Below are 57,671 nucleotides of genomic sequence, written 5' to 3'. Positions count from 1 at the left end.
CTTAGCATCTTCATTGTGTTCATGATAACTCGTAAGTGGCTTTGATATATTAAAGTGGTTCAATAGTCTTATACTATGTCTAGTATCTTCAGCTGCTATTAAATCAACTTCTTTTAATACATTTAACGTTCTATAAGTTATATCTTCTAAGTTCCCTATTGGTGTTGGGCATATATATAATTTTCCAATCATTTAAATCTCTCCTATATCTTCATTTGCATATATAGCTCTTATTTCTTTACTATAATTCCCATCATTATCGTAAACATAAAGTGGATCTAATATCTTAAGTTCAGGTCTTCCAGATTTAACAAACTCTACAAGCATAATATTAGGCGCTTTTCCTGGTTTAGGATGTATGAACTGAATTTTTTTTGGTTCTAATTTGTATTGTCTTCCAAATGTTATTATATCAACAAGTCTAATTGGCCTATGTACCATAAAAAACTTTCCTTGAGGCATAAGAAGTCTTGAAGCAGCTTTTATTACATCTTCTAATGTACACTTTATTTCATGTCTTGATATTGCCTTTTTATCATTAGGGTTTTTTATTCCCCCTTCGTGCATATATGGAGGATTTGATGTTACAACATGAAATCCATTAGTAGGTAAAACCTTATCTATATTTTTTATATCTTCATTTATTATTTTTAACCTATCTTCTAATTTATTTAACTTAACTGAGCGATTTGCCATTTCATAAACTTCTTCTTGTATTTCTACTCCTATTATTTCCTTTGCACTACTTTTACCAGCTATAAGTATAGGTATTATACCTGTCCCTGTTCCTAAATCAACAACTTTTGCATCTTTTTTTATACTTGCAAAATTTGCAAGTAATACAGCATCTACACCAAAACAAAATCCAGTTGTGTTTTGTATTATTTTAAGCCCTTTTAATTGTAAATCATCTATTCTCTCATTTTCTTTTAATGTTATCTCCATAATTTATTCTCCTTGCAAGTCATTATTATTTATTATGCTCAAAATTCAGGCCTGTTGCTCAAAAATTATAAGAAAAAGGTAGGAAAAATCCTACCTTTTATTAGTCTTCTAATTTTTTTAGTAGTTTTAGTGTATCTGGATCTAAATCGTCATGATTATGATTACATCCACCACCGCTACCGCAGCATCCACCGCCACATTTCTTAGCTGATTCTACAACTGTCACTTCGTGAAGTTCATACAATTTAACAGTTTTATTTTCTAATTCTACCTTTATTTGTTCTAATAAAGTATTAGTATCTATTATTTTTCCTTTTCCATCTTGAGTTTTTACTATTGATGATACTGGTGGCATTTTTTCTAGAGACTCACTATATGTGTTGTGTTCATATTTTAAGCAACAGAATAATCTTCCACATACACCAGATATTTTTGTTGGATTAAGAGAAAGATTTTGATCCTTTGCCATTTTTATAGATACTGGTTGGAAATCACCTAGCCAATAAGAACAGCATAAAGGTCTTCCACAAGGTCCTAGACCTCCAATTGTCTTAGCTTCATCTCTTACGCCTATTTGTCTTAATTCTATTCTAGTTTTGAATATTGATGCTAGATCCTTTACAAGTTCTCTGAAGTCTATTCTTCCCTCTGCTGTAAAGTAGAATATAAGCTTATTTCTATCAAATGTATATTCACAGTCTGTAAGGAACATATCTAAATTGTGTTCTTTTATTTTTTTTGTACATACTTCATACGTTTCTTTGGCTTTTTCTTTATTTTCATTATATATTCTTGTATCTTCTTCGTTAGCTATTCTAACTATAGGCTTAAGAGGAGATACGATTTCATTTTTAGTTACTTCCTTAGGTCCTACTACTACAAGTCCATATTCGAGCCCTCTAGCAGTTTCTACCACTACATTTATTCCTTCTTCTATTTCAAGATCCACTGGATCAAAGTAATATATCTTACCTGCATTTTTAAATCTAACTCCTACTATCTTTATCATTTAATCACCTCATGTATATTAAAAGCCATAACTTGTAGGCTTATATTAAAGTTGCAGTTGCTACTTAGCTTTTTTTTAGTTCCCTCTATTATATCAATAATAGTAGCTACTTGAGAATAGGAAATTTTTTTATTTAGATTTTGCAGGTATACTAGTTGATCTATATTTATTATCATTTCCTTATTTACTTTTTCCTTCATAATCATAATATCTCTAAAATAAGTTATCATTATGTCTAATGTATCTACTATATTTTCTTTATTTTGTTCGAAGCTAGATAGTGTATCTAGCATATCAACTATATTTCCCTCTATAATTAATTCTATAAGATTTTGTATATTGGATCTTGTAGTTTTAAATTCTTCAGAATCTACTAGTTCTAATGCCTTTGATATACTTCCTCTGCAAAAAGAAGATATATATTTGGCTTTTTTCTCATCAATATTGTGTTTATCTATAAGATAATTTTGTATATCTATTATTGATAATGGAATGAATTTTATCATTTCACATCTAGATTTTATAGTATTTAGTAATGTTTCTTTGTTTTCAGTTATAAGTATTATAATAATATATCCAGGTGGCTCTTCTAGTGTTTTTAAAAGAGCATTTTGGGCTTCTACAGTCAATTTTTCTGCTTCATTTATTACATATATTTTGTAATTTTTATGAGGCTTTATTATTATATCTGACTGTAATTCTCTTACTTGGGATATTTTTATACTACTTCCACTAGGATTAATCTCTATATAATCTGGACTATTTTCTAAATTACCCATATCTAATAATATTTTTGCAAGTTCCACGGAAAACTTGTGCTTTCCTATTCCACTAGTACCTTCGAAAATATATGCATGACTTATTCTGTTTTTATTTAAACTGTTTATCATATATTTCTTGGCAAAATCTTGTCCAATAATATTTCCAAAATACATAACTATATCTCCGAATCTTTTACTATTTTATTTTTCATCTATTATAGATATTATACTATTATATATCTCTTCATGTATATCGTCTATGCTTCTTAAATTCTGATTCTTAACACAGCTTATTTTTTTCCAATTGTATTTATCTGCTATATAAAGTGAGTTATTATATGATCTAGTTAAATAACCTATATCACTTTCATGTATATCCTTTTTTGATTCTCCTGTTATTTTGTTTTTTCTGTCTACCATTAATCTTTGGCTGTATTCTATTGGAACATCTAAGAACACTACACAATCCGGTTGTGGAAGTTTGTATAAATTAAATTCAAAGTCAAATAGCCAATCTAAGTACTTGTCTCTTTCACTTGTATCCATTTTTGATGCTTGATGTACCATATTTGACGTAGTGTATCTGTCACATATTACTATTCCACCATCTTTATAAAACTCTTCCCATTCAGTTTTATATGATGCATATCTGTCACCTGCATAAAAAGTAGATGCTATATAAGGGTCTACATCTGATGGGTTTTTCCCAAAATCACCCCTTAAGTACATCTTTACAAGAGATGATGAGTCGCTATTGTAATTTGGAAACTCAATTTTTTTTATTTTATATCCTTCATTTAATAATCTTTCATATACCTTGGCAGTTTGAGTTGCTTTTCCACTTGCATCTGAACCGCTTTCTATTATGATTAGCTTTCCTCTCATGTCTTCCTCCGCTTATTATCTATCTATTATTTGTATATATTCTAAGTTATTGTCCTTAACTCCATTTACTTCCATCCCTAAATCCTTGCAGTTTAAAACATAATCTATTGCTTCTTTAGTTATTTCTTCTCCAGGTGATATAAGACTAACTCCAGGGGGGTAAGGTATTATATACTCTCCACATATTTTTCCTATAGATTCATTTATATTTATATTTATCTTCTTACCATAAAAGGCATCTCTAGGACTCATTAATTTTCTTGGAAGTGTAGTAGGATACTTTATTGTTTTTGATAGTTCATTTTCTTTTTTCACCTTATCTATTTCCTTTAGTGAATGCTTTAGCTTATCAAAATCTTCTTTTGTATTTCCTATAGTACTTATTAGTAGTACCCCATAGTAATTTGACAATTCAACTTGTATATTATACTTATTTCTTAAAATATCACTTAATTCATAGCCTGTAATTCCTAAATTCTTAGTTAATATATAGATTTTAGTAATATCTATATTGTTTTGCTCATATACTTTTAGGTTATCTAGCCTTTTTATAAATTTCTTTAAATCTATTATATTATATATCAGCTCTTCCATTAAGTCTTTTCCATTGTTTTTATATATTTCAACTGCCAATTCTAATGAAGATAACAACATATAAGATGGACTAGATGATTGTAGTATCCTCAAATATGATCTTAACTTTTTTATATCTACTTTATTTCCTTTTATATGCATAATAGAAGATTGAGTAAATGAAGGTAATGTCTTATGAATGCTATGTATAACAATATCTGCTCCTAGATTTAATGCTGAACTTGGCAACTTAGTACTCAGTTCTAAATGTGACCCATGAGCTTCATCTACTATTAATATCATTCCCTTGCTGTGTATGTAATCTGCTATAGATTTTAAATCATATGTAGTTCCAAAATAAGATGGATATGTAAGAATTACTCCCTTAGCATCTAGATTATCTTCTACTACATTTCTTATATCATTAAGTGTATACCCTGTAGATATTCCATATTCTAAATCTATACTTGGATTTATATATACAGGTTCTATATCTCCTAATATACAAGTATTTATAACTGATTGATGACAGTCTCTATTTGATATTATTTTGTCTTTTGGATTACATATACTCATTATGGCTGCTTGTATTCCACATGTTGATCCATTTACAAGATAAAATGTATAGTCGCTATTAAATATATTTGATGTGTTTTCTTGAGATACTTTTATAGCATCTTCTGGATTGTGTAAATTATCAGTTCCTGGTATTTCTGTTGTATCCATAGCATATAAATTTGATACTATATCTTTATATCCAAGTCTTTCATATATACTTCCTTTTTTATGACCTGGCATATGAAATGACGTTATATTATCTTTAACTATTTTATTTAATGAATTAATGATTTCCATTTTTATAATTCCCCTTGTACATTTATTATATATAATACATTACAACATAAAAAAGATTGTGTCCATTTGGATACAATCTCTTTTTTATACTTCTTCTTTCATGCTATTTGTTATGACAACACCCTTTTTATTTTTAATAATCCCAGGTTTACATTTAAATGATTTTGAAAATCCTACATTAAGATCTATATCTCCATTTATTTTAGTATCTAAAGTTATAATATCACCTATTTTTAGTTCTAAAAGTTCTTCTACACTTATTTTTGTTCTTCCTAAGTTTGCAACTATATCTGTATTTGCACCACAAATACTGTTGTATAGTGCACTTGTAAATTCAAAATCATATTCTTTGTTTTCCCTTATAAAAAGTCTTTTTGATTCTAATTGATCTAATACTGGCTCCATACAGCTATATGGATTACAAAAACTCATTTTTCCTACTTCTTTATTACCATTCATCATTTTCATATGAGAAATAAGAACAGGTTCACTTACTGGATACTTTTTACTTGACCCTACATTAGTATAAACATTAGATACTTCTCTATATTCACAACCTTCAAATATATGCATTTTTGTTAAAAAGTTACTTGCTATGTATGATATTAATTCTCTATCTATTTTGGCAAGTTGTCTATTATAATCATCAAGTATGCCATCTCCACTAAGCATTAAATCTATAAGTGAAAGTGCAACACTTTTGTCTAATTGATATATAAGCCCTTGAACTAAAGGTTGTATTGCATGTTCAATGATTACAGAATCATTAGATATCATATTCATAAATTCTTCATAGTTTGTTTGTTCTGTCTTTTCTAGTTTACATACTATATTTGGTCTCTTTAATTCATAGGCTATAAATAGATTTATACTTTTACAAAATTCTTCTGATATTACAGATAAAAATCTCATATTATCTGTAGAATATTTTTGTGGTTTTTTAAAGTCATATACAATTACTTCTTGTTTCATAATATTTTATTATATCTCCTTTCTAAATTTTATCTTCTATAACATTATACTAGCACTAATATTATAAAAGTAAGATGTCTAAACATCTTACTTTTATAATATTAATTCTTTATGTTGTACTATAAATTTAATTATTTATCATCAAAACAAATTACAGTTTAGATAAAGCAGCTACAATAATCTCTTCTTTAAAAGGTTTTACAATAAATCCTTTTGCTCCATAAATAATTGCCTCTTTCATTCTCGCCTCTTGTCCTAATGCTGATACCATAACAATTGATGCTGCTGGATCAAGTTTTTTAATTACTCTTAATGCTTGTAATCCATCCATCTCTGGCATAGTGATATCTAGCGTTACAATATCTGGTTGTAATTCTTTATATTTTTCAATTGCCATCAAGCCATTTTCTGCCTCACCAACTATCTCAAAATCATGATTTTGAAGCATGTTGCGAATAGACATACGCATAAATGCTGCATCATCGACTATTAATACTCTTTTCATAACATTGTCTCCTTTTTTATAAATTTTATCTTTTCCTATATACAGAGGGTTTTACACGTTCAAAATCTGTTTCTAAATTAGATAAACTCTCAGACATTCCAATTATCAAATATCCTCCTGGTTTAAGCGATTCGTATAATCTTTTAGATAACTTTTTATTTGTAGGATTATCAAAGTAGATCATAACATTTCTACAAAAAATAACATCGTATTTAGATTTATCCCAGCCTATGCTATTATTTAAATTAAAATATTTAAATTCAATTAAATTTTTCACACTTTCAATAACTACATAATTTTTATCGTTTATCTTTTGAAAAAAATTCTTCACCCATAATTGTGGTAATTTAGATACTTTATCGTCTAAATAAATCCCTGACCTTGCTTGCTTTAATACACTATTAGAAATATCCGATGCTGTTATAGATACCTTTGACCTTGAATTCTTCCCGAAAACAGATGATGCTAACATAGCAATACAGTATGGTTCTTCTCCCGTTGATGAAGCCGCAGACCAAATTTTTATTCCTCCAATTTTCGGTTTTTTTAGATAAGGCAATAGTACTTCATCTTTTAAAAATTCAAAATGTTGCTCCTCACGCATAAAATAAGTGAAATTCGTTGTTAGCTTATCTACTAAGATATTTACTTGCTCTCCACTCTTATCTTGCATCAAATTATCTATGTAGCTTTTAAAATCAGGAAATCCTAAGCGTTTTACTATGGATACTAGTCGCGTTTCAATCAGTGTTTTTTTCTTTTCAAGATTTATCCCATAATTATTATACATAAAATTTTTCAATCGTACAAAGTCTTTATTAGTTAATTCCATTATTAATATCCCCTACAATTTCTATTAATGAATCACAGTCTAGTATCAACTGAATTTCATTATTTATTTCGCTAACACCTTTTATGAAATTCTGCTTATTTTCTTCTTTATTTGAGACCATTTTCATACTTTGATTAGGTGAAATATGAATAACTTCATTTACGGCATCAACTATTAATCCCATCTTATCCATATTGTTTTCAATTATAATAATACAAGTTCTCTCATTATAATCAATTGGCTCTATATCGAACCTTATTCTAGCATCCATAACAGGAATAATAGTACTTCTTAAATTAATAATTCCTTTCATGTACTCAGGAAGAAATGGAACTTTTGTTATAGGTAACATTTCAATAATTTCTATAATATATTTTGATGACAATGCATATTTTTGATTATTTATAACAAATACCATATACAAATCATCTATTTTATTATCTATTACTTCATCATTTGTATTCACAGTTAATACACCGCCCTTTTAAATTACTTTTTCAATTTTTCCAACACTCTTTATACGTAATTTATTTGTAATCGTATCGAAGATAATAGTCCTTCCACAAGAACCTAGTACATCTTCAGAAACAATGGAGATATTTAATTTAGCTAATGTTTCTTTGCATGCTTTTACATTTTTTTCTCCAACAGTAAATATACTACTGCCTGTATTTTTAAAATTAAACATATGTGCTCCACCAGCTAACTTTCCTTTTATAAATCTTACATTAGCACCTGCTTTTTTCATTTCGCTATATAATAAAGTAATTCCAGTATCCGCATACTTTGCCTTATTTACTATATTTTTTTCATTATTTGAATTTGGAAGTAAAATATGAACTAACCCAGCAATTTTATTTATCTCGTCGTAAAGTACTACACCACAACAAGATCCTAAACCTATGGTCATAATTTTGTTAGGTGCTTTTATAATCTTAAGTTCTGCTATACCTACTGTTACATTTTCCATTAATCAACAAATCCTAATGATTCTAATAGTTTTTTACATGACTCTAATTTAGGAATAAAATAATATTTTCCATCAATTTTTTGATCTGTAGTAAAAAAGTCTGTTTCAATACATAAAATTGAATCAGCAACCTGTCCATATAATGAAGCTGGTAAATTCATAATTGCCATAACCATATCTACACTAAAATAAGGAATTGATGGATCTATAGTTAGATTTGTCATATCAGATATTGCAGTTAAGTATGTTCCGCAAAGTATGTTGCAAACTTCTCCTATTGAATTTAATTCTTCACAAACAGAATTATAATCGTTTCTATCACATATAATTTCTTTCCCAGAAAGCTTTGATAATAAATTAAGTGCCGAATCAACTTTCATAATAACCATAATAAATCCTTCCATGTCTCCTGAAAGCTGTAAAACAGTTCCTACAACTAATTCTTCTGGACAACTATAACTATTGGTTATATCTGAAAATTTAATCATGTCACTTTTAGGAATGCCAATATCAACTAGCTCATTCAACATCATAGCTAATGAATTTGATGCATTGCCTGAACCTATATTGCTAATTTCACTTAGTACATTCAATTTATCACACTCAAATTTCATATATACCTACTTTCTATCTAATCTATAGATTTTACTGTTAATTGTCTTCTCTTTAACTGGTTTAATATTACATTTGGAATCATCTCTAAAGAAGTTTCCTTTGAAACTGCTCCAAGATTCATTGCAGCCATTGGCATTCCATAAACAACACAAGAGTGTTTATTTTGACCAATAGTATATCCTCCAGCTTTCTTTATATCAAGTAGTCCTTTAGCTCCATCAGAACCCATTCCAGTTAAAATAACACCTATAGCATTTTCTTTAGCTACTTTTGCTACAGATTCAAATAAATGATCTACCGAAGGGCAATGACCACTAATTTTCTCTCCTTCTTTAACTTCCAATACATATTTATTATTTTTATTTACGATTGACATTTGTAAAGCTCCCGGTGCTATATATGCATGTCCACTTAATATTTCTTCTCCGTCCTTACCTTCCGAAACCGTTATAGAACATTCTTTATTTAATCGTTCTGCATATTTCTTGGTGAATACAGGTGGCATATGCTGTGTAATTACAATTCCAGGTAACCCTAGGGGTAATTGTCTTAATAATTTACTAACAGCTTCTACACCGCCCATAGATGCTCCAATAGCTATTATCTCTTTATTATTTTTTCTTCTTATATTACTATTGTCCAATATACTTCTTTTCTGTACAGGACTATTAACCCTCTTATCTAATTTAGCAACTGAAGCTTCTTTAATTTTAGATGCTAAGTCATTGGCAAAATAATTCATTGTATTTGCATTTGGTTTTTCAACAAACCCAACTGCTCCAGCACTTATAGCTTCAAAGCATCTATCATCGGCACCACTAATAACAATCGTAGGAATTGGGTATTGATTCATTAAAATTTTTAAAAATTCAATCCCGTCTATCCCTGGCATTTCGATGTCCAGTGTTAATACATCTGGTCGAAGTTGTAGTATCTTATCTCTAGCATCATATGAGTCTTTAGCAGTTCCAACGACCTCCAAATCTGTATATTCTTGAAGATACTTTGCTATAACACGTCGAAACATCATAGAGTCATCAATTACCAATACTTTTACCTTTTTATTATCTTCCATAGACTATCTCTCCCTTTGACTAACACCGTTTACTTATTTATAATGGCGTTTACATCAAATATCAAACTAATAGAACCATCTTCTAAAATTGAGCAACCTGACATGTAAGATTGAACTTTTTCAAACTGCGTTAACAATGTAGGTATTGGTTTAATTACAACTTGTTGTTGACCAATAATACTGTCTACAATGATACAAACATTTCCCATTTCAGACTCAACTAAAATCATAATACCTTCATTAGATTTTGCTGGTATATCTAGTATCTTTGATAATCTACGAATTTCATAACAATTACCTCTAATAATACTATGTTCTTCTCCATTTGGATTCTTAACAATCTCATAAGCACCATGCCTAAAAACTTCTTTTATATTAAGTGATGGGATAATATATATTTCATCACCTATTTGTACTTTCATACCATCTATAATTGCCAATGTTAGTGGAATGCGAAGTACAATCATAGTGCCATTTCCTTTTTCACTATCTATACTAATAGAACCTCTTAGCTTACGGATATTTGTATAAACAACGTCCATACCTACGCCTCGTCCTGAATACTCAGTTACAGCTTCCTTTGTAGAAAATCCAGGTGCCAATATGAAGTTGTATGCCTCTTTATCACTAATTTCATCAATACCTTTACTTGTAATCCCTTTTTCAATTGCTTTTTGAACAATAGCTTCCTTATTTAATCCTCGGCCATCATCTTTGATGACAATAACAACGTCTCCGCCAGTATTTTTCGCCTCTAATGTAATAGTTGCTTTCTCTGGTTTTAGATTTGCTTTACGCTCTTGTGGCATCTCAATCCCATGATCCATACTATTTCTTATCATATGCATTAAAGGATCTGAAATGTTTTCCAAAATATTCTTATCAACCTCCGTTTGCTCGCCAATCAGTACTAAATCTACTAATTTACCAGTTTTTTTACTCATATCTCTTACAACTCTTTGCATTTTAGTAAAAGTGGATGAAATTGGAACCATACGGATTGACATAACAACATCTTGTAATTCATTTGTCAATTGATGCAATCTTCTTGCTTGTTTTTCAAAATTCTCTGGATCAAAGTTTTCTAGCTGTGATTGCTTTTCTACCATAGATTCAGTAGTTACAATTTCACCAACTAAGTTCATTAGGGTATCAACCTTATTAATATTTACAGTTAAATAACTATTTTTATTAGATGTATGTGATTGAGCAACTTCTTCTTTAATTTCTTTTTTTAATGTATTATTAATAATTTCTATTTCATCATTTATTTTATTAGGTGTACTTAATTGAATTACTTCTTCTTTAATTTCTTTTTCTAGTACATCATTAGTTATTACTATTTCATTATTTATCTTATTAGGAGTACTTGATTGAACTACTTCTTCTTTAATTTCTTTTTCTAATGCATCATTAGTTATTGCTATTTCATTATTTATAGCTTCATTAGCTACACCAAAACTTTCTTGTAATTCTGTTTCATATGGAACTTCTATAATTTCAAGGCTTTTTAGAAACATAGTTTCTTCAACACATTTTTCAATTTCACATTTATCTTCTATTGTTCTTACATACATGGTGAAACCATTTTTGACTATGTCATCATCACATTCTACATTTAAATCTTCAGGTATAGTTTTCATAATAGAACATAATCCATCAAGCATAGTAGTTACACCAAGTGCTCTAATTCCTTCCATGCCACATCCACTTTCGAAAAATACTTTTACGCACAAGTATTTTTCTCCAATAGTTTGTGTAGGTAATTCTATATCTAACAATTCATTCCCATCGTTATTTACATCACTATTATTTAATAAATTTAAAGCTCTTTCATGTAATTCATCAATACTAGCCTCTGGAAGTAATCCCTCTTGCACGTTTAACATTTCTGCTTTAAGAAAATCAATAATAGCTAATACAACGTCAATTACTTCTTCCCACTTACTTTGAGAAAGTTCAAGTCCATTACGTATTTCATCAAAGACATCTTCTATACTATGAGTGAGCTTTGTTAAACTATCATATCCCATCATAGCTGAAGAACCTTTAATAGTATGCATTGCTCGGAAAATCTCTTCAATTTCTTCTTTTCCTAATTTTCCAGAATCTATTTGACTTACAAGTAAAATTACTTCTAACTTCTCTAATAACTGCATATTTTCATACACATAAAATTCGGTTAAAGAATCTATTCCGCTCATATCTTTTCTCCTTTATTAATTAAACATAACAAATTTAAATTTGCTTTATATTTAAATTCAATTTCTAAAAATGGAAGCCTAAAAGCTTCCATTTTTTAAATCATAAATTTAATATATTATAAAAATTCATTGGTATGAAAATAACTAACTTCATCACTATTGAATTTTATACATTTATGCGAAGGATTCTGATTCATCCATATCAAAATAATTAATTTCTTCACTGCTGAAATTTATATGTTTATGCGAACGAGTTTTATCTTTTAATTTAAAGTTCTCGATAAGTGATTTCAGCATTTGTGCTTGTCCGCTTAGTTCTTCACTACTAGCAGCACTTTCCTCTGCCGTTGCAGAGTTAGTTTGTACTACTTCTGAAATTTGTTCTACTCCTAGTGTTACATGAGAAATTGCAGTAGCTTGTTCTTCAGATGCTTTAGCTATTTCATCAACTAATACAGTAGTTCTATTAGTTGTATTGATTATTTTTTGTAGTGATTCAGCTGTATTGTCTACAATCTTAGTTCCATTGTCAACTGATTTAATTGAGTTTTCGATAAGTGTAGCTGTATTCTTAGCCGCTTCTGCCGATTTAGCAGCAAGATTTCTTACCTCATCAGCAACAACAGCAAATCCTTTACCAGCAGAACCTGCCCTAGCAGCTTCTACAGCAGCGTTTAATGCTAATATATTTGTTTGGAATGCAATATCATCTATTGTTTTTATAATTCTTCCAATTTCATTAGAAGTAAATGAAATCTCTTCCATTGCTTTAACCATCTGTTTCATTTGTTCATTACCTTCTTGAACTTGACGACCTGAACTTATCGTTAAATTATTAGCCTTTTTAGCATTCTCTGCAGTATCTTTAATTTTGTCAGATATTTCTATAATTGTTGCAGACAACTCTTGAATTGCACTTGCTTGTTCAGTAGCACCCTGTGATAACATTTGTGATGCACTTGCCACTTGATCTGATGCTCCCCCAACTTCTTCTGAAGCTACATTTATTTGTGCCATTGTTTCACTTAAATCATTAGTAATTCTATTAACTGATCTTTCAATATTTTTAAATACTCCCATGTATTCTACTTCAGGTGTAACATCAAAATTGCCTGATGCAACGTCTCCCAAAACACGAACTGTATCATTTATAATTTCCTTAGTTTTGTTACTCATTTGACGCATACTATTTGCTAAGTCCCCTAATTCATCCTTTGATTCATAATTAATATTAATATCAAAGTCACCAACAGCCATTTTATTTGCAGCTATTTCTATTTCTTCAATTGGCCTTTTTAAGCTCTTTGTGATATTCAGAGCTATAGCTATTCCTGTTACTATAGCAAATAAACACAGTCCTATAGCAATATACATTGATTTTGATACTGTATCTTGTACTGTTTTATTAAATGCAATACCGTCTTCCTGTGCCTGTTCACTAAAAGCTATTACTATTTCTGAAATTTTACCAAATGTTTCAGCCCATCCACTTGTATCTATATCTAATATATTACCGCTAAAACCTTCACTATTTGCAGTTGCATATATTTTATCGTACTCTTGTCTTAAAGCAGTCGCCAAGCTTTCAAGCTCATCAAGTGTTCTTTGATCTTCTGCAGAATCACGAAGTGTAGAAGCGTTACGAATACTGTCAATTCTTTTATTAATGTCTTCAAAATCTTCTAGAATTACTGTTCTATATGCTTCTTGATCATTTTCAAGAAATGTATTATTAATATTTCTTGCAATGTTAGCTAAATCTCTACGAATCCATACAGAATCAGATGTTACTATATAAGGCCCCGTAAATAAATCATTACTTAGCTTTTCTGATTTTTTCAAATTAAATACTGAATAAAAACTCGCAAAAGCTGTAAGTATTAGTACAATAATAAAAGATACCATTAGCTTTTTACCTATTTTCAAATCTTTCATATAAATTCCTCCCTACAATTTGATTTGTTATAATTTCTGTTACATCATACAATAAATTTTTTTATTTAAATAATAGCTATTGTATTTTTCATTTTTCAGAATTTTACCACCTCAGATAATTTATCGGATAATCAGGTAAATACTTTAGTTATTTATTGTATCTTTTTGATGTATTTTGTAATAAATATATGTATTTATACGAAGGATTCAGACTCTTCCATATCAAAACAATTAATTTCATTACTATTGAGATTTATATTTTTGTTAGAATAATTTTTATCTTTTAATTTAAAGTTCTCAATAAGTGATTTCAGCATCTGTGCTTGTCCACTTAATTCTTCACTAGCAGCAGCACTTCCCTCTGCTGTTTCAGAATTGGTTTGTACTACTTCTGAAATTTGTTCTACTCCTAATGTAACTTGAGCAATTGCACTATCTTCTTCCACAGATGCTTTAGCTATCTCATTAACTAATAAAATAGTTTTATTAGTTGTATCAATTATTTTTTGAAGTGATTGTGCTGTGTTATCTACAATCTTAGTTCCATTACCAACAGCTTTTATGGAATTTTCAATAAGTGTAGCTGTATTCTTAGCAGCTTCTGCTGATTTAGCAGCAAGATTTCTTACCTCATCAGCAACGACAGCAAATCCTTTTCCAGCAGAACCTGCCCTAGCGGCTTCCACAGCAGCATTTAATGCTAATATATTTGTTTGGAATGCAATATCATCTATTGTTTTTATTATTCTTCCAATTTCATTAGAAGTAAATGAAATTTCTTCCATTGATTTAATCATCTGTTTCATTTGCATATTACCATCTTCAACTTCACGACCTGCACTTACTGATAAAACATTAGCTTCTTGAGCGTTGTTTACAGTATCTTTAATTTTGTCAGATATTTCTATAATAGTTGCAGATAACTCTTCAATTGCACTTGCTTGTTCAGACGCACCTTGTGATAACACTTGTGACCTGCTTGCTACTTGCTCTGATGCCGACTCCAGTTCTTTTGAGGCTAAATTTATTTGTGACATTGTTTCACTTAAATCATTAGTAATTCTAAGAACTGATTTTTCAATATTTTCAAATACTCCTATATATTCTACTTCGGGTTTAACATTAAAATTACCACATGCAATTTCTTCTAAAACACGAACTGTGTCATTTATAACTTCATTAATTTCGTCACTCATTTGGCGCATACTATTTGATAACTCACCTAATTCATCTTTTGATTCATAATTAATATTAATATCAAAATCACCAACAGCCATTTTATTAGCAGCTATCTCTATTTCTTCAATTGGCTGTTTCAATCGTTTTGTAATGTACAGTGCTATAACTATTCCTGTTATTATAGAAAATAAACCTAGAGCCATAGAAATATAGTATGATTTTGATACTGTATCTTGTATTTGTTTATTGAATTCACTCCCGCTACTTTCGGACTCTTCATGGAGAGCATTTACAATTTCTACACATTTCTTATATGATTGATAATATGCAAGATCATCACTCATTATCATTTCTTTTGCAGTCTCATAATCTCCCTTATCTATATATACATAAATCTTCTCGTATTCTTGTCTTAGCGTATTTACTGAGTTCTTAAGAGCATCCATTCCTTGTTCGCCTGACATAGAAGCACCACTAAGCACATCAAGAGAAGCACCGCTAAGTTCGTCAATTCTATTATTAATACTATCAAAACTTTTCAGAATTGTATCTTTATAGCTTGTGTCTGTAGGGTTTTGTGCAACAATCATGCGAAGAAGATTTTGGTCAATGGAAACTATATCTCTACGAATCCCCTCAGATTCTTTTGTTACTACATAAGGCCCTTCATATAAGTCCTTACTTAGTGTCCCTGCTTCTTTTAAATTAGATTGTGCATAATAATTTGAAACTGTTGTAATTACCAAAACGATAATAAACGATATAATTAGCTTTTTACCTATTTTCAAATTTTTCATATAAATGATTCCCCTTTTTCCTATAATTTAATTTTTTATGCCGATTTTTTCCCACAGTTTAATTTGTATAGCCTCAAGTAGATTATCGGGTAAATAGTTAGATTCTTTAATTATAATTTTCTAGTAATTAAAAAAAGTCCTTAATTTAAAGGACTTTTACACAGTTTCAATGCTATATTCAGAATTTAGTTTTTGTCTATAATGATAAACTAAAGAATCTAAAATATTAATAATTTCATGCTCTGAAGGAATTACTATGTGTTTTCTTGCATCTAATATAAACCTACATTCCTTATTTATCATTGTAGATGCTGTTACTCTTTTATTAACACTACCTTTCATACCTCTTAGTAAGTTTGGTATATTGTCATTTGTAATATGTTTTAATATAAGAGATACCTCTTTAGATGTAAGCATATTTTCTATTTCAACGATTTGTAATTCTTGATTAAATATATCTATAATTTCTTTTGCATCATCTTTTATATATTTGTCTAATAAAAGCCTACTTACACCTATAAATATCATTACAATTACTAAAGATGCTATTATACCACCTGATATTGATGCAACATTTAGTGGTATAAATGGAATTATACTAGCTACAATTCCCCCTACATACGAACCAAATATCCAGCCCAAAGTTCCGCCTAATATCCCAAGCAATATAACTATTATCTTTTTTATAAAAGACTTACTAGATGTATCTCCTAATAATACGTTTTTCATATCTGTGCTAGAAAATATTGCATTAGTAATAGTTCCTACAATCTCAGATGTGTTTACTAAGCTATTTTTTTTATAATTTTTTATATCTATGCTATTGTACATATTTTCATAATTTATGCTACTAGTAGGGTATCTGTAAAGTTTTATTTCTTCATCATTTTCTGTAATATTGTTATTCTTAACAAATCTTTTGTATTCATCTTTTTTGCTCTCATCGCTAATTTTCAAGCAGTCTATAAAATAAGCATCAAAAATTCTCATAGTTCTTGTTATACCTTTTATCAGTGCTTCTTCTCTACTAAGTCCATCCCATATGGCAAGTGCATATTCTACCATCCCTGATAATCCTAGTATACCGTCACTTTCTATGCTTCCATCTATCTCATAATATGATAGCCCTTCTATCTTTCCCTCTTTAGCTAGAGTCTTAGCTTGTGTGTAAGTTATATTCCCTTTTTTTAACATTTCTACAGCATCTTCTATTTTTACATTTGGACTAGTTTCTTTATTAAAAACCCTTTTCTCTATATCTCTAACTGCTTCTTCATATTTATCCTGGGGAATTTCTACTTTCATTGCACTTCCATCCATGTTTATATGCCTAATTTCACCATAATTTAAACATGAATCTACACATCTTTGAGCTGTACTATTGTATTTATTTATAGCATTAAAGTGAAATATATTCTCATTTTTAGCTTCTTCATTCTTTGATTCAGACATATTACCCTAAACCTCACTTTTGTTCAATTTTTAAGATATTGTTCTGACCCTATCTTCTTCACTTACTATATTAGTAATTCTTACCCCAAAATGTTGGTCAACAACAACAACTTTTCCATAAGCTAATACCTTTTCATTTATAAGTACCTCTACATCTTGATTTGCTAATGCATCTAATTCTATTAATGACCCTTTTCCTAGCTCGAATATATCCTTTAAAGACATTTTTGTTCTACCAATTACGACTGTTATTTCTAAGTCAACACCTAATACTCTTTCCATGTTCTTGTTAGAGTCTGTTAAATTTTCTGTATCGCTTAAAAGCATTCTTGCTTCTTCTTCAGATATAAGATTATTTTGATCATTATACATACTATATCTCCTTATTTATAGAATCATTTATTATTTAGCTTGTAAATTATTTGCCATACCCCACATATCATCGGCAGTTTTAATACCCTTAGAACTCAATTGATATGCTCTTTGAGTTGTTAACATATCAACCATTTCTTCTTGCATATTTACATTGGATAACTCAATATAACCTTGATAAATAGATGAGTTTTCCGCAATAGCTAATTGTGTATTTTGTACTGTAGCAAATAAACTATCCCCTATGGAAATAAGATCATTATCTCCCACTGGCTTATATATATTTATTTGTCCCACCTTAGCATCATCTATATATATCTCGCCTGACTTATTTACAATCATATTTTTTAAATTTAAATTGTTATATCCATATCCTTGATTAAATTGTATATCCAAAGTATTTTGATTATTATCTACTATTTTACCAGAAGAATCTATAATAAAGCTACTATTTCTAGTATAGGCATATTCTCCATTAGCCCTTATAACTCTATAAAAACCTTCTCCATCTATAGCAATATCACTTTTTATACTAGTTTCTCTTAGCGGCCCTTGTGTGTTGTCTCTAACTATTGATGTTGTCTTTACTCCCGTACCTGTTATTGCATTTTCTGAGTTAGTAGGATACGACTGTCTATCTAGCGTTTGGCTTAATAAATCTACAAACTGTAAATCAACTTTTTTATATCCATTTGTATTTATATTTGCTATGTTATTAGATATTACATCCATTTTATTTTGATTAGCCTTCATAGCACTTTTACTATTATTAAATATAGTATACATGTATCCTCCTTATTATCTTACTGCACCTATTTCATTAGCTATTTTTTGCAAGGTAGAATCTATAGTTTGTATCACTTTTTGATTAGCTTCATATTCTCTTACAAAAGTCATCATGTTACTTAATTCTGTTGTAATATCTATATTAGACGTTTCTATAAATCCTTGTTTTACAAAAGCATTTTCTATAAGTCTTCCATTTTCTCCAGAGTATATATTGTCTCCTTGCTTTTTTAAATTACTGTAGTCATCAAAATCCACTATATTAAATGAATATTTATTTACACCATCTACAGATATTATATTATTAGGAGATACGGTCATATTACCTTGTCCTATATTGATAGGTTCTGTATTACCTGTATTCAAATTTTTACCTAAAACATAGTAACCAGTGTTAGTAGTCAAATTTCCTTGATTATCTATTCTAAAACTTCCATCCCTAGTATAAGATATATTTCCTTCTGGGTTTCTTACTGAAAAAAAACCAGTTCCTTGTATTCCCATATCTGCTTTTTTATTAGTTTCTTTTAATATTCCTTGAGAAAAATCAGTAACTGTTTCATCTATTGAAACACCAAAACTTAAACCACCTAGCTCTGTTTTACCCGAAACTCCATTTTTATAATTATCATTGTTTTGTAATAGCATTTCATCAAAACTCTTTGATAATAATTTTTCATTTTTATATCCATATGTATTTATGTTAGCTATGTTGTTAGTAGTTACACTTTGTTTTTGCTCTAATGTAATCATAGAAGAAACTGATGTGTATAACCCTCTTATCAAAATATATTCCCCCCATCCTAGTCTAAAACTTTAATTTCACTTGGATATTTCATTCCATATGACCTTGCTTTCATTTCTATTTCTGATTTGCTCATAGATTCTTCACCCCATATTGTAATAACTAAGGTTGCTATAAGTATGCCTATCCCTATTCCTAGTGCAAATTTTTTATCAGTCAGAATATCTATGATATTTTGTAGCAGTTTTTTATTAATAGCAACTCACCTCTTCCTATATTAAGTGTTTTACAAATTTGATCATCTTCATATCCCTTATTTATAAGTTGCTTTATTTTTTCTTCCTTTTTTGTTGAAACAGCTACTGCATTATCTAATAGTTCAATATTTTCTTCTTCTAGTTTATAGTTCAGTATATAATCAAAATTCACCTTATTTTTTTCACTAATTATTAATTTTATTGAAATAATTATAATAACAAATGATGTTAAAATTAATAAGATATTTATCATGTTAATCACCTTTTTTAGATCAATATATTTTTTTCATTATAGATCTTAAATTTGTTAGAGCCTTTTGATGAAGCTGACAGACTCTTGACTCTGATAATCCCAATACTAACCCTATCTCTTTTAGATTTAATTCTTCATAGTAATATAGTGATAATATAAGCTTATCTCTTTCTCTCAATGTATCTATTGCCTTTGATAGTGTATCTATTTTTTCTTCTTCTTCTATTATATTTATAGGTATTATAGACTCACTATCTTTTATTTTATCTACTAATCTCTCCTCATTATCATCACTAAATGGAATATTATCTAATGAGGTAACGCTTAATAGGCTTATATTATTTTGTATATCAATAATTTCTTTTAATGGCGAATTCATGTATTGTGCTATTTCATGCTTTTTAGGTTCTCTCATTAAAGTATTTTGTAAATAATTCACTGTTTTATTGTATATATTTATCTTTGTTAAATTATGTTTTGATACTGGGGAATGTCTTCTAATTTCATCTAATATGTATGATTTTATTTTTATTGCAGCATAAGTTGAGAACTTAGCCCCCTTTGCTTTATCGAATCTATCAATAGCATCTATAAGTCCCATATATCCACAACTAACTAAATCATCATATTCTAAACCTTTATTTGGTACAAATAATTTATATGCAATATGTTTAACAAGAGGTATATTTTCTTGTATGATTTGTTCCTTATCAGCAAGAACCACTTTTCTTTCCCCCTTTTTACTTAAGAAAATAAGTCTAATACTTTTTTAAATAAGGTTTTGACTTCTGTTGTTTCAGTAACTTCATCCTTTGAAATATTTTTTGCTATAGACATTACACATTTAGAAATTTCAATATTTGGGTAAGCGGCTAAAAATGGAATCTGATTTTTAACACAAATACTTACTTTCTTGTCATCTAATATGTATCCCCCAAATTCTAAATTCATATTTAAAAATTTATCGGCAACGGATTTTATTCTCAAATATACAGAGTTAGCTTCTTTGACATTATTACATCTATTAATCACAATACTTGCTCTATCCTTTATATTAAGGTTACTTGTAGCCTTTAGCAGACTATATGCATCCGTTATAGAGGTAGGCTCTGGTGTAGTTATCACAAAAAATTCATTGCTACAAGATATAAATGCTAATAAGCTTTTATTTATACCAGCACCTGTATCAATTAACAAGTAGTCTATATCTTTTATTTTCTCAATTTCATTTAAAAATTTGCTTCTTTGAATTTCATTGAAATCTTCTATATGGTTAAGAGCTGACCCTCCTGGTATAAGTTTTATGCCATACTTTGTATCTATTATTATGTCTTCTATATCTATATCCTTATATACTACATCGCATATAGTTTTATTGGTAGGCTCACCCATTAGTATATCTATATTTGACATCCCTATATCTGCATCTAATATAGCTACTCTTTTATTTAATTTTGACAAGCATATACCTAAGTTAACAGTAAAATTGCTTTTGCCCACACCGCCTTTTCCAGATGCGATAGTTATAATTTTAGGACGTGACTTGCTTTCTGTATTTTGTATAGCTAATTTTCTAAGGTTTTCTGCCTGATCCATCATACTTCTTCAGCTCCTAAAATTAATTTTATTAACTTTTCTTTACTTGGCCTCAGTATATCATCTGGAACACTTTGTCCAAGTGTTATATAACTTAAGGGCTTGTTAGCGTAATTTAGTATATTTAACAATGGCCCATATGTAGTTGTTTCATCTAATTTGGTTATTATTACATTGTTAAAGTTCAAAGTTTTGTATGAATTTATAATCGCTTCTATATCCTTATCTTTTGTAGTACAACTCACTACCAAATGTATATTTTCTGTTTTTGCATTATCTATAAATGCTCTTAACTCTGAAATTTGCATAAGGTTTTTACAACTTCTACCTGTTGTATCTATAAGTATTACATCACAATCTTTAAATTCATCTATTGCAGATTCCATTTCGGTTGGACTTATTACAGTTTTAAATGGTATGTTCATTATTTCTGAATATATTTTTAGTTGCTCAACTGCGCCAATTCTATATGTATCTATGGTTATTATGCCAACCTTCTTTTTCTCTACAAAAGATAAATTTCCAGCTATTTTAGCAATAGTTGTAGTTTTACCTACGCCTGTGGGCCCTACTAATATAACTTTACCTTCCATTTTTGTACTAGATATATTTATACTATTTTCTAATACAGTTATTAGGTTTTTGCTAGTATTATCACTAACCTTTTTCATTTCCTTAATATTTATGACTAAATTATCTATTGTCTTTTTATTTACATCTAAATCTTCTAAATTCTTTATTATCTTTTCTATGCTTTTATCATCTTCTTTGTTAGAAACTATATTACTTATTAAATTTTTAAGTTCATCTACTTCTTTTCTAATATCTCCATTATCCTTTTTACTATTGTCTACTGCGACTGTAACTTCTATTGATTTTTTACCCAAAAGGCCCTTTATTCCTGGCTTTCGTATATATTTTTTGTTTATAATTACTGTGTTGTCTCCTAATTCATGTTTCATAAGAAACATAGCTTCTTCTAATGTATCAGCAACATATTTTTTTATAAACATCTATATATTCACCACACCTTCTGCCTTTATCTTAATATCATTAGGTATTTCATTTAGAGATAATACCGTTAAGTTAGGAAATACCATCTCTATTAATTTTCTAAAAGGAGCTCTTATTTTTGGAGATACTATAATTACTGGTATGTTTTGATTAAAATAAATATTTTGTATAACATCTTGTACACTTCTAAATATTTTATTTGTAGTATCAGGGTCTACCGCTGGATACGTTCCATTTATAGACCTTTGTAAATTATTAGCTACCAAATTCTCTACTTCTATATCTAAAGTAGCTACTACCATAGTCTTACTTTCATCCACTAAATTAGAGCATATCGCCCTACTTAGGGATATCCTTACATACTCTGTCAATAGTTCCAAGTCTTTAGTATTTCTAGATTGATCTGCTAATGTCTCTAATATAGTCACTCTATCCTTTATGCATATCTTTTCTTTCAATAAGTTTTGAAGTACTTTCTGAACTTCACCTAAAGTCATTAAATCTGGTACAAGTTCATCTACTACAGCATTATATTTCTCTTTTACAGCATCTAGCATATTTTTAACTTCTTGCCTTCCTAATAATTCATGGGCATTAGATTTTATAATATCTAATAAATGAGTAATCATTATTGTCGATGGATCAACGACTGTGTATCCTCTTAATTCCGCCTCTTCAAGATTAGACTTATCTATCCATATAGCGTCAAGGCCGAAGGTAGGTTCTTTTGTTTGTATTCCATGAATATCAAACCCTTGATTCATTGGGTCCATACAAAGTACCATATTAGGCATAATCTCATATCCAGAAATTATATTTCCTTTAATTTTTATGTTATATTGATTAGGATTTAGTTGTAGATTATCTCTAATTCTAATAGGTTGAACTACAATTCCTATTTCGATTGCACATTGCCTTCTAATTGATGCAATTCTTTGTAAAAGATCTCCTCCATTAGATTCATCTGCTAGAGGTATTAGTCCATATCCTATTTCTACCTCTATAGGCTCTATCTCTACTAAAGAAGATACATCTTCTACAGTATTGCTTTCTATCTCTTCTACTTCACCTTCATTAGTGATTAACTTTTCTATTTCTTCTTTTGCATCCTTGTTTAATAAGTATCCAATTAACAAACAACCCGCTCCCAAAACGAGAAACGCCAATTTAGGTAGCCCTGGTATAAATCCTAATACTAGAAGTACTACACCTGTTATAGTTATAGCCTTAGGTATAGCTGTTAACTGTTTTCCAACCAAATCACCAAAGTTCTCTTCACTTGCAACTCTAGTTACCAATATACCTGATGCTGTTGATATTAATAAAGCTGGAATTTGACTAACTAAACCGTCACCTATAGTAAGTCTAATATATGTTTGGACAGATTCTCCAAAGCTCATATTTAGCATTACAACTCCAATTATTATTCCACCTATAACATTTATTATGGTGACTATAATACCAGCTATGGCATCTCCTTTTACAAACTTTGATGCCCCATCCATAGATCCAAAGAAGTCAGCTTCTTGTTGTAATTCTTTTCTTCTTTTTTGTGCAGCTTTTTCATTTATAATCCCTGCATTTAAATCTGCATCTATACTCATTTGCTTACCAGGCATAGCATCTAGTGTAAATCTAGCCGTTACTTCAGATACTCTTCCTGAACCATTAGTTATAACCATAAATTGTACAATCATTATAATAAGAAATATTATTACTCCAACTACATAATTCCCACCTACGACAAAGCTACCAAATGATTCTATAACTTCTCCTGCATATCCTTGGCTCAATATAAGTCTAGTAGACGATATATTAAGTCCTAATCTAAATAAAGTAGTTACTAGCAATATAGTAGGAAATATAGATAATTCTAAAACTTCTTTTGTAAATAATGTCATAAGCAATATTAAAACTGATAAACTTATATTTAAAGCTAGCAGTATATCTAAAATAAATGTTGGCAGTGGTATTATAATCATAAGGACTATGCCTACTATCCCTAGGGCTACGATTATATCAAGTTGATTTCTAAAGTCTAGTTTATTCATTACTCGACCTCACCTTTTATTTTGTTTTGTATCTGTTTTTTATCTTGTAAATAGCTACAAGAATTTCAGCAACAGCTTGATACATTTCTTCTGGAATTTCTTGATCTATTTCTACCTTTTTAAAAATTAATCTTGCCAAAGGTTTATTTTCTATTATTGGTATATCATTTTCTTTTGCTATCTCTCTTATTTTAAATGCCACGTAATCAGCTCCCTTTGCTACAACCATTGGAGCCTTGCTTTTTCCCTGTTCATACTTAATGGCTATAGATATATGAGTTGGGTTTGTAACTATTACGGTTGCATCTGGTACCTTTTGCATCATCCTCTGAGTGGCTAATTGTCTTTGCTTTTGTTTTATTTTTCCTTTTATTTGAGGATCTCCCTCCATTTGTTTAAATTCTTCTTTAATTTCTTGTTTTGTCATTTTCAAATCTTTTTTATGTGTATATCTTTGATAAAGATAATCTAAGAGTGCTATAAATACTAAAGCTATAGATATTTTAGATAATATAGAATATAAAATATCTTTTACTGTGTATATAAGCGTAGGAACATATACATTACTTAGCTTTAATATATCTATATAATTATCTTTTATAAATCCGTATCCCATAAATCCTAAAACTATTATTACTAATATATTTTTTATTAAATTACCCATGCTCTTTATAGAAAACATGTTCTTAAGGCCCTTTAGTGGATTTAGTTTTGAAAGACTAGGCTTAAGCCCTTCTCCTGTAAATAAAAATCCTGTCTGTGCTATATTTGATATTAAGCCTAAAAATAAAAATATTGCTCCTATGGGTAAAAATAATTTAAAGAAAAATATAAGAGATTGTATGGTTAATCCTTGTAACTTCATATAATTTATATTCATATTAAAATCTAAATTTAAATAATTTATTAAAATAGCCTTAAAGTTATCTACTAAATAGGGCGATAATACCCCTATTAGAAGAGTAAATCCCACTAGCGTTATTGCCCCAGAAACTTCCTTACTTTTTGGAACATTACCTTTTTTTCTAGCATCTTTTTTCTTCTTTGGAGTTGCTTCTTCTGTTTTGTCATCTGTAGATAACATATAAAATAACGGCGCTGCTCCAAATGTTCCTTCATATATATTAGGTATGTTGTTAATAAGTTCAATAATTTCTTTTATCATAAATGGAAGTGCTATCATAAAAAATGCCAATCCCACTAATATTTTTATTGGCATACCAACTATCATTACATTTAGTTGGGGTACACTTCTTGATACGAGTCCCATAATAAACTCAACTATTATAAGAGCTAATACAATTGGAACTGCTATTTTAAATCCTGTGGTAATGCAATATATAAATATATCAAGTATGTACCCAATATCATGGCTTATTATTGGCTGACCTATTGGTATTGCCTCAAAGCTATATCTTATTCCATTTATTAAAATGTGATGACCGTTTAAATTTAAAAATATTACAATAGACATCCAGTACATTATATTTGATATTAATGTTGATTGAGTTTGCGTACTTGGGTCATATATGTTTGCCATAGATAACCCTAATTGTTGATCTATTAAGCTTCCTGCAAACTTAATACTTTCAAAACATATATTAGTTACATATCCCAACATTAATCCTGTAAGAGTTTCAGATATTCCATATAACAAAAGTGTTCCTTTGTTATCTATTTGACTTATAGATTGTAAATCCATAGTCTGAGATGTAACTATAGATAAAAATAGAGCGAATGATATTTTAAACATTCTAGGAGTTTCTTTAGGGTATAGTATATTAATAGCTGTAAAAAATGCTATAGTTCTTAAAAATACTAATATCAATTTGTCAACCTATTTGGTTATAGTAGTTATCATATTTATCATTTCCATTGTGAAAGTACTTAGAGTACTTAGCATCCAACTTCCGCCTACTACAACAACTATAGCTATTCCTATCAATTTAGGAACAAAGGTAAGTGTCTGTTCTTGGATTTGGGTAGTTGCTTGAAATATACTTATAAGAAGCCCTATTACCAAAGATACTATAAGAACAGGTGCCGAAACTAAAAGTCCTGTATATATAGCATCCTTTACAATACTCATTATCATTATCTCGCTCATGTTATTTCTCTCCTATCTTAAAAACTATTTATTAAGGATTTTACTATTAAGCTCCATCCATCTACCATAATAAATAAAAGTAACTTAAAAGGTAGAGATATCATTGCTGGTGGTAACATGAACATTCCCATAGACATCAATATACTCGACACAACAAGATCTATTATTATAAATGGTATATATATTAAAAAACCTATTTCAAAAGCAGTTTTTAGTTCACTTGTAGCAAATGCAGGTGCTACTACGTATAATGGTACATTTTCTTTTGTTACTTTCTCTTTTTCTAATTGAGAGTTATCTATAAACAACTCCAAATCTTTTTGCCTTGTCTGTTTTAACAAAAATTCTTTTATTGGTTTTTCTGATTTACTTAAAAACTCTTCCATTTTTATTTCTTTATTTAAATATGGCTGCAGTGCGTCATTATTTATTTGGTTAAGCACAGGAGTCATTATGAATATAGTCAATACTATTGATAAGCCTACTAATACTTGACTGGGTATTGATTGTTGAACTCCTAGTGCCGACTTTAAAAATGAAAATGTTATAATTATTCTTACAAAGCTCGTCATCATAAAAATAATCATAGGCAAAAACATTAAAGTAGTTAAAAATAAAAATAGTTGAACTAAGTCTGTATATTGAGTAGTATCAGAAAGCAGATTACTAAATATATCCATAATTTAATCTTCCTTCTTAGTGAGTTTTATTATCTTGCCTTTATACTTATCAAAGTATTGTTGTGCTTTAACATTATTTTGATTTATATTTTCTTCAATCTTTAATATGTCTTCCTTTGTTAAATCTTCGATTTTGTTTATATTAGATCCAGAAGATGCTAAAACGCACCCCTTATCTCCTATCTTTACAACTAATAAGCTGTTATTTTTGTTTATGTTTATTACTTCTAATACCCTCATATACTTATTGGCTTGCCCTTGAATTAAAGTTCTTTGACTTAATTTTAAAGATATCGCTATTAAAATTATAACTATAGGGATAAATGCAATAACCTTAATAATATATAGTATCATTTAACTATTTTCCCTTCATGAATTACTGTACAATTAAATTTACAAAGTAAATATCGTATATACCTTCATTGTCTACCTTGTCTTTTAAAATTTTTATAATATCTTTTCTTACATTTTCCATGTTATTAGCTGAAAAATCGTCAGCTTTTTTCGACATCAAATAGTTGATAATACTATCTCTAATTTGTGGTACATAGTCATTTATATTTTCTATTTCTTTGTCATGTGATATTGCTATATTAGTTTTTATATATCTACTTTTTTCTTCATCTGATAACTTCACTAATATTTCATCTAGTTCTAAATTAACGGTTTCGGGTTTTTTTTCACTTTTTAAACTAACACTAGCTCCACCCATAATTTTAGTCGCAACAATATAACTAGTCCCTATTATAGTCGCTAAAAATAATAATATTATAATCATCTTCATATTATTATTTTTCTTTTTATCTTGATCTTGTTCTCTTTTTTCTTTAGCCATAATTTAAACCTCCTACTCAGTAGTTATAATTATATCTACTCTTCTATTTTTCGCTCTGTTTTCAGACGTATTATTGTCTACTAAAGGTTTGTATTCACCATATCCTGTGGCTGAAAACTGAGTAGGGCTCATTCCCTTTTGTTCAACAAAGTATCTAACTACACTTACTGCTCTTTGAGTTGATAATTCCCAGTTTGATCCATACTTAGATGATTTAATAGGGATGTTGTCAGTATGTCCTTCTATAACTATATGACTTGGTATTTTAGTTAGAATACCTGCTAGCTCTTGTAATACTGGTTTACTATCACTCTTTAATTCACCACTTCCTAGATCAAAGAATATATTTTCATTTAATCCTAAAATTATACCCCTTTCATCTTCTCTTATGGTTACTAATTTTTCTAGGTTACCCTTATCTATCGTAGTTATTATTTCTTTTTTAATCTCTTCTTTTTCTCTGAGTTCTTCTGTTATTTCCTGGTTTGGTAGATCATCTATTATAGAGGGATCTTTGTCTCCGGTTTTATTACTTGTTCCTGCACCCATTACCCCTTCTCCTGTTAACTGACCCTGCATTGCCTCAGATATACCCTTTAGTTTTGCAGCATCTGTACTAGATATAGAATATAATAATACGAAAAACGTAAGTACTAAAGTTATTGTATCTGCGTATGTAGCAAGCCAAGCTTCTGAATTAACATCGTCTTTACTAGCTCTTTTTTTACGTGGCATCCGCAGTCACCCCTTCAGTATCATTAGATAACACTCTATAATATTTTGCCTTTTCCTTAGGAGTTAAAAATGCCGTTAGCTTTTCTTCTATAATTTTCGTACTTTCCCCAAACTGTAAGCTTAGTATACCTTCTATCATCATTTCTCTAGCAGCTACTTCTTGTTCTGATTTTATTGATAAATTAGATGCAATAGGGATACAAACTATATTAGCAAGTAATGATCCATAAAATGTAGTTATTAATGCTACTGCCATACCGGAAGCTATTGCTTCAGCACTGCCCATATCTGATAGCATTTGTACAAGTCCTATTAGTGTTCCTATCATCCCAAATGCTGGTGCATATGCACCCCATAACTTATATATTTTTGCTCCATTTTCATGTCTTCTTTCCATTTGTGATATATCAGCCTCTAATATTTCCTTTAATACATCTTCCTGTATTCCATCAATTGCCATTTCAAGACCTTTTTTTAAAAATATATCTTCGATTTGAGAGACCTCATTTTCTATGGATAACAATCCTTCTTTTCTAGCTTTTCTAGATAATTCCTTAAACTGATCTATCAAATCAACTTTAGATACACTATTAGTTTTAAATGCTGCTAAAGTTATTCTTGGCAATTCTTTTATATCATCCGCGGAAAATGTTATTAAAACAGCAGCCAAAGATCCTCCTACCGTTATAAAAACAGATGGTAAATCCCATAAAACACCAAGTCCTGCACTTCCTAAACTTGCTCCATAAACAACCAATCCTACCGCTAAAATTAAGCCTACAGGAGTCATAATGTCTTGTTTTTTCATATATTTCCTCCCTATGTCTCCAATGTAAATATCTTCTTTTTATAATTCATTACTTTCTCTACAACTTCATCTACAGATTCTTTTACAAGATACTTTTTACCATTTGTAAGTAGTATTTTTGTATCTGGTACAGCTTCTATTCTTTCTATTAAATCAGAGTTTAAAATATACTTTTTGTTGCTTAATTCTGTTAACTCTATCATTTTATATTCCCATTACCTTTTTAAATTTATTATTTCTTGTAGTAGTTCATCACTTGTAGTTATCATTTTTCCTGCTGCTTGGAATGCTCTTGTTGTAACTATCATTTCTGTAAATTCCTCTGATAAATCTACATTAGACATTTCCACTGCTCCTTGAATTATAGATCCATTACCATCAACTGGAATTCCAGAGTTAGCTGATGTGGAATATAAATTCCCAGCTAATGCTTCTAATCCTTCTGGATTTTGGAATGTATACACTTGTATTTTTGATAAGTTTTCCTTTGTTCCATCATCTAATGAAATACTTACTTGTCCATCTTTTGAAATATTATATGCAACAACATTGTTGCCATTTAGATTAGTTTTTGGTATTTCTATTGGATTATTATCTGAGTCTAATAGTAGATATCCATCACCATTTGTTAAGTTACCATTAGTATCTAAACTAAAAGAACCATCTCTTGTATATACAACTTGTCCATCTCTACTTACAGGGAAGAATCCATCTCCATCTATCGCTAAATCCGATGGTCTACCTGTCGGTTGCAAAGAACCTTGACTCATACTTTTGTATATACCATTTACTTTGACACCTATCCCGACTTGTCCTGGATTCGTACCCCCTGCGCCTTCTGATGGAGCACCAGCAAATATCATATTTTGATAAAGAGTATCTGAAAATCTCGTAGTAGATTTTTTGAATGAAGTAGTTCCTACGTTTGCTACGTTGTTCCCTATAACATCCATTTTAGTTTGGTTTGCCTTCATTCCACTTATTCCTGAGTACATTGACTTTAACATGTTTTTTCCCCCTATTATTTTATATTTCCTTCTATATCACTTTCACTTATTTTTAATAAAGTATCATATCTAAAAGATTCTATTTTATCAGTTCCATCTAATTTTATATCTATGTAGACTACTCCATCTTCTATGTGGGCACTTTTTACTATACCTTTATAATTTTCCTTGTTTTCATCTAACTCTGATACCTCTACATGTTTTCCTATTAAAGCTGAAGAGGTGCTCATAGCTGAATTTATAAGAATTCCATTATTTAATTCTGAAAGATATTTCATACCATCATTTAATGACATTGTTTGCTCTAGCATAGAAAATTGAGATAATTGAGTTACATACTGTGTTGGATCTTGAGGGTTCATTGGGTCTTGATATTTCATTTGGGCAACTAATAATTCTAAAAACAAGTCTTTATTATTTTCTTTACCTTTTTCTATTATTGGTGTCCCATTTTCCGTTTTGTCATAGCTAACTTTCACCGATGTATTTATACTGGTCATATAACCACTCCTTATTTTAAGCTAATAAATTCAGGTTATCTTCTTTAATAATTTCTTTTGTTTCTTCATCATCTATATTTGAACTTCTTTTATTATTCTTGTTGTTTTGATCTTGTTCATTTTGGTTATTAGAAAAACTCTTTTCAAAATTTTCATTTGTATATGTATTTTCTATTTCCATATTAATAACTATATTTTTTATATTTATGTTTGCATTTTCTAGGTGACCTTTTATATCGGATATATTTTTATTCGCTAAATCAAGCGCTTCCTTAGAATGTACCGTTAATATAACTTTCATCTCATTATTTTCTTTAAGAAGCTGTATATTCATTTGACCTAATTCCTTAGGTCTTAAATTTATAGTTAGTTCTTGTATATTATTTAAATCCATATATTTTATATTTTTTATAGTGTCGTAGGATATATTTGATTCTATATTTTTATATGATGGTTGTCCTATGCTATGTGGTTGGCCTGCAGTATTGTTAATTAGCTTATTATTAATATTTAAGTTTATTTTTTCAAAATCATTATTATTAGCTATATCTTTTAACATGTCCAACTCTTTATTTGAAGTATCTTTCTTCACTTCTACTCTAGGTTTATTTATATTAAATATGTCTAATTCATCTAATGGTTTTTCTTCATTTGATGAATTATTAGATATTATTTTGTTTAACTCACTTTTTAATTCTTTCATAGTATAGTTGAATGTGTCTGCTTTATAATCTAGAGTTTCGCTATCCAAATCATCTATGTTTTTTATTAAATAAGAAATTAAATTTATTTTTTCATCAGTTTTATTGGATTTATTCAAATTTTCAACAACTTCATTTAGTGAATTATTCTTTGTATCTGTTGGATTTTCATTTTTGCATATTATTTGATTTAATAAGCTTAATATTTTACTTATTTCTTCTTCATTTATATTCATATCATCTGTATTTATTAGAATTTCTTCTTCTAAATCATTAGCTTTATTGTCCAAACAGTTTAATATTAGATTTTCAAAACTAATATTTGTTTTATTTGATAGTAGTTCAATATTTGTGTTTCCTATAATATTATTTAAAAAATTAACATCTACATTGATTTGCATAATATCAATCCCCATCTAACTAACCTGTTGTTTTCTTGCAAAACTTATAATTGCAAATTCATCATTTATAATTTGTTCTTTCATATCTTCTTCTTTTAAAAATTCTGTGTATTTTTGTTCTTTTAATTTTTCTAATGATTTTCTCTCGACTTGCCTATTTATAAGTTCAGATTTTAGATTTTCTAGTTCTTCACAAGCTTTAATTAATTCTGATGAGATATCTCTTATAGTATTATTTAGTGCACCTAAGTAATTCATTGTTATTTTTTGATTTACTATATTTTCACATATACCTTTTCTTGAGTATCTATCGTAATCACTTTTTAATGCTTTAAGCTTGTGTTCTATTTTTATTTTTCTTGATTGAATTTCAGAAAATCTAATCTTTACTTCTTCTTCATCTTTTACTCTTATATCCAATACCTTTTGAAGTCTAAAGCTAAATTTTTTACTCATAAGTCATCCCTAACTAAATATATTTTTTAATTCTTGTACACTTTCTTCAAAAGAACTTATGTCATTTACCCCTTGCTTTAAGAAATTAACTATACTATCTTGATACTCTATAGCCTTATCGATATTTTTATTAGATCCTTTTGTATAGGCTCCTATACTTATCAAGTCTTCTGCTTCTTTATATTCTGCTAACATATCTCTTGCCATAGATGCTACCATTTTATGCTCATCTTCAGCTATTTCATTCATAAGTCTACTAATACTATTTAGTACATCTATTGCTGGGTAATGGTTTTTGTGAGCTAAAGCTCTTGATAAAACTATATGACCATCTAATATACCTCTAGTGGTATCTGCTATAGGTTCATTAAAGTCGTCTCCATCAACTAAAACCGTGTAAAAAGCTGTTATTGATCCTTTATCAGATGTACCTGTCCTTTCCATAAGCTTTGGAAGCATAGCAAATACAGATGGCGTGTACCCTTTTTGTGCAGGAGGTTCTCCTATAGCTATACCTACTTCTCTTTGAGCCATTGCAAATCTTGTAACAGAGTCCATCATCATAATTACCTTTTTCCCTTGATCTCTGAAATACTCAGCTATTGCTGTTGCCGTAAGAGCTCCTTTTAATCTTATAAGTGGTGATTTGTCTGATGTTACACATACTACAACTGACTTTTTCATTCCCTCTTCTCCTAGATCTCTTTCTATGAAATCTAGGACTTCTCTTCCTCTTTCACCTATTAGGGCTATTACATTTATATCTGCCTTAGCATTTCTTGCTATCATACCTAAAGTTGTACTTTTTCCAACTCCACTACCTGCAAATATACCTATTCTTTGACCTTCTCCACAAGTCGTAAATCCATCTATTGCCCTTACACCTGTATGCATTATATTCGTTATTCTCTTTCTTTTCATTGGATTTGGAGGCTCATTGTTTAAACTATATCTTTCTCCAAACACTATACTTGTACCATCTATTGGATTTCCTATTCCATCTAATACTTTGCCTAATAGATCATCACTACATCTTACACTTAATGGCATTCCCTTTGATATAACTCTACATCCTGGAGATATTCCAACCAAATCCCCTAATGGCATTAGTATTACTTCGTCTCCTTTAAATCCAACGACTTCACAATCAATAGGACTGTTCATTTGGTTGTATACAACACATAACTCTCCAACGAAGGCCTTTATCCCTTCTACTTCCATGGTAAGTCCTATTACTTTTTTGACTATGCCTTCAGATATAGTCAAATCTATATTATTTATTTTCTGTGATATTTTTTCAAAATCTATAGATATACTCATATTTTATTCTCCAAGTAACTCATCTCTTAATCTTTCAAAACCACAGTCTATTCCTATAGTTACTTTTCCATTATCTTTTTGTATAACAGCATTTCCTATTTCCATATTATCGTCTACTATTACAAATATATCTGAATTTATAGCTATTGTACTTTTCCAATTATCAATTTGAGATTCAACGCTTTCTTTGTATATGGAATTACACTTTACAATAAATGTCCTACTTCTTTTATGCTCTTCTATTATTTGTTTTAATAAGTTATTCATAGAGTCTTCATCTTTGAAGTGTTCTCTAAGTACAGATGAAGCAATATTTAATGCTATCCTTACTATATTTTTACTTTGCTCCTCCATATAATCAGCTGCTTCTTTGTTTGCTTGAAATAACATGTAATCTGCTTGTTCTCTTATTATTTTTGATTCTTCTCTTGCCCTATCTATGTGTTCTTCGTATGCTTCTTTATAACCATCTTCATACCCATTTTTTATTCCTTGACTGTATCCTTCTGTATAACCCTTTTTTTCCCTTTCTTGTATTTTTTCTTCAACGTTACTTAACATTTGTTCTTTTTTTTCTTCAGCTTCAGTTATAGCTTTTTTAATTATGTTTTCTGCCTCTATATTTGCATTGTTTATAATTTCTGCTTGTATGTTTTCAGCTTCTTCACATTTTTTTGTATCTTTAACGTTGGTTTCTAATGTTTTTAAAGTAATTTTACCTTTATACAAGGCTTTATCACTTTTTATAACGCTATATGATAAACTCATCTTCAGCGCTCCTTGCTATAGTTATTACTCCTTCTTCCTCTAACTTTCTTATTACATTAACTATATTTTGTTGAGCTTCTTCTACCTGAGATATCTTTATTGGTCCTAATATATCAATCTCTTCTTGCAATGCTTCAGCAGCTCTTCTCGATTGATTTCTATAAATAACTTCTGCAACCTGTACACCTGAAGCTTTAAGCGCAAATGCAAGATCTTTTAGATTTACTTCTTTTAGGATTCTTTGTATTGATAAATTATCAAGTTTAACGATATCTTCAAATACAAACATATTAGCTTTTATCTGATCTGCAAGTGTAAGATTTCTTTCCTCTATACTAGTTATAATGCTCTTTTCAGTTTTTCTATCAACATTTACTAATATATCAACTAAGGTATCTACCCCTCCAGATGTTTCCATATCTATCTTGTCTGTCATGTCTATTTTCTTTTCTAAGGCTTCATCTATTGTTTTTATAACTGCTGGGGATAGATTTGATATACTACCTATTTTTAGTGCAACTTCATGTTGTAATCTCTCAGGTAATTCTATTAATACTTGAGCAGCTTTTTCTGGTTGTATGTTAGCAAGTATAATAGCCATAGTTTGAGGGCTCTCATCATGTATTGCATGTAATATATGTTCTACATCTGCCTTTCTTGCTGACATAAAAGGCTTTGAATGTGCCTCGTATCTTATTCCTTCTAATAGTTTGTTGGCCTTGCTACTTCCCAATGCACCACTTAATAAAGTCGTTGCATAGCCTATACCACCTTCAATTACATAGTCTTTAGCTTTGTTTATTTCTATAAACTCTTGAAGAATTTCTCTTCTTTCTCTTGATGAAATAAATCCTATATTTGCTATTTCTACACCTATTCTCTGTATCTGCGCTTCAGGTAGGTCCTTTATTATAACTGAGGCTACTTCAGGTCCAAGTGTCATTAATAAAACAGCGGCTTTTTTTGACCCCACAACTTTCTTATTGTTGCTTAAATCTCCTAAGTCAAAAGCATTAGCAGTTTTAGTCTCTAGATTCATTAAATTATCACTCCTAATCACTTAACCATTTCTTGATTATTTCTGTTACTTGATCTGGTTTTTCTGCTGCATATATCTTAACTTCTTCTTCTAAAGTAAGCTCTTCATCATCTGCATCTATAAACTGTAATTTCTTTTCTTCTAATTCTTCTAGTTTTGCATTTATTAAATCCATATTAGCTTGGTCATCTTCTTCAAGCTTAGATTTTTTTCTCTTAATAATAAACAGTACTATTCCTAATATTATAATTAATACTGATGTAGCTATAATTACATAAGTCCCTATTTTAAACAATTTCTCCATCTGTTCCTCTTCTTCCATGGCTTGTAATTCTTTTTCTCTTTCAGCCTTGGCCGCTGGATCAAATTCCATTGATACCACAGATATACTATCCCCTCTATCTTTATCCATCCCTATAGCATTTGATACCAAATCTTCTACATTCCTTGTAATTGGAGCGCCTAAATCACCATCTATAGCTACAGATGCTGTTATTCTTCTTACCTCTCCTGGAGCGCTAATTATATTAGTCTCTGTTTTTCCTACTTCGTACTCAATTGTCTCTTCTTTACTTTGATTTTTGCCGGCCCCATTATTTGCTGTATTGCTCATATTATTATCTACTAGCGAACCTCCATTAGAGTTATCTGTAGATGTATTTTCAGAACGTGTCTCTTTCTTAATAACCTTTTCTGGATCTATTTTTATTTGCGTTGTTTGTGTAGTGTCAAAATTAAGATCTGTATTAACAGTTGCTTTTACTTTACCAGCGCCAAACATAGGCTCCAACATATCTACTATAGATTTTTTCAGCTGAGTATTTAATTTAGATTCAGCTTGTTTTGTTTCATCTAAATTAGCTCCATTTGGAAGATCTTTTTGTTTATCTTCATCAAATATTCCTTCTGATAAAAGCCTCATATTTTGATCTACTACTTCTACGTTTTCCTTAGGTATATCGTTTGTACTTCCAGATACTAAAGATACTATTGATTTAACCTGCGAGTTACTCAAATTAGCTCCTGGTTTTAGTGTTATGTATACTGCTGCTTTTCCTGGTGTTGATTCCTTTACAAATACGGACTTTTCACCTTGGGTAATATGTACTCTAGCATTTTCTACTTGAGAAAAGCTTTTTATTGTCTTTTCAATTTCTCCTTGTATCATTCTTTGTTTCTTGATTTCAAATTCTTCATCTGTCAATCCTATAGAAGAACCTTCATCCATTAATTCAAAACCCTTTGAGCCATTAGTTATAGTTGGAGAAAGTTCTAGCCTTAATTTATCTACCTCTTGTTTTGGAACATATATTGTATTTCCTTCTATTTTCGTATCTACTTTTCTAGATTCTAGTTCCTGTGATATACTTGCAGCATCCTTAGGATCTAGGTTTGAAAATAAAACATCATACTTACTTTTTTTAACATACATTGCTGTAAATATAGTAGCAAGTATAACAGCTAGGACACCTACTCCAATTGCTATTTTTTTAGCATTGGTTAAAGACTTGAATTTTTCAACGTTATTAGAAAAAAACCTTTTCACTTTTTCCATTATATTTTGTTGTTCCATTTATTTGCTCCTTGCTTAAAAGGCTATATTTGCACCTTATTTATTTCTTGATATGCTTCAACAAACTTGTTCCTTACTTCAAGAAGTAATTGCATAGACATTTGCGATTCTTGTACTGATAACATAACGTCATGCATTGCTACGTCTTCTCCTTTTATAAGGCTTTGTACCATATTATCTGAGCTTACTTGAGCTCCATTAGCATTATCTATAGCATGTTTAAATATATCTGAGAAATTTGAATTAGATTGTTCTGCTACCTTATTGTCACTATTTATTACCTTACTGCCAATTTGTGCTATTTCAGTTATCTGCATTTGCTACCCCTACCTTCCTATTTCTAAAGCCTTAGATATCATGTTTTTTTGAGCATTTAATGTATCTACATTGGATTCATAAGCTCTTGATGCAGCCATTAAATCTGACATTTCTACTAAAATATCTACGTTTGGATATTCTACATAACCCTTTTCATTTGCATCAGGATGAGATGGATCATAAACTTGCTTTAAAGGTGATTTATCTTCTTCTATAGCTGTAGTCTTTACCCCTAGCATTCCTAACTTTTTATCAAAGTTTTCTTCAAATATTGCAACTTTACGTCTATATGCTTCTCCATTAGCTCCCCTTGTAGTACTCATATTGGCTATATTTGAAGATATTGTATCTATTCTAAGCCTTTCTGATGATAATCCGCTTGTACTTATTCTCATCCCACTAAAAACACTCATTTAATTACCTCCCAGATATAATACTCTTTGTCATTGATATCTTGCTATTTGCTAAAGTTACTAATGCATTATATTGAAGACTTGTAGCTGCTTGATTTACCTTTTCTACTTCTAAATCAACGTTATTCCCATCTACTCTCATGCTAGTTGACTTATCTACTTTTTCTTCTATTTCAGGTGTTGCGCTATTTAATGTTTCTTCAAAACTTACATATCTTCTTTTGTATCCTGGTGTATTTATATTTGCAATATTATGTGCTATAGCTTTACTTCTTAAATCTGTAGCGCCTAACCCTATTTTTATTAAATCGTATGTATTCATGCCTACCTCCTTATAAATAAAAAAACTACTCCAAAGGGAATAGTTAAATACGAACGCACTTAAATAAAGATACATAAGTTATGTAAATTTCGCTCGGATGCAACTGGCTGACATAGTTATAATAACCTTAGTCCCTCTAGCTTTGTGTCCCTAGGTTTCCCTAGATTTACCTATTTAATTTTTCTTATTGTACAATTTTTTCACATTTTTCTACAAATATATACATTTTCTAACAATTTTAGTTACTAATATATTAAATTATATACTATTTTTATCTTTTTTACTATGTATTAAGCTAAATTTTGACAAAATTCTCTATATTTTTTTACAAAAAAAGCTACCCAGAACGAGTAGCGTTATATCAATGACTTTTAACTCATTCGCAACTGGCTAACATAGTTTTCCAACCTTAGTCCCTATAGTTTTGCGTCGCTAGATTTCTCTAGGTTTGCCTATGTAATTTTTCTGTAAATATATTATAAGTCCATTATACGTAATTTTTACAAATTTTAATAGGGTTTTTTGAAATTTTACATATTTTTCTTTTTTTCTGCAATAAAGTTATTTTATTTACTACAATAAATCTAACTAAATTATATTCTGAATTTAAAATAAGTATGAGCTTAAATAAAAAACCTTTAGTACTCATACTTTTTATTTTATATTATTTAAATATTTTAAGAACCATATCATTAATAATATTGTTTTGAAATTTCATATGTTCAGATGGATTTATTAAAACAGCTTCTTTCGTATATTTAATTACTTCTATATAATCTTCTATATAATTTTCTTCATTTTTTATTTTAACTTTTACATTTTCTATCATCTGTGCCAATGAAACTAACTTATCTTTTGATTCAGTTAATTTAGTTTTTATATTAGCTATTTCTCTCAAAGCATTATTTATATCATCAATACCTTTATATTCATTATTTAAATACACATATTCTTGCTTGGTTTGGTTATATTCATTTTCTTTATTTAACTTATAGTTTTTACCTTCTAACCATTGCTCTATATTACTTGCTTGATTTACAAAATCTTTGATAATATTTTTATACTTAGATTCCTCTTTACTTTTATTCTTTATTGACTCCATATAAATCTCTTTAGCTTTTCTGAGAGAATTTTCTATCTGATTTATCTTTAATTCTTCTGCTTGAATTAAAGATATCTTTTCTTGAATATTTCTTTGCTGATAATCTATAGTACTAATTTGTATTCTAATGTTATTATATACATTAATATTTATATCACTATTTTTATCTTCTTTTTTGCCTTTATCAGAGTCTATTTTTTTATGCTCAGCCTCTGTCTTATTACCTTTAGGCGGTAGTAATTCTGTTGAATATATTTTTATGTCGGATTTATTGTTTATACTCATAGAAATAATCTCTTAACTATATTTTAGTTCTTCATAAAAATAAAGAATAAAACCAATTATTTTCGCTTTATTTTAAAATTTAATATTATCTTAAGCGCAAACTAACTGTTTGTATCTCAGTCTAAAGTGTTATATTCAATCAAAATATTAATATTCCATATGCTAATTCTAAGTCATTTTTATATAGAATTATAACCTTCATACAATATGAATTTTTAGCGTCTCCTATTATATTTACATATTCATTTATTAAGGCGCTCACTTGACTAGAGGTTATCTTCTTTTATATAGTCATACATCTTATCTTTTTAAATAAATTTAAATTTTCCTAATTATTCTTTTGTACTTATTTATCTTATGTTTACTTTTAGAAAATTTAAGAATATTCTACTTCAAATTCCTGGCCTTTTAAAATCTTGAAATAAATAGCAGCACGATATATTTTTATTTTTAATAAGATCATATCTACACAATCTATATAAACCTATATTATCATCCTTTCTTTAGTACTAGTTAACGCCTTAAACTCATACAGACACTTTTGTTTATTAATTATACATTTTTATCTTTAACTATTATTCATATTACTTAGTAGCACAAACATATATATGTGTACCTGTAGGTTTCATATCATATAAATGTATTAAGTCTCCATAGAAACATTGTTCTATTTTAAATCCTACCTTCATTAACATCTGTATTAATGGGTTTGAGTCAAAGTATATAAGATGTTCATAAGATAGATTATATTCTGCACAATTTTCTCCTGCTAATGTTGCCCTAGTGTTATTAGGAACTGCTATGTATAATTTACCATTTTTGTTTAATACTCTATAGACTTCTTCGAGTTCTCTAATAGGGTTAGTATAATGCTCTAGCACAGACCATAAAGTTATACAATCAAAATTTGCAGTGTTAAATTTGCATTCTATTAGTGACTTATTGTACATTGCAATACCTTTACTTATACACATGTCATAAGCATATTCCGATATTTCAATTCCATTTACATTCCACCCATTTGTTTTCATTTCTTCGAGAAATTCACCTGTGCTGCAACCTATATCTAAAATATTTTTTTTATTTATGCATGCACTATTGTTAATCCAGTTAGCCCTATTTTTAAACATAAGTGATTTATCTAAATTATCATATCCAAATCTATAACCACAAATCCCTCCATTATAATAATTTTCATATTTATATATTTCTATAAGGTTTTTTTCAGATGGTTTTTTACTTGTAAATGTTAATCCACAATTTTCGCATTTAACTATGTCAATACCATCCGGTCTTGTTGTTACTAGATTGTATTTTTTACCATTACATAGATAACATTCTTTTACTTCTATATCAAATAAGAATCTATGTCTTTGCAATCTATTTTCTCTATTTAAATATTTATCTACTAAGTCTAAATGATTAAAATAACTTTGCTCTGATGATTTCCACGAACCTGTTCTTGCTAATAGTTTACTTATATTTAAGTTTACTATAGGCGTATTCATGGGTTTACTTATATCTCCACATAACTCGATATATAGTTCTCCACTTTCATCATAATTCATAATCTCAAAATTATATAAAGCCGCTTTATATGTATTGTTAAGATTATTTTTTAAGTAATTATAATCTCTTAGTAATAACTTAACTATAAATAATTGTAAATCTTCATTGCCATCAAAATAAATTAACTCAGCTTTATGTTCTTCTGATATATTTATATCCTTTATAATTAAATCGACGGCTGTCTTTAAATTTCCTGATTTCAAAACAGATTGTACATAATTTCTATATGTGTGATTTATTTGTAAATTGCTATATGCCTGTTTTGTTAGCTTTAAACACTTATTAATATCTTCTAAGAAATATGTCATTGCATAAGAAGACTCAATAGATGGATGATAATCTTTATTTATCGAGTCCCGAAATTTATTTCTTATGTATCTTATAGTTTCAGTATGATAGACTTCTGTATTTATATTTCCTCTTAATGATTCTAATAAAAATTGGACTCTTTTATCCCACGTATTACTTTCAACAAACTCATTCATATCAATATAATTTAATTTAATACTTAAAACATCATTTATACATTTATCGAATTCATAGTAATTACTAGCAGTTTTTATATATTCTTTATTAAATATACTTACATCAGGAAGTTTTGTGGTTACTACCGGTATCCCTGATGCTAAATATTCATATATTTTTATAGAATCACAGTTTATTGCCATATCAGTGTTATCTCTTAGAGGAACTATACCTACATCACTAAACCTCATATAATTTTTCAATTCATCATGAGGCTTAGCACCTAATATATATAGATTTGGTTCTTTATCATTTAACATCTCATTATTTCTTATATCTCCAACCATTACAAATGATTTATCTCTATTATTTCTAACTAACTTATATAAAAGTTCTTCATCAAATCTATCATATATTATACCTGTATGTAATATAATTGGTTTCGGTATATTATTAAATTCTTCTGGACATGAACAATTATTATCAAATATATTTTTATCAACTGCATTTTTTAATAAGAATACATTTTTTCTCTTTTCTACAAGGCTTTTGTTTATATATAATGATGTACTAACTGTAGTTATAATAGATGCCCTGTTCATTATTTCTTGTTCCCAATCTATAGTTCTACTATTTGCCCAAAATGCATTCTCTAAATCAGTATTATCATCTACACACTCATATATTATCTCAAAGTTTCCAGTTATATTTTGTAGTATAAAATAATCATTAGGATTTTGAGTTATAAATACAACTTTATGATCAACACTATCTATTATACTTTGAGTTACCGATACAAATTCTCTCTCTACCTCTTTGTAATTCCTATTTCTAAATATAGTATGTATATTTACACCCTTATAATTATGTCTATAGTCCATAATATCATTTATGCCATCATTTATATGATCCACTGTAGATATGCTATGTACATTATAACCATACTTACTTAGAGTTGTAGCCATATGATGTGATCTTTTCAGTATAGCCCCCCATCCTGGACAAAATACTATAAATGTAATTTTTTCAACATCTATATCTTCATTCACTTTTATACCAAACTGTTCTTGCAGAATAAGCTTTACCTCATTTTTTATTGCATAATCATTTGTATATCTATATATTTTTTTATAACACAATATAGATTCTTCAATATTTTCTCTTAAGTACTGTACGTATGCCTTATTATAAATCAAGTCTGTATTTAGATAGTCAAAGTTCAGCCCGTTATTAATTATTTCAATTGCATTTTCTAAATCATTTTCGTATATTTTTATAACAGCCTTCATAGAAAATATATCAATATCATTATTAATTATATCTTCATACTCAGCTATTAATTTATTGGCTAACTTAAAATCTTTGTTATCGATAGTACTTTTGATATTTTCTTTAAACTTATTTCTATATTCTAATAGCAAGTCCTTATCTCGTTTCATTTTCATAATCTCCACCTCTAAATACTAGTACCATATTTTTTTATTTCTTCTCTAGCTAAATTTAAAAGTTCTTCATCTGTATAATTATTTAATATATATTTATAACAATTTATAGCCTCTTTATTGTCTTTTGATAAAGCTTTGATGTATGCTATATTAAAAATAGTATCAAAATTATTTTTATTTAAAATAAATGAATGTTTAAATAAAATATCTGCTTTAGTTAAGTTTCCTGATAACATTTCTATTATAGCTTCCATATTTAATATATCAGAATCATCTTTAAACATTTTATTATACTCAGCAAGCATATATTTAGCTTCATCTAAGTTATTATTATTAATTTTTTCTTTGATATTTTCTTTGTAGCTATTCTTTAGAATCTTTAATTCCTTGCTTTCGTTTAACCCTTTTTCAAAATCTTTTATTAAAATTTTTATTATCTTTTTATAACTTGGATAATAAATCAATAATTTTTTCATATATTTTATATATTCTAAATCACCTTCTGTGCTTTCTGCAAGTTTTAATTCAATAACAAATCTATCTTGTAAACTCCCAAAATTTTCAAGTAATTCATAGTCATTAAATTCAATATTGTATATCTTTTTTAAATATATATATTTATATGTTATATATATGTCAAATAGCTTTTTATATTTTGTCTCATCAAAGTTTTGCCCTAATAAAACCTCAGATATTCCAACATAAACTTTTATATTTTTAACATCAAAGCTATTTGGAAGTTCATTTAAATACTTATAAAGGTAAACTATCGTTTCCTTTCTTGTTTTAATTAGGTATGATATAAATCCTATTATCGATGTATAGTCTATATTTTTAAGAATGCTCATTAAGTCTATATCTTGTTTTATAGAATAATGTATTATATCTGCATAATAAAAATTTAACTTTTCTTCATTTAATATATGTATATATTCATTACTAAGGATGTTTTTTTCATATCTTAATTTATTAAGCTTTCCATAATTACCCTCAAAGTTAGATAACAACATAAATATGTAATTTTTATCGTCTTCTTTAATAAAATTTATAGTTTGTTCTATACTCTCTTTAAATAAATTCTTTTCATACTTAGAGTTATTTGTTTTATTATAATAGTCTAAAATTTCATCAAATCTATTAGTCCTATATAAAGATATTATTAATTCTTTATATATATCTTTTAAGTTTTTACTGTCCTCAATTTTATCAAAATATTTAATAACTTCATCAAACTTAGACAATGTATAACTAATCTTTACAATATTAATATAAGCACTATTTTTACTATTAAAGTGATTACATGATGATAAAATATCTTTTGCTTGAGTAGTTCCATCATAATTATCTATCAAGTTTAAATATTTTTTAAAATTCCTTACAGAATCTTCATATTTCCCTATATTTTTTTGAGTCATAGCTAAACTATAATAAATATCTATATTTTTTTGATCCTTTTTTATATATTCTAAACATAATTTTTCACATTCTATATTTTTATTACTTTTTAAATAAATATCAGCCATACTTTCATAAATATAAATAGGAATATGATTATTTTCTTTATATATATTATAAGAAGTTTCTATATTTTCTAGAGCATCATATATTTTACTATCCCAGAGATATTGTTTCGCTAGTTGAAAATGAATATATGGATTTTTAGGTTGTTCTAGCAATTGATTTTTTAATAGTTCTAAATTTCTTTTATGCTTAGATTGCCTAAATTCCTCATCCTCATATATATAACCATAATGCTTACATGTTAAAATACTATTATACATAGGCAATTCATACTTTGGCTGTTCATGAATTCTTCCTTCATATCTAAAACCCTCAGTATTTCTAAAAAGTCTTGGTATCTTTCCTATAGTAAACTTTTCATCATCTACTCTATGAAAATTCAATAGTTCTATACTTGCTGAATTATACTTTTTATGATTATCACTATTAAAAAATTCTAATAGTTTATCATATTTTATAATTTCTTCATCTGCATCTAGTATTAAAATCCATTTTCCTTTTGCATAACTTATAGACATATTTCTCATATCTGAAAAATTTTTGTTCCAGTCAGCTAGATATATTTTATCTGTAAACTCTTTAGATATACTTACTGTATTGTCTTCTGAACCAGTATCTAATATTATAAGTTCACAATCTATTTTTTGCATTAAAAGCTTTATAGCTTTTAATGTTCTATATAGATTTTTTTCTTCATTCTTTACCATCATTACTATACTGAGAAGCATAATTTTATTCCTTTCTTTTATAAATTTGTATAAATAAAGAGTAAAGTATATATACTTTACTCTTTATTTATACAAATTTAATTTACTATCTTAATAATTGTAGTACCCCTTCTGGTTGTTGTTTCGCTTGTCCAACCATTGCTTGAGCAGCTTGAGATAATATGTTTAATTTAGATAAATTTATCATTTCTTTAGCTACATCTACATCTCTTATTCTAGATTCTGCTGCTGTTAGATTTTCACTAGCTGTAGTCAAATTAGAAACTGTTGTTTCTAATCTATTTTGGTATGCTCCAAATGTAGCTCTATTTTTATTTAGAGCTTCTATAGCGTTATCTATATCTGATATAGCAGTACTTGCAGCTCCTGCAGTTGAAACATCTATAGCATTTACTGTAAGTGCATTTGTATCTATTTGAACTAAATCTATAGCTATAATTTCTCCTGCATTAGCTCCAACTTGAAGAGTTAATGTACCAGTCTTTAATAAGTCAGTTCCATTAAACTTAGTTGTTGTTCCTATTCTATCTATTTCTTCAGTTAATTGGTCTAACTCTGCTTGTATTTTTTCTCTATCTTTATCGATATTAGTATCATTAGCTCCTTGTACGGCTAATTCTCTCATCCTTTGAAGTATATTTCCCGTTTCCTCCATAGCCCCTTCTGCAGTTTGAACTAAAGATACTCCATCCTGAGTATTTCTAGATGCTTGTTCCATACCTCTTATTTGAGCTCTCATTTTTTCAGATATTGCTAGTCCTGCAGCGTCATCTCCAGCTTTAGTTATTCTAAGACCTGAAGATATTTTCTCCATAGCATTTCCTGATAAAGCTGTATTTTTATTCATTTGGTTGTGCGCTATCATAGCGTTCATATTAGTATTTACTCTCATTATTTACACTCTCCTTAGTTAATTAATTGACATCCTTGTCTTAGTTTTAAGTACTTGGCCTAAGTATCTTATAGTATATATCGGTATATTTTTTTAAAACTTTACACTTTTTTGTTAAAAATATTTAATTTTTCTTTACTCAAATTTTTATAAGTATTATTAGCTTCTTTTGACTTTTTATAGTCTATAAGCTCTTGCTTTGCTTCATTTACTCTTATATTAAATAAATGATATATTTCTGTTTCTAAATCGATAACTTGATTTTCATTAGCTAGTTTTCTAAATTCATTTATATCATCTAGATCTTTTAGTATTGCTTCTCTTTGTTCTAATTTTTCATCTATAATATCTAATTCTTTGTTTTTTAATAGTTCTCTCAATTCTAGTGATATTTTTTTATAAAAATCTATTTTTTCTTTCATTCATACCACCTACATTTGTTGACTAGTAAAATAGCTCATCTGTGAATTAAACTTATTCATCGATGATTCTAATTTAGCAAATTTTTTATATAGCTGTTTTTCTTTGTCATCCATTTTCCTTTGTAGATTTTTTATAAGTTCTTCTTGTTTTTTTAGTTGCTCTGAATATAAGTTGTTTAAGGTAGCTGAGGATTTCTCCATACCAGCTTTCTTTACAAGTATAGATGTTGAGCTTCCTGCGTAATTGTAAATTACACCTTTTATTTTTTCAAAGGCTCCATTATTACTATCTGTTAAGGCTCTATATACCTTATCTCCATTATCTCTAAGCGCCTTATTGAACTTTTCTTCGTCTAAGAATATTTGGCCTTGATCGTTATAATTCTTTGATGATGTTATACCTATATTAGCTAAGCTTATTCCCATTCCTTCCATAGGAGATGTCAGAGCCTGCTTTATGTCTTCTATAAACTTTCTTAGTTCTCTATCATTTCTAAGTAACCCCTGCTTTGACTTTTCTTCCCACTTTTCTATTTCTTCATCTTTCATATCTTTTTTCTGTGACTCTGTTAATGGTGGAAAGTCTTTGTTCTTCTTTTCTGTTACAGTGTCGTATATCTTGTCCATTATTTTGTTATATTCGTCTACAAAAACTTTCATTTTATCTACTGTATTTTGAGTGTTTATTTCTGATGTTAATGATGTTGTTCCTACTCCATTTACATTGTAGGTAATACTATCTATAGTAAATGAATTGCTTTGATTGTTTATAGTTTTTATAATTGATCCGTCATTTGACATTACCGTTACATCTGAATTAGATCCTGCTTTAGGTTGTGAATCTATTCCTAAAAATCCAAGTGCATCAAATTGAATAGAACTATTTTCTCCAGTTTTAGTTCCCTGCATTGTAAGCTGTCCTGTCATTTCACTAAATGATGCTTTTACATCTCCTGATGTACTGTCATTTATTTTCCTTATTAGGGAGTCTACAGTATCTTCAGGATTTATAGTTATATCCTTTGAGTATTTATCATTTCCTAGGCTTATTTTGAAAGTATTTGATGCTCCAAGTCCAAGAGTACTTAAAGTAGCAGTTCTAGTTATTGGTTCATTATTAGCTGCACGTAAAACGCTGACTTTTGGAGGCTCTGCTAGTTTATTAACCTCAAACTTGTAATTTATATTATCTGCTCCAGCGTTTGACGTTGCTGTTATTATACTTGAATTTGAGCTATTTATTTTTACAGTTGAAAAAACCTTACTACTCATTATGTAATCCTTAGATGTCGCTGAAAAATATTTATCGTATAATCCTTTAACATCTTTGATTGTATTTCTGTATATTTCTTGTTGCCATTTTGTTGTTTGTTCTTTTTGCTTTGCCTTGTCTACCTTGCTTTGTTCTCCTGTAAGCATTTCTTTTATCATGTTTTCTGTATCTAATCCCGTTGCCATTCCCGTTAATCTAATTGGATTTACACCAGCCATCTGCTCACCACCTATTTACCCGACTTAATCTTATTATTTACTTCATGCCACATATCTCTAATTTCTTCTATAAGAGGCAATACATTGTCTATTATAGCTATATCCTTTTTCATATTTGCTCTTGCTAATTCACTTTTTATAAAGTCGTATACGTTATATAAGTCTTCCATAAAACTTCCTGCATTTTTGTCCATAGTTATCATTAATTCAGTGAATATATCTTGGACTCTTATTAATTCTGTATGTGCCTTTTGTACGTTTTTATCTATTATTGCTAGTCTTGCTATTTTTGTATGTTTAACCGCTCCATCAACTAACATAAGTAGCAATTGTTCTTTTGATGACATGTTTATTGAGTTTTGTTTATATGTATTATATGGATTTGCTCCGTACATTTACTTCCTCCCAATCTTACATTTACTTTTTAAATAAATTTAAGATATCTATATTTTTATTAATAGCTTCTTTATTTTCTTCTTTTACTTTTTCATATACTTCTTTTCTAAGTATAGTTACATCCTTTGGCGCTGATATAGCTATTTTTACACTTCCATCTTCTATTTTGTTTATGCTTATTTCTATATCATCACCTATTAATATTGATTCGCCTTTTTTTCTAGTTACTACTAGCATTATTTTTCACTCCTTAACAATGGTGTTTTTACTTCATATTTTTCATTTTGTAATATTATTTGCTTTCCTAAACCATTGTTTACATTAATTACTAATGGAGCCTTCATATTTACTGTAGTTTTTTGAAGTGTAGATCCTAGTGTTAGTATGTTTAGAATCATTACATCTTTTGGCGAATTTATATTTAATTCTTTTATAACATTATCACTTAAGCTTATTTCATATTTATCATCTATATCAAAAGGAGATATTACTACAAATCCTATTCCTTTTTCCACTGTTGAGTTTAGTTCCTTAAATATTGGATTAGATTCTAAATCTTTTAATTCATATTCTTTTATATCTTCAAATCCAAGTATTCCCTTTTCAAAAGTAATCTTCATAGACATTACCTACCTTAAGTAATCTAATATTGTTGGTTGTATTATTTTTGCGCCTGCTTGAAGTGATGCTGAGTAAACCATTTGAGCTTGATTAAGTTCTATATATTTTTGCATTACATCAACATCTTGTTTTTGAGATAGTTCGCCCTTCATAGTCACTATATTTTCTTCATTCTTTCCTCTCATTACATCAACAGTATTTGTTTTAGCTCCTACAACTGCTCTAGCATTTAATATATCTGATATGAAAGAATCTACGTTTTCTATTAACTTTCCTAGTTTTTCTTGGTCACCTTCAGCAAAGGCTTTTGATATATCATTTAATGAATTTATATTTACTTGCCCATTAAAATCTTTAAAATTCACATTGTAGTTAATACTTATACCTGGAGATAATTCAACTTCCATTTCTTCATCTAATTTTGATGGATTGCTGTGCTTTGAATTTACTTGTATAGTAACTGTACCATCAGCGTTTTCTATTGTTTCAAAAGGCTTTTCGTCTGTAACAGTTCCTCCAAATACATGTTTTCCTCCATAAGAAAGATTTAGAACCTGTCCAGCTTGCTTTATAAGTTCATTTACTTTTTGTTCTATGGATTTAACTTCATTTGGTCCGTTAGTTCCGGTAGATGCTTGTAACAAGGCTTCTTTTAGGTCATTAGATATACTTCCTAATTCATCTAATGCACTATCTGTAGATTCTAAAAAACCTTTGATTTCATCACAGTTATAGTTGTATTTATCCATTCCTTCTATTTCACTTTGAAGGTTTATTATTTTTATAGCTTTAAATGGATCATCTGACAATCTATTTATCTGCTTACTTGTATCCATTTGAAGATTTATTTTATCTAATCTTTGTAAATTACTTTGTAAGTTATTAAGATGACTATTTGCCATCATAGAATTAGTTACTCTCATTAATACACCCCATTATTTTTTAATTCTAAGGAAATTTCAATTTCCAACTGCTAAGCTTGAGCAACGGACCTACTTTTCAAGGTCGTTAGCGACATGAGCATAGCGAATTTTATCTTATTAATCCATTAATTACTATATCTAGTAAAGAATCTACTGTAGATAGTACCTTTGCATTTGCACCATAAGAATGTTGTAGTTGTATAAGATTTACCATTTCTTCATCTAGAGATACCCCTGTTATACTGGTTCTAGATGCATCTATATTATTAATTAAGTTTCTTTGATTATCTTCATTTCTTATAGCCTCTCTGGATTTTAGCCCTACATTTTCTAATATATTATTGTACATACTTCTTATAGATTTATCTACAGTTCCATCTCCATCTAGGTCTATTTTTTCATCTTTTGAATTAGCTATTTGATTTGCCTTATTAGATGTTATACTTAGTTTAGTAGCATCCGATTCTAATGTATCAATTACTTTTATTAATGGTTTTGCATTTGAGTCAAATACAAAAAAATCACTATTATTATCATCATAAATACTATTTATCTTTTCAGTCATTGTTTGTGTAAAACTTTTTAATTCTTCTTTTATAGTGTTTATATCTTGCTTCATTTCTTTATATCCTTGTAATTCTCCTGAGAGATTTATAGTTTCATCGTCCATAGCATTATTTATTGCAGTTTTAACTGCATTAGTTAGTTTATCTAAATCTATTTTCCCATCTATCTTTCCTTCACTAACTACATACTTTAGCATTTCTTCATTATCGGCATCTTGTATATTTAGCTTAAAACTTAGTTCATCTAACAGTTTATCTTTTTTGTCTAAGTAATCATTAGGAGTTTTTCCTGCTCCTTCAACTATCTTTATGTTTTTGTCTAAATCTTCTAACTCAGCTAGTATATCGGCAATACCACTTGATATTCTATCTACTTCTTGTTGTATAGTTCCTTCAAGGTTGTCCAATCTTTTGTAGGTTTCACTTATTGTTCCTGCTAGAGACTTTCCACTTTCTACTACTATGTTTTTTGCACTTGCGTTGTTAGGGTCTTTGGCTAGTTCTTGCCAGTTACTAAAAAACTTGTTCATAGATGATGATATCCCTGTGTCTGATGGTTCATTGAATATATTTTCTATGTTGTTGTAGTAATCATGTTTTACTGTATGTTTTCCATATTCATGAGACTCACTTCTATATTGAAAATCATAAAATGTATTTCTTATTCTCTCTATATCAGTTACCTCTACACCAGTTCCCACCTGTCCTGCTCCTATGCTGTTGGTGTAGCTAGGATTAGTATATGGACTAGTAGTACTAGTAACTGTTCTTTGTCTTGAGTATCCTGGTGTATTTACATTAGCTATATTGTGAGATGTTGTTTGAATTGCTTGTTGTTGCGTTCTCATCCCACTATTGGCGGTGTATAATGTTCCAAATAATCCTGGCATATTTCTCCTCCACTATTTTTTTATTTGTCCGTGTGCATTATATGTATTTGACGTTTTGTTATTTGGTTTTATAAAGTTTATCATCTTTTTTGTGAAAAACAGTTCTTGTCTTATCAGAATATTGTTAGCCTCTTTTTGAAGTTCCACCATTTTTATTGTAGATACTATATCTTTGTAAGCTTCCTTTAAGTGTTCATCATTACTTTCCTCTATAATTGATTTCATTGATTTATCTTCACTTACAATAGCCCTTCTTTTTATTTCAACAGAAGCTAATTCTCTACTTAAATTCTCTAAATCCTTTACTATATCATTAAGGTTTTTTATATCTTTATCTAAAATGTATTTATACTGCTCATCTAATAAATTTAGCATCTTGGATAACATGTTTTTTTCTTCATAAATTACAACTTTTAAGTCAGTTATCATAAAGGTTTATCCTTTCGTTTTTTCTAATATCTTTTTTGCCAATTCTTTTGAGTCTATATTGTAAGTTCCACTTTCAATCATATTCTTTATTTTATTAACTTTATCTATATTTATATCCTTGTCTGCATTTTTTGATATACTTGATAAATGCTTGCCAATAGATGATATTTCTACTTTATCTGCTTTTTCTATAGGTTTTTGAGTTTTTATATTGTTAACACTTTTTGTGTAGTTATTTATAACAAAGTTTGAATTCACATTTTTAATATTCATAAAGGCCTCCTACACTTATATATTATTTTTATTATCGGACAATATTTAAAAACATTTAGTTATATAAACAAAAAAGTGAGGTATATTTACCTCACATTATTTAATACTACAATTCTAGTTGCCCTCAGTTTCTTGAACCTTAGTAAGTCTTATTGCTATTTTATCATCTATAATAACACTTTCTCCATAAGCTACTTTTCGGTCATTCATATATATATCTAACTGTTCATCTATTAGCTTATCTAAAATTATTACAGATCCTTCTTTTAAATTTAATATATTTTCTATACTTTCATTTGCCTTCCCTATTGATACAGATATGGATAACTCTGATTTCAATATAGAACTCGTAGCGTCTATATATGATTTTTCTTGAGGCTCGAGTTGTTCAAATACGACATCATAAATTTCTTCCATGGTAAATCCATCTCCTTATTTATATATATCTATTAAAAGTCCTTGTATTTCATCTATAGTAGCTGCTACATTTATAACTTCTTTTTGTTCATTTAATATATTTGTAGTCAATTCTTCGAGTTTTGAGTTTATTATATCAACGGTTGTAAAATACTGTGTTTCCCAAAATCCCATATTTTTATCAAGAGAATACATATGTTCTACAACTGACTTTAAATACTCTTTTATAGAATTCTTATATGATTTTACGTCAGCATAAGTTTGGGTAAGTACAAGTCTGTTTCCCTTTTTCTTTATTTCCTCTATGTATTGTCTTATTTCATCTACACTTTTAGATCTTTTAGACATGTTCATGGCATCTGAAAAACTAGACTTTGATTTATTATTTGTAATTTCTATACCTATATTTGTATTTATCTTCATACTATTTATTTTCATATATTATTAACCCCTATAATAACTCATCACTTTCGGAACATAGTTTTGAGTTTCTTTTGGCATTTTATACAATTCATTTGGAGAATTTACTCCTCTTTTTTTCATAGTTCCTGGACCTGCATTATATGCCATTAATCCCATTTCTAGATTACCATCGAATTTATCTAAGTATTGTTTTAATAATTTCGTTCCAGCTTCTATATTTTGCTCTATGTTAAATGGATCTGTTATACCTAGTGATTTAAAATTAAAAGGCATAATTTGCATAAGACCTTTGGCACCAGCAGATGATACAGCATCAGGATTAAAGCTCGATTCTTTTTTTATTATAGATTTTATTAAGTTTTCATCTATCCCATATTTTTTGGCAGAATTTTTTACTGCCATATCTATTCTTACATCTGTATTTTTATTTTCTGATGTTATAGATACTTTATTTGATACATCTATATTATCTAGTCTATTGCTACTTAAATTTGCTATAGGATTATTATTTAAAACAGTTTCTAAATTTTTAAAATTTGTTACAGAAGTATCAGTGTGGCTTTCATTATTAGAAATAGAATCTAACAAACTATACATAATAATATCAAAAACACCTGAATCATCTGATTTATTTTTCATCATATTAGATATTAAAGCTAATTTCATTATATTTTGTATATTTTCTACTGCCATATTTCAACTTCTCCCTTTAAATTTTATTCTATATACATTATCGCATATTTATTAAATATCTTTAAGTAAATTTTAAACTAAATAAACATTTTCACTAAAATAAAATTAAATTGAAAAAATTTACATTTTTAATCTTAGTGAAATTCATTAAGTAAATCATTACATTTGCCGATATTTAATTAGGAAACAAAATATAAGGAGACTCATTCTATGAAAAATAATATCTTGATTATTGAAGATGATATGAAAAATTCAAAACTGCTTAAACATACTTTAGAAAACAACAACTTCCTTTTTCACTTCGTAGATAATGGGAAAAAGGCGTTAGAATATTTGAAAAAACAAGAAATTGATATTATATTATTGGATTTAAACCTTCCTGATACCAGTGGATTTGAACTTCTTAGAAGGATGAAAAGCAATTCCACATATCAACATATACCTATAATTATTATTACTAGTAATAAAGATAAATTAGATACTGTTTTGGCATTAGAAATTGGGGCTGATGATTATATAATAAAACCATTTCATCAAAGAGAACTTATCGCTAGAATAAATGTAGTTCTTAGAAGATATAAACTAAACTCTAAAAACCCTAGTAATACTCTTAGTTTTGGGGATTTAAAAATTGATATAGATACTAGAAAGGTAAGTTTATTTAATAAAAATATTGACCTTACTTTTAAAGAATTTGAAATTCTCATACTTTTATCTAGCACTCCAGGTAAAGTATTTTCTAGAGATGAAATAATTAATACTATATGGGGGTATGAGTATATAACAGTAACTAGAGCTGTAGACATGCATATTGCTTCTCTTCGAAAAAAAATATGTGATACTAAACAAAACAACTTATATATTGAAACTATTAGAGGTGTCGGTTATAGATTTAGAAAATAGGCTATAATTCAAAACCATAGCCTATTTTAAGTAAATTTTTTATAAAATGTTTCTATTTCATTTATTGGAAGTGGCTTACTATATAGATACCCTTGTCCTATTTTGCAATTTTTTTCTTTAAGCAGTTCTAGTTCTTTTTTGTTTTCTATCCCTTCTGCTATAACATCAATCCCTATACTTTGTGCTATATGTATAATACCTTCTATAATAGCTATTTTTTTTGGATATCTAAATAAATCTTTTATAAAGTATCTGTCAATTTTAACATTATCTATTGGAAACTTATTCAAATAAATTAATGATGAATATCCAGTTCCAAAGTCATCTAAGGATATTCTAATTCCCATATTTTTTATTTCCGTTAATACAGTTTGAGCTTCTTTTGTAGATTCAATTAATATGCTTTCTGTAATTTCAAAGTTGAATAAAGATGGGTCAACATTAGTTTCATTAATTATTCTTTTTACGTTATATAAGAAATCTTTATCTTGTAATTGAATAGCTGATATATTTATAGAAGTCTTAATATTAAGACTAGCCTTCTCCCACTTTTTAGATTGCATAAATACTTCTCTTAATATCCATTCTCCTATTTCAATAATACTTCCATCTTCTTCTGCAATTGAAATAAATTTATCTGGTGGCATATATCCATATTTAGGAGAATTCCATCTTAGAAGAGCTTCTACTCCATAAATCTTGTTTGTTGTCATGTCTATTTGTGGTTGATAATGTATAAGAAATTCATTATATTTTAATGCATTTCTTAAATTCATTTGCATTTCATTTTTTTCGACCATCTCTTTATATATGTTATCTTTATAAAAAGAGTGTTTATTTTTACCTAGTTCTTTTGCTTTATACATTGCGATTTTGGCATTATTAATCAATTCCTTTGCTTTATATCCGTAACCTGGATAAGTACTTATTCCTATATTAAAACTATTGTAGATATCGATATGTTTAAATTCTTTCAGTTGACTTAAATTTTTAAGCTTTTCCCCCATATTATTTTTAAAACAATCTATATTGTCTATATCATATATGTATAATAAATATTTACTTTCACTGAGTCTATGCAATATACCCTTATTATCCATAAGTGATTCTATTTTTTTTGAAATTATTTCTAAGAACTCATCTCCATAATTAAAATTTAAGATCTCATCTATATAGCTAGACCTATCTGAATCAATAAATAAAAGAGCCACTCCTTTAGAGTTTTTTATGGATTTCTTAGATTGCTTATTTAACTTTTCTTCAAAACTATTTAAATTAGAAATTATTGCTAGCTTATTACTATTTAACATAATTTCTTCTTCGGCTTCAATCATAAAATTTTTTGCTAAATTTGATGTACTACTATACATGTAAATCACCTATATCCCCTTAAGTATTATATATTAATTGTATAATAGTTTTGTAAATATAATTGCGTTAATTGTAAAGGTTCAGTAAACTCCTGTATTATTTTAATATTTAATGGTATTTTTTGTTAAATATTGTCTATTTGTCTATAAAACTAGATAATTATATTTTATATAAGTATATTATATATAATTTATTATTTCCTCAAATATAAAAAAGCCATGTAAATAGTTAAACTATCTACATGACTATCTATATTTATTAATTTGGTTTGTAGTTTCTCCACATCATTTTCATTCTATCCCTATAATAACCTATTCTAGCTTCACTTAAATCATCTTTTATCATTTCTTCTTCACATCGTTTACATATGTAACTTCCTAATATGTTTAAACCACCATCTCTAGTTTCATTACACATAGAACATAATCTGCTATCGCCCATATTTACATGCATTTTTTTACCCCCCTTCAAAATTAATTCTACTTTGATTATGTCCATCTTATTAATATCTATACAATTATAAGTAAAAATATAAAATTCGATTTGCTCATGTCGCCAACAATCTCCCGAAACAGGTACCTTGCTCAAGTTTAGCAGTTGGATATAATAACGTATCATAGAGCGGATAAATTATTATATCCTTATAATTTAAAAACCACTGGATAATCCAGTGGCCTTATAATATTTATTTGTTATTTTTCAACAACTTCATCATCGCCTATTTTAGCTAATGTAAATGCTGAATATATACCTGCTAAACCAACTACGGCATATATTAATCTACTTAACCATGCATAAGTTCCTCCAAATAAAGAACCTATTAAGTCAAATCCAAAGAAACCTATCCAACCCCAGTTTAAGGCACCTATGACTACTAATAATAAACCAAGCTTTCTCATATGAGTTCACTCCTTAATTAAAAAATTTTGGTGTACTCTTATTATGTGTAAATGAAGTTAAAACATATTGTAGTGATTTTTCCATATAAGTAATTTTTTGGAAATAAAAAAAGACTTAATTTTAAGTCTTTGTGTTATTATCTTTAGATTTTTTTATTTTATAACTATAATTTTTAAAATAAAATTGCTTATATAAAAAAAGATTACGCGGCTACGTCCTACTCTCCCAGGCAGCTTCCCACCAAGTACCATCGGCGCTAAAGAGCTTAACTTCTGTGTTCGGAATGGGAACAGGTGTATCCTCTTTGCTATAGTAACCACATAAT

64 protein-coding genes, 1 rRNA gene and 2 riboswitches (1 of these 67 running past the window's edge) are annotated in these 57,671 nt (G+C 28.5%); of the genes, 1 reads left to right on the top strand and 64 read right to left on the bottom strand.

Annotation, left to right across the window (positions count from 1 at the left end):
* From rsmI to BS62_RS05950, 60 genes are all read right to left on the bottom strand, one after another.
* Positions 1-192 carry the beginning of a 16S rRNA (cytidine(1402)-2'-O)-methyltransferase gene (gene rsmI / locus BS62_RS06245; RefSeq protein WP_496490397.1) on the bottom strand. The gene continues 642 nt to the left of window position 1, outside the view, so the window shows 192 of its 834 coding nt (coding positions 1-192); it begins with the start codon at positions 190-192; its stop codon lies off the left edge, out of view.
* Positions 193-945, bottom strand: a complete 753-nt coding sequence (locus BS62_RS06240; protein WP_496490396.1) for a tRNA1(Val) (adenine(37)-N6)-methyltransferase — start codon at positions 943-945, stop codon at positions 193-195.
* 100 nt (positions 946-1,045) lie between these two features.
* Entirely contained in the window at positions 1,046-1,954 is a 909-nt protein-coding gene (locus BS62_RS06235; RefSeq protein ID WP_496490395.1) for a PSP1 domain-containing protein, read from the bottom strand.
* A complete protein-coding gene (locus tag BS62_RS06230; RefSeq protein WP_496490394.1) occupies positions 1,951-2,889 on the bottom strand; it encodes a DNA polymerase III subunit in 939 nt (312 codons plus the stop codon). The genes BS62_RS06235 and BS62_RS06230 overlap by 4 nt, the downstream gene beginning before the upstream one ends.
* Positions 2,890-2,916: 27 nt before the next feature.
* The gene (locus tag BS62_RS06225; RefSeq protein ID WP_496490393.1) at positions 2,917-3,600 is read right to left on the bottom strand and encodes a dTMP kinase; all 684 of its coding nucleotides are present in this window, start codon (positions 3,598-3,600) and stop codon (positions 2,917-2,919) included.
* Positions 3,601-3,615: 15 nt separating this feature from the next.
* Positions 3,616-5,028 (bottom strand): aminotransferase class I/II-fold pyridoxal phosphate-dependent enzyme, encoded by a 1,413-nt coding sequence (locus BS62_RS06220; RefSeq protein WP_496490392.1) that lies wholly within the window; start codon positions 5,026-5,028, stop codon positions 3,616-3,618.
* Between the two features lie 84 nt (positions 5,029-5,112).
* Positions 5,113-6,000: a flagellar motor switch protein FliM gene (locus tag BS62_RS06215; protein ID WP_496490391.1), complete on the bottom strand. Its 888-nt coding sequence runs from the start codon at positions 5,998-6,000 to the stop codon at positions 5,113-5,115.
* A 151-nt stretch (positions 6,001-6,151) separates the two neighbouring features.
* Positions 6,152-6,505 (bottom strand): response regulator, encoded by a 354-nt coding sequence (locus BS62_RS06210; RefSeq protein WP_496490390.1) that lies wholly within the window; start codon positions 6,503-6,505, stop codon positions 6,152-6,154.
* Between the two features lie 25 nt (positions 6,506-6,530).
* Positions 6,531-7,337, bottom strand: a complete 807-nt coding sequence (locus BS62_RS06205; protein ID WP_496490389.1) for a CheR family methyltransferase — start codon at positions 7,335-7,337, stop codon at positions 6,531-6,533.
* Positions 7,324-7,803, bottom strand: a complete 480-nt coding sequence (locus tag BS62_RS06200) for a chemotaxis protein CheW (protein ID WP_496490388.1) — start codon at positions 7,801-7,803, stop codon at positions 7,324-7,326. Before BS62_RS06200 ends, BS62_RS06205 begins: the two co-directional genes overlap by 14 nt.
* Positions 7,804-7,821: 18 nt before the next feature.
* Positions 7,822-8,307 carry a chemotaxis protein CheD gene (locus BS62_RS06195; RefSeq protein WP_496490387.1) on the bottom strand — a complete coding sequence of 162 codons (486 nt, stop codon included), beginning with the start codon at positions 8,305-8,307 and terminating at the stop codon, positions 7,822-7,824.
* Positions 8,307-8,921, bottom strand: coding sequence for a chemotaxis protein CheC (locus tag BS62_RS06190; RefSeq protein ID WP_496490386.1), 615 nt, complete (start codon positions 8,919-8,921; stop codon positions 8,307-8,309). The genes BS62_RS06195 and BS62_RS06190 overlap by 1 nt, the downstream gene beginning before the upstream one ends.
* 17 nt (positions 8,922-8,938) lie before the next feature.
* Positions 8,939-9,997 (bottom strand): protein-glutamate methylesterase/protein-glutamine glutaminase, encoded by a 1,059-nt coding sequence (locus tag BS62_RS06185; RefSeq protein ID WP_496490385.1) that lies wholly within the window; start codon positions 9,995-9,997, stop codon positions 8,939-8,941.
* 29 nt (positions 9,998-10,026) lie between these two features.
* Positions 10,027-12,201, bottom strand: a complete 2,175-nt coding sequence (locus BS62_RS06180) for a chemotaxis protein CheW (protein ID WP_496490384.1) — start codon at positions 12,199-12,201, stop codon at positions 10,027-10,029.
* A 174-nt stretch (positions 12,202-12,375) separates the two neighbouring features.
* On the bottom strand, positions 12,376-14,136 hold the full coding sequence (locus BS62_RS06175; protein ID WP_496490383.1) for a methyl-accepting chemotaxis protein: 1,761 nt from the start codon (positions 14,134-14,136) through the stop codon (positions 12,376-12,378).
* 194 nt (positions 14,137-14,330) lie between these two features.
* Positions 14,331-16,112, bottom strand: a complete 1,782-nt coding sequence (locus BS62_RS06170; RefSeq protein WP_496490382.1) for a methyl-accepting chemotaxis protein — start codon at positions 16,110-16,112, stop codon at positions 14,331-14,333.
* A gap of 156 nt (positions 16,113-16,268) precedes the next feature.
* On the bottom strand, positions 16,269-17,564 hold the full coding sequence (locus tag BS62_RS06165; protein ID WP_496490381.1) for a YeeR family protein: 1,296 nt from the start codon (positions 17,562-17,564) through the stop codon (positions 16,269-16,271).
* 30 nt (positions 17,565-17,594) lie between these two features.
* The gene (locus tag BS62_RS06160) at positions 17,595-17,936 is read right to left on the bottom strand and encodes a FliM/FliN family flagellar motor switch protein (protein ID WP_496490380.1); all 342 of its coding nucleotides are present in this window, start codon (positions 17,934-17,936) and stop codon (positions 17,595-17,597) included.
* A 30-nt stretch (positions 17,937-17,966) separates the two neighbouring features.
* Positions 17,967-18,722 (bottom strand): flagellar hook-basal body complex protein, encoded by a 756-nt coding sequence (locus BS62_RS06155; RefSeq protein WP_496490379.1) that lies wholly within the window; start codon positions 18,720-18,722, stop codon positions 17,967-17,969.
* Positions 18,723-18,734: 12 nt separating this feature from the next.
* A complete protein-coding gene (locus BS62_RS06150; protein WP_496490378.1) occupies positions 18,735-19,508 on the bottom strand; it encodes a flagellar hook-basal body complex protein in 774 nt (257 codons plus the stop codon).
* A gap of 184 nt (positions 19,509-19,692) precedes the next feature.
* Complete coding sequence (locus BS62_RS06145) at positions 19,693-19,977, bottom strand: hypothetical protein (RefSeq protein WP_496490377.1); 285 nt, start codon at positions 19,975-19,977, stop codon at positions 19,693-19,695.
* Between the two features lie 19 nt (positions 19,978-19,996).
* On the bottom strand, positions 19,997-20,701 hold the full coding sequence (locus BS62_RS06140; RefSeq protein WP_496490376.1) for a sigma-70 family RNA polymerase sigma factor: 705 nt from the start codon (positions 20,699-20,701) through the stop codon (positions 19,997-19,999).
* A 20-nt stretch (positions 20,702-20,721) separates the two neighbouring features.
* Positions 20,722-21,576: a MinD/ParA family protein gene (locus BS62_RS06135; RefSeq protein ID WP_496490375.1), complete on the bottom strand. Its 855-nt coding sequence runs from the start codon at positions 21,574-21,576 to the stop codon at positions 20,722-20,724.
* Positions 21,573-22,586 carry a flagellar biosynthesis GTPase FlhF gene (gene flhF, locus BS62_RS06130; RefSeq protein WP_496490374.1) on the bottom strand — a complete coding sequence of 338 codons (1,014 nt, stop codon included), beginning with the start codon at positions 22,584-22,586 and terminating at the stop codon, positions 21,573-21,575. Before flhF ends, BS62_RS06135 begins: the two co-directional genes overlap by 4 nt.
* Positions 22,587-24,638 (bottom strand): flagellar biosynthesis protein FlhA, encoded by a 2,052-nt coding sequence (gene flhA / locus BS62_RS06125; RefSeq protein ID WP_496490373.1) that lies wholly within the window; start codon positions 24,636-24,638, stop codon positions 22,587-22,589.
* A 16-nt stretch (positions 24,639-24,654) separates the two neighbouring features.
* Complete coding sequence (locus BS62_RS06120; protein WP_496490372.1) at positions 24,655-26,466, bottom strand: fused FliR family export protein/FlhB family type III secretion system protein; 1,812 nt, start codon at positions 26,464-26,466, stop codon at positions 24,655-24,657.
* A gap of 9 nt (positions 26,467-26,475) precedes the next feature.
* Positions 26,476-26,745: a flagellar biosynthesis protein FliQ gene (gene fliQ, locus BS62_RS06115; protein ID WP_496490371.1), complete on the bottom strand. Its 270-nt coding sequence runs from the start codon at positions 26,743-26,745 to the stop codon at positions 26,476-26,478.
* Positions 26,746-26,762: 17 nt separating this feature from the next.
* Positions 26,763-27,425: a flagellar type III secretion system pore protein FliP gene (gene fliP / locus BS62_RS06110; RefSeq protein WP_496490370.1), complete on the bottom strand. Its 663-nt coding sequence runs from the start codon at positions 27,423-27,425 to the stop codon at positions 26,763-26,765.
* A 3-nt stretch (positions 27,426-27,428) separates the two neighbouring features.
* Positions 27,429-27,779: a flagellar biosynthetic protein FliO gene (locus BS62_RS06105; RefSeq protein WP_496490369.1), complete on the bottom strand. Its 351-nt coding sequence runs from the start codon at positions 27,777-27,779 to the stop codon at positions 27,429-27,431.
* A 22-nt stretch (positions 27,780-27,801) separates the two neighbouring features.
* Positions 27,802-28,260, bottom strand: a complete 459-nt coding sequence (locus tag BS62_RS06100; protein ID WP_496490368.1) for a flagellar basal body-associated FliL family protein — start codon at positions 28,258-28,260, stop codon at positions 27,802-27,804.
* Between the two features lie 12 nt (positions 28,261-28,272).
* Positions 28,273-28,995 carry an OmpA/MotB family protein gene (locus BS62_RS06095; protein ID WP_496490367.1) on the bottom strand — a complete coding sequence of 241 codons (723 nt, stop codon included), beginning with the start codon at positions 28,993-28,995 and terminating at the stop codon, positions 28,273-28,275.
* A complete protein-coding gene (locus BS62_RS06090) occupies positions 28,985-29,803 on the bottom strand; it encodes a motility protein A (RefSeq protein WP_496490366.1) in 819 nt (272 codons plus the stop codon). The genes BS62_RS06095 and BS62_RS06090 overlap by 11 nt, the downstream gene beginning before the upstream one ends.
* Positions 29,804-29,814: 11 nt before the next feature.
* Positions 29,815-30,006 carry a flagellar FlbD family protein gene (locus BS62_RS06085; RefSeq protein WP_496490365.1) on the bottom strand — a complete coding sequence of 64 codons (192 nt, stop codon included), beginning with the start codon at positions 30,004-30,006 and terminating at the stop codon, positions 29,815-29,817.
* A gap of 12 nt (positions 30,007-30,018) precedes the next feature.
* On the bottom strand, positions 30,019-30,810 hold the full coding sequence (flgF, locus tag BS62_RS06080; RefSeq protein WP_496490364.1) for a flagellar basal-body rod protein FlgF: 792 nt from the start codon (positions 30,808-30,810) through the stop codon (positions 30,019-30,021).
* Positions 30,811-30,824: 14 nt separating this feature from the next.
* On the bottom strand, positions 30,825-31,310 hold the full coding sequence (locus BS62_RS06075) for a flagellar hook assembly protein FlgD (RefSeq protein ID WP_496490363.1): 486 nt from the start codon (positions 31,308-31,310) through the stop codon (positions 30,825-30,827).
* Between the two features lie 16 nt (positions 31,311-31,326).
* Positions 31,327-32,412, bottom strand: a complete 1,086-nt coding sequence (locus BS62_RS06070; protein WP_496490362.1) for a flagellar hook-length control protein FliK — start codon at positions 32,410-32,412, stop codon at positions 31,327-31,329.
* A gap of 15 nt (positions 32,413-32,427) precedes the next feature.
* Positions 32,428-32,868 (bottom strand): flagellar export protein FliJ, encoded by a 441-nt coding sequence (fliJ, locus tag BS62_RS06065; RefSeq protein WP_496490361.1) that lies wholly within the window; start codon positions 32,866-32,868, stop codon positions 32,428-32,430.
* A gap of 9 nt (positions 32,869-32,877) precedes the next feature.
* The gene (fliI, locus tag BS62_RS06060) at positions 32,878-34,188 is read right to left on the bottom strand and encodes a flagellar protein export ATPase FliI (protein ID WP_496490360.1); all 1,311 of its coding nucleotides are present in this window, start codon (positions 34,186-34,188) and stop codon (positions 32,878-32,880) included.
* Positions 34,189-34,191: 3 nt separating this feature from the next.
* Positions 34,192-34,956 (bottom strand): FliH/SctL family protein, encoded by a 765-nt coding sequence (locus BS62_RS06055; RefSeq protein WP_496490359.1) that lies wholly within the window; start codon positions 34,954-34,956, stop codon positions 34,192-34,194.
* Entirely contained in the window at positions 34,940-35,995 is a 1,056-nt protein-coding gene (gene fliG / locus BS62_RS06050; protein WP_496490358.1) for a flagellar motor switch protein FliG, read from the bottom strand. The genes BS62_RS06055 and fliG overlap by 17 nt, the downstream gene beginning before the upstream one ends.
* 13 nt (positions 35,996-36,008) lie before the next feature.
* The gene (gene fliF / locus BS62_RS06045) at positions 36,009-37,568 is read right to left on the bottom strand and encodes a flagellar basal-body MS-ring/collar protein FliF (RefSeq protein ID WP_496490357.1); all 1,560 of its coding nucleotides are present in this window, start codon (positions 37,566-37,568) and stop codon (positions 36,009-36,011) included.
* A 23-nt stretch (positions 37,569-37,591) separates the two neighbouring features.
* A complete protein-coding gene (fliE, locus tag BS62_RS06040) occupies positions 37,592-37,885 on the bottom strand; it encodes a flagellar hook-basal body complex protein FliE (RefSeq protein WP_496490356.1) in 294 nt (97 codons plus the stop codon).
* A gap of 9 nt (positions 37,886-37,894) precedes the next feature.
* Positions 37,895-38,299, bottom strand: coding sequence for a flagellar basal body rod protein FlgC (gene flgC, locus BS62_RS06035; RefSeq protein WP_496490355.1), 405 nt, complete (start codon positions 38,297-38,299; stop codon positions 37,895-37,897).
* 4 nt (positions 38,300-38,303) lie between these two features.
* Positions 38,304-38,621: a flagellar basal body protein gene (locus BS62_RS06030; RefSeq protein ID WP_496490354.1), complete on the bottom strand. Its 318-nt coding sequence runs from the start codon at positions 38,619-38,621 to the stop codon at positions 38,304-38,306.
* Positions 38,622-38,716: 95 nt separating this feature from the next.
* A riboswitch (cyclic di-GMP riboswitch) is annotated at positions 38,717-38,802 on the bottom strand.
* A 197-nt stretch (positions 38,803-38,999) separates the two neighbouring features.
* A riboswitch (cyclic di-GMP riboswitch) is annotated at positions 39,000-39,084 on the bottom strand.
* Positions 39,085-39,285: 201 nt separating this feature from the next.
* On the bottom strand, positions 39,286-40,008 hold the full coding sequence (locus BS62_RS06025; protein WP_496490353.1) for a hypothetical protein: 723 nt from the start codon (positions 40,006-40,008) through the stop codon (positions 39,286-39,288).
* A gap of 584 nt (positions 40,009-40,592) precedes the next feature.
* On the bottom strand, positions 40,593-43,487 hold the full coding sequence (locus BS62_RS06020; RefSeq protein WP_496490352.1) for a methyltransferase domain-containing protein: 2,895 nt from the start codon (positions 43,485-43,487) through the stop codon (positions 40,593-40,595).
* Between the two features lie 11 nt (positions 43,488-43,498).
* The gene (locus tag BS62_RS06015; RefSeq protein ID WP_496490351.1) at positions 43,499-45,736 is read right to left on the bottom strand and encodes a glycosyltransferase; all 2,238 of its coding nucleotides are present in this window, start codon (positions 45,734-45,736) and stop codon (positions 43,499-43,501) included.
* Between the two features lie 85 nt (positions 45,737-45,821).
* Positions 45,822-46,628, bottom strand: coding sequence for a flagellin N-terminal helical domain-containing protein (locus BS62_RS06010; protein WP_496490350.1), 807 nt, complete (start codon positions 46,626-46,628; stop codon positions 45,822-45,824).
* 101 nt (positions 46,629-46,729) lie between these two features.
* The gene (fliT, locus tag BS62_RS06005; RefSeq protein ID WP_496490349.1) at positions 46,730-47,050 is read right to left on the bottom strand and encodes a flagellar protein FliT; all 321 of its coding nucleotides are present in this window, start codon (positions 47,048-47,050) and stop codon (positions 46,730-46,732) included.
* A gap of 9 nt (positions 47,051-47,059) precedes the next feature.
* Positions 47,060-48,541: a flagellar filament capping protein FliD gene (gene fliD, locus BS62_RS06000; RefSeq protein WP_496490348.1), complete on the bottom strand. Its 1,482-nt coding sequence runs from the start codon at positions 48,539-48,541 to the stop codon at positions 47,060-47,062.
* A gap of 11 nt (positions 48,542-48,552) precedes the next feature.
* Complete coding sequence (gene fliS / locus BS62_RS05995; RefSeq protein WP_496490347.1) at positions 48,553-48,936, bottom strand: flagellar export chaperone FliS; 384 nt, start codon at positions 48,934-48,936, stop codon at positions 48,553-48,555.
* Between the two features lie 22 nt (positions 48,937-48,958).
* Positions 48,959-49,174: a carbon storage regulator CsrA gene (gene csrA, locus BS62_RS05990; protein ID WP_496490346.1), complete on the bottom strand. Its 216-nt coding sequence runs from the start codon at positions 49,172-49,174 to the stop codon at positions 48,959-48,961.
* The gene (gene fliW / locus BS62_RS05985) at positions 49,174-49,557 is read right to left on the bottom strand and encodes a flagellar assembly protein FliW (RefSeq protein WP_496490345.1); all 384 of its coding nucleotides are present in this window, start codon (positions 49,555-49,557) and stop codon (positions 49,174-49,176) included. The genes csrA and fliW overlap by 1 nt, the downstream gene beginning before the upstream one ends.
* 9 nt (positions 49,558-49,566) lie before the next feature.
* On the bottom strand, positions 49,567-50,481 hold the full coding sequence (flgL, locus tag BS62_RS05980; protein ID WP_496490344.1) for a flagellar hook-associated protein FlgL: 915 nt from the start codon (positions 50,479-50,481) through the stop codon (positions 49,567-49,569).
* 109 nt (positions 50,482-50,590) lie between these two features.
* Entirely contained in the window at positions 50,591-51,937 is a 1,347-nt protein-coding gene (gene flgK, locus BS62_RS05975) for a flagellar hook-associated protein FlgK (RefSeq protein ID WP_496490343.1), read from the bottom strand.
* A gap of 12 nt (positions 51,938-51,949) precedes the next feature.
* On the bottom strand, positions 51,950-52,366 hold the full coding sequence (locus tag BS62_RS05970) for a flagellar protein FlgN (protein ID WP_496490342.1): 417 nt from the start codon (positions 52,364-52,366) through the stop codon (positions 51,950-51,952).
* 6 nt (positions 52,367-52,372) lie between these two features.
* Complete coding sequence (flgM, locus tag BS62_RS05965) at positions 52,373-52,639, bottom strand: flagellar biosynthesis anti-sigma factor FlgM (RefSeq protein ID WP_496490341.1); 267 nt, start codon at positions 52,637-52,639, stop codon at positions 52,373-52,375.
* 114 nt (positions 52,640-52,753) lie between these two features.
* Positions 52,754-53,056, bottom strand: a complete 303-nt coding sequence (locus BS62_RS05960; RefSeq protein ID WP_496490340.1) for a FliM/FliN family flagellar motor switch protein — start codon at positions 53,054-53,056, stop codon at positions 52,754-52,756.
* 15 nt (positions 53,057-53,071) lie between these two features.
* Positions 53,072-53,494 (bottom strand): YaaR family protein, encoded by a 423-nt coding sequence (locus BS62_RS05955; RefSeq protein ID WP_496490339.1) that lies wholly within the window; start codon positions 53,492-53,494, stop codon positions 53,072-53,074.
* Between the two features lie 6 nt (positions 53,495-53,500).
* Positions 53,501-54,172, bottom strand: a complete 672-nt coding sequence (locus BS62_RS05950) for a lytic transglycosylase domain-containing protein (protein WP_496490338.1) — start codon at positions 54,170-54,172, stop codon at positions 53,501-53,503.
* A gap of 210 nt (positions 54,173-54,382) precedes the next feature.
* Between BS62_RS05950 and BS62_RS05945 the strand changes: the two genes are divergently transcribed.
* Positions 54,383-55,075: a response regulator transcription factor gene (locus BS62_RS05945; RefSeq protein WP_496490337.1), complete on the top strand. Its 693-nt coding sequence runs from the start codon at positions 54,383-54,385 to the stop codon at positions 55,073-55,075.
* Between the two features lie 26 nt (positions 55,076-55,101).
* Here BS62_RS05945 and BS62_RS05940 read toward each other — a convergent pair whose 3' ends face one another.
* The 4 genes from BS62_RS05940 to rrf all read right to left on the bottom strand — a co-directional run bounded on the left by BS62_RS05940 (position 55,102) and on the right by rrf (position 57,667).
* A complete protein-coding gene (locus tag BS62_RS05940; RefSeq protein WP_496490489.1) occupies positions 55,102-56,445 on the bottom strand; it encodes a putative bifunctional diguanylate cyclase/phosphodiesterase in 1,344 nt (447 codons plus the stop codon).
* A gap of 259 nt (positions 56,446-56,704) precedes the next feature.
* Positions 56,705-56,899 carry a sigma factor G inhibitor Gin gene (locus BS62_RS05935; RefSeq protein WP_496490336.1) on the bottom strand — a complete coding sequence of 65 codons (195 nt, stop codon included), beginning with the start codon at positions 56,897-56,899 and terminating at the stop codon, positions 56,705-56,707.
* Between the two features lie 239 nt (positions 56,900-57,138).
* Complete coding sequence (locus BS62_RS05930; RefSeq protein ID WP_490142453.1) at positions 57,139-57,345, bottom strand: DUF378 domain-containing protein; 207 nt, start codon at positions 57,343-57,345, stop codon at positions 57,139-57,141.
* 205 nt (positions 57,346-57,550) lie between these two features.
* Positions 57,551-57,667, bottom strand: a 5S ribosomal RNA gene (gene rrf / locus BS62_RS05925).
* Positions 57,668-57,671: the final 4 nt, after the last annotated feature.

This window comes from Sporacetigenium mesophilum DSM 16796 (assembly GCF_059569055.1).
This window is presented reverse-complemented; position numbering and strand designations above follow the sequence as displayed.

Coding starts and splice junctions, on each gene's coding strand:
- fliW (WP_496490345.1), bottom strand. CDS start 49,557: ATGAAGATTACTTTTGAAAAGGGAATACTTGGATTTGAAGATATAAAA.
- BS62_RS06090 (WP_496490366.1), bottom strand. CDS start 29,803: ATGAAAAAACAAGACATTATGACTCCTGTAGGCTTAATTTTAGCGGTA.
- BS62_RS06160 (WP_496490380.1), bottom strand. CDS start 17,936: ATGTATAATGATCAAAATAATCTTATATCTGAAGAAGAAGCAAGAATG.
- flgK (WP_496490343.1), bottom strand. CDS start 51,937: ATGCCAGGATTATTTGGAACATTATACACCGCCAATAGTGGGATGAGA.
- BS62_RS06095 (WP_496490367.1), bottom strand. CDS start 28,995: ATGCCACGTAAAAAAAGAGCTAGTAAAGACGATGTTAATTCAGAAGCT.
- BS62_RS06185 (WP_496490385.1), bottom strand. CDS start 9,997: ATGGAAGATAATAAAAAGGTAAAAGTATTGGTAATTGATGACTCTATG.
- BS62_RS06170 (WP_496490382.1), bottom strand. CDS start 16,112: ATGAAAAATTTGAAAATAGGTAAAAAGCTAATTATATCGTTTATTATC.
- fliP (WP_496490370.1), bottom strand. CDS start 27,425: ATGGATATATTTAGTAATCTGCTTTCTGATACTACTCAATATACAGAC.
- BS62_RS05960 (WP_496490340.1), bottom strand. CDS start 53,056: ATGGAAGAAATTTATGATGTCGTATTTGAACAACTCGAGCCTCAAGAA.
- BS62_RS05955 (WP_496490339.1), bottom strand. CDS start 53,494: ATGAAAATAAATAGTATGAAGATAAATACAAATATAGGTATAGAAATT.
- fliG (WP_496490358.1), bottom strand. CDS start 35,995: ATGAATCTAGAGACTAAAACTGCTAATGCTTTTGACTTAGGAGATTTA.
- BS62_RS06010 (WP_496490350.1), bottom strand. CDS start 46,628: ATGAGAGTAAATACTAATATGAACGCTATGATAGCGCACAACCAAATG.
- BS62_RS05935 (WP_496490336.1), bottom strand. CDS start 56,899: ATGCATGTAAATATGGGCGATAGCAGATTATGTTCTATGTGTAATGAA.
- BS62_RS06210 (WP_496490390.1), bottom strand. CDS start 6,505: ATGAAAAGAGTATTAATAGTCGATGATGCAGCATTTATGCGTATGTCT.
- BS62_RS06215 (WP_496490391.1), bottom strand. CDS start 6,000: ATGAAACAAGAAGTAATTGTATATGACTTTAAAAAACCACAAAAATAT.
- BS62_RS06230 (WP_496490394.1), bottom strand. CDS start 2,889: ATGTATTTTGGAAATATTATTGGACAAGATTTTGCCAAGAAATATATG.
- BS62_RS06190 (WP_496490386.1), bottom strand. CDS start 8,921: ATGAAATTTGAGTGTGATAAATTGAATGTACTAAGTGAAATTAGCAAT.
- BS62_RS06135 (WP_496490375.1), bottom strand. CDS start 21,576: ATGATGGATCAGGCAGAAAACCTTAGAAAATTAGCTATACAAAATACA.
- fliI (WP_496490360.1), bottom strand. CDS start 34,188: ATGAGTATATCTATAGATTTTGAAAAAATATCACAGAAAATAAATAAT.
- BS62_RS06145 (WP_496490377.1), bottom strand. CDS start 19,977: ATGATAAATATCTTATTAATTTTAACATCATTTGTTATTATAATTATT.
- fliS (WP_496490347.1), bottom strand. CDS start 48,936: ATGTACGGAGCAAATCCATATAATACATATAAACAAAACTCAATAAAC.
- flgC (WP_496490355.1), bottom strand. CDS start 38,299: ATGAGTGTTTTTAGTGGGATGAGAATAAGTACAAGCGGATTATCATCA.
- fliE (WP_496490356.1), bottom strand. CDS start 37,885: ATGCAGATAACTGAAATAGCACAAATTGGCAGTAAGGTAATAAATAGT.
- fliD (WP_496490348.1), bottom strand. CDS start 48,541: ATGGCTGGTGTAAATCCAATTAGATTAACGGGAATGGCAACGGGATTA.
- BS62_RS05945 (WP_496490337.1), top strand. CDS start 54,383: ATGAAAAATAATATCTTGATTATTGAAGATGATATGAAAAATTCAAAA.
- BS62_RS06195 (WP_496490387.1), bottom strand. CDS start 8,307: ATGGAAAATGTAACAGTAGGTATAGCAGAACTTAAGATTATAAAAGCA.
- BS62_RS06105 (WP_496490369.1), bottom strand. CDS start 27,779: ATGATACTATATATTATTAAGGTTATTGCATTTATCCCTATAGTTATA.
- BS62_RS06070 (WP_496490362.1), bottom strand. CDS start 32,412: ATGCAAATCAATGTAGATGTTAATTTTTTAAATAATATTATAGGAAAC.
- BS62_RS06055 (WP_496490359.1), bottom strand. CDS start 34,956: ATGAGTTTATCATATAGCGTTATAAAAAGTGATAAAGCCTTGTATAAA.
- flgL (WP_496490344.1), bottom strand. CDS start 50,481: ATGAGAGTAACTAATTCTATGATGGCAAATAGTCATCTTAATAACTTA.
- BS62_RS06020 (WP_496490352.1), bottom strand. CDS start 43,487: ATGAAAATGAAACGAGATAAGGACTTGCTATTAGAATATAGAAATAAG.
- BS62_RS06205 (WP_496490389.1), bottom strand. CDS start 7,337: ATGGAATTAACTAATAAAGACTTTGTACGATTGAAAAATTTTATGTAT.
- BS62_RS06220 (WP_496490392.1), bottom strand. CDS start 5,028: ATGGAAATCATTAATTCATTAAATAAAATAGTTAAAGATAATATAACG.
- csrA (WP_496490346.1), bottom strand. CDS start 49,174: ATGCTAGTAGTAACTAGAAAAAAAGGCGAATCAATATTAATAGGTGAT.
- BS62_RS06075 (WP_496490363.1), bottom strand. CDS start 31,310: ATGACCAGTATAAATACATCGGTGAAAGTTAGCTATGACAAAACGGAA.
- BS62_RS05970 (WP_496490342.1), bottom strand. CDS start 52,366: ATGATAACTGACTTAAAAGTTGTAATTTATGAAGAAAAAAACATGTTA.
- flgF (WP_496490364.1), bottom strand. CDS start 30,810: ATGTTAAAGTCAATGTACTCAGGAATAAGTGGAATGAAGGCAAACCAA.
- BS62_RS06225 (WP_496490393.1), bottom strand. CDS start 3,600: ATGAGAGGAAAGCTAATCATAATAGAAAGCGGTTCAGATGCAAGTGGA.
- BS62_RS05950 (WP_496490338.1), bottom strand. CDS start 54,172: ATGGCAGTAGAAAATATACAAAATATAATGAAATTAGCTTTAATATCT.
- BS62_RS06030 (WP_496490354.1), bottom strand. CDS start 38,621: ATGAATACATACGATTTAATAAAAATAGGGTTAGGCGCTACAGATTTA.
- fliT (WP_496490349.1), bottom strand. CDS start 47,050: ATGAAAGAAAAAATAGATTTTTATAAAAAAATATCACTAGAATTGAGA.
- fliQ (WP_496490371.1), bottom strand. CDS start 26,745: ATGAGCGAGATAATGATAATGAGTATTGTAAAGGATGCTATATATACA.
- flhF (WP_496490374.1), bottom strand. CDS start 22,586: ATGTTTATAAAAAAATATGTTGCTGATACATTAGAAGAAGCTATGTTT.
- BS62_RS06165 (WP_496490381.1), bottom strand. CDS start 17,564: ATGTCTGAATCAAAGAATGAAGAAGCTAAAAATGAGAATATATTTCAC.
- fliJ (WP_496490361.1), bottom strand. CDS start 32,868: ATGAGTAAAAAATTTAGCTTTAGACTTCAAAAGGTATTGGATATAAGA.
- BS62_RS06175 (WP_496490383.1), bottom strand. CDS start 14,136: ATGAAAGATTTGAAAATAGGTAAAAAGCTAATGGTATCTTTTATTATT.
- BS62_RS06085 (WP_496490365.1), bottom strand. CDS start 30,006: ATGATAGAGTTAACAGAATTAAGCAACAAAAAGTATATTTTAAACTCT.
- BS62_RS06025 (WP_496490353.1), bottom strand. CDS start 40,008: ATGAGTATAAACAATAAATCCGACATAAAAATATATTCAACAGAATTA.
- flhA (WP_496490373.1), bottom strand. CDS start 24,638: ATGAATAAACTAGACTTTAGAAATCAACTTGATATAATCGTAGCCCTA.
- BS62_RS06180 (WP_496490384.1), bottom strand. CDS start 12,201: ATGAGCGGAATAGATTCTTTAACCGAATTTTATGTGTATGAAAATATG.
- flgM (WP_496490341.1), bottom strand. CDS start 52,639: ATGAATATTAAAAATGTGAATTCAAACTTTGTTATAAATAACTACACA.
- BS62_RS06240 (WP_496490396.1), bottom strand. CDS start 945: ATGGAGATAACATTAAAAGAAAATGAGAGAATAGATGATTTACAATTA.
- BS62_RS05940 (WP_496490489.1), bottom strand. CDS start 56,445: ATGTATAGTAGTACATCAAATTTAGCAAAAAATTTTATGATTGAAGCC.
- BS62_RS06155 (WP_496490379.1), bottom strand. CDS start 18,722: ATGTATACTATATTTAATAATAGTAAAAGTGCTATGAAGGCTAATCAA.
- BS62_RS06235 (WP_496490395.1), bottom strand. CDS start 1,954: ATGATAAAGATAGTAGGAGTTAGATTTAAAAATGCAGGTAAGATATAT.
- BS62_RS05930 (WP_490142453.1), bottom strand. CDS start 57,345: ATGAGAAAGCTTGGTTTATTATTAGTAGTCATAGGTGCCTTAAACTGG.
- BS62_RS06100 (WP_496490368.1), bottom strand. CDS start 28,260: ATGGCTAAAGAAAAAAGAGAACAAGATCAAGATAAAAAGAAAAATAAT.
- BS62_RS06015 (WP_496490351.1), bottom strand. CDS start 45,736: ATGCTTCTCAGTATAGTAATGATGGTAAAGAATGAAGAAAAAAATCTA.
- fliF (WP_496490357.1), bottom strand. CDS start 37,568: ATGGAACAACAAAATATAATGGAAAAAGTGAAAAGGTTTTTTTCTAAT.